This window comes from Geobacillus sp. Sah69, from assembly GCF_001414205.1.
Classification (GTDB): Bacteria; Bacillota; Bacilli; order Bacillales; family Anoxybacillaceae; genus Geobacillus; species Geobacillus stearothermophilus.
The window spans coordinates 1-57,671 of record NZ_LLKS01000069.1 but is presented as its reverse complement, the minus strand read 5'-3'; the positions used below and the strand labels follow the sequence as shown (position 1 = coordinate 57,671).

The window sequence follows — 57,671 nt, the reverse complement described above, 5'->3', positions numbered from 1 at the left end:
GTTTGCCCGCCATCCGCAAGGCGTGGTGATCGTCGGGGTGCTCCCGAATTCCAAAGCGGAACAAATGGGGTTAAGCATTGGTGAAGTGATTGTAAAAGCGAACGGCGTTCCAGTGCAGACTGAGGCCGAGTTTTACGAGGCGCTCCAGCGCAACCGCGCGTTTTGCAAGCTGGAAGTCATCAGCCATAACGGCGAGATCCGCTTCGTTCAAGGAGCGGTGTATGAAGACGGCCACCACGAACTTGGTCTGCTGTTCGTTCATCAACGAGGCTCTTCGGCGTCCGAAGCTGTGTCGTAAAGGAGACTAGACGTATGTGGTTTCTCGCGGCCCTTATCATCCCGTGCCTTTTGTTGCTGCTGTTTGCGCGGGTGACGTACAACCGTTACATTGCGTTGTTGTTGACCGTTGCCTTGCTTGTCGCCTCGTATGCCAAAGGGTATACGGACGAGCTGCACGAAATCGTCGCCGACATCGCCTCGACGATTGCCGGTTTTCTGTTGGCGGGGCGAATGTTGGACAACTTAAAGAAATGACAGAGAAGCGGACCCATCTGCAGCGGTCCGCTTTTTTATCTATGCAGCTGGAAGCGGCCTGACGGAATGGAAATCGCTGTGCAGATTGGAACGAATACCAGTTCGCATTTTTTGTGCATCTGCGCAGAGGATATGATACAATGGGGAAAGATGGATTGAAGAAGGAGGCGAAACGGTGGAGGGCCGTTTTCAATTAGTGTCGCCGTACGAACCGCAAGGCGATCAGCCGCAGGCGATCGCCAAGCTTGTGGACGGCTTGCAGCGGGGTGTGAAACATCAAACGCTCCTTGGAGCGACGGGGACGGGCAAAACGTTTACGATCTCGAACGTGATCGCCCAAGTCAACAAGCCGACGCTTGTCATCGCCCACAACAAAACGCTCGCCGGTCAATTGTACAGCGAGCTGAAAGAGTTTTTCCCACACAACGCCGTCGAATATTTTGTCAGCTATTACGATTATTATCAGCCGGAAGCGTACGTGCCGCAGACGGATACGTACATTGAAAAAGATGCGAAAATCAACGATGAAATCGACAAATTGCGGCACTCGGCAACGTCGGCGTTGTTTGAGCGCCGGGATGTCATCATCGTGGCCAGCGTCTCATGCATTTACGGCTTAGGGTCGCCGGAAGAATACCGCGAGCTCGTCGTTTCATTGCGCGTGGGGATGGAAATCGAGCGCAACGTGCTGCTGCGGCGGCTCGTTGACATCCAATACGACCGCAATGATATCGACTTTCGGCGCGGCACGTTCCGCGTCCGCGGCGATGTGGTCGAAATTTTCCCCGCGTCGCGCGATGAACATTGCATTCGCGTCGAATTTTTTGGCGATGAAATCGAGCGCATCCGCGAGGTGGACGCCTTGACGGGCGAAGTGCTCGGCGAGCGCGAGCATGTCGCCATTTTCCCGGCGTCGCACTTCGTCACGCGCGAGGAGAAAATGCGGCTCGCCATTCAAAACATCGAACAAGAGCTTGAGGAGCGGCTCGCCGAACTGCGTGCCCAAGGAAAGCTGTTGGAGGCGCAGCGGCTGGAGCAACGGACGCGCTATGATTTGGAAATGATGCGCGAGATGGGCTTTTGTTCCGGCATTGAAAACTACTCGCGCCATTTGGCGCTGCGGCCGCCGGGATCGACGCCGTATACATTGCTTGACTATTTTCCGGACGATTTTTTGATTATCGTCGATGAGTCACACGTCACCTTGCCGCAGCTGCGCGGCATGTACAACGGCGACCGGGCGCGCAAGCAAGTGCTCGTCGACCACGGCTTCCGTCTGCCGTCGGCGCTCGACAACCGACCGCTCACGTTTGAAGAGTTCGAGCAAAAAATCCATCAAATTATTTACGTCTCGGCGACGCCGGGGCCGTACGAGCTCGAGCACAGCCCGGGCGTTGTCGAACAAATCATTCGCCCGACCGGGCTTCTTGACCCAACGATCGACGTCCGTCCGACAAAAGGACAAATCGACGATTTGATCGGCGAAATTCATGAGCGCGTCGAGCGGAATGAACGGACGCTCGTGACGACGCTGACGAAAAAAATGGCGGAGGATTTGACCGATTATTTAAAAGAAGCGGGGATCAAGGTGGCGTATTTGCATTCGGAAATTAAGACGCTCGAGCGCATTGAAATCATCCGCGATTTGCGGCTCGGCAAATACGATGTACTGGTCGGCATCAACTTGCTGCGGGAAGGATTGGACATTCCGGAAGTGTCGCTTGTCGCCATTTTGGACGCCGACAAAGAAGGGTTTTTGCGTTCGGAGCGCTCGCTCATCCAGACGATCGGCCGGGCGGCGCGCAACGCGAACGGCCATGTGATCATGTACGCCGATACAGTGACGAAATCGATGGAAATCGCTATTCAAGAGACGAAGCGGCGCCGCGCGATTCAAGAAGAGTACAACCGAAAGCACGGCATCGTGCCGCGCACGGTGAAAAAGGAGATTCGCGACGTCATCCGCGCGACGTATGCGGCGGAAGAGACGGAGATGTACGAGGCGAAGCCGGCGGCAGCGATGACGAAACAAGAGCGGGAAGAGCTGATTCGAACGCTCGAGGCGGAGATGAAAGAGGCGGCCAAAGCGCTCGACTTCGAGCGGGCCGCCCAGCTGCGCGACGTCATTTTCGAATTGAAAGCGGAAGGATGATGGCCGGGTGAACGGAATGGAGAAAATCATTGTCAAAGGGGCGCGCGCCCACAACTTGAAAAACATTGACGTTGAAATCCCGCGCGGCAAGCTCGTCGTCTTGGCCGGGCTGTCCGGGTCGGGGAAGTCGTCGCTGGCGTTTGATACGATTTACGCGGAAGGTCAGCGACGCTACGTCGAATCGCTGTCGGCGTACGCCCGCCAGTTTTTAGGGCAGATGGAAAAACCGGACGTCGATGCGATTGAAGGCTTGTCGCCGGCCATTTCGATCGATCAAAAAACGACGAGCCGCAACCCGCGCTCAACCGTCGGCACGGTGACAGAAATTTACGATTACTTGCGGCTTCTATTCGCCCGCATCGGCCGCCCCATTTGCCCGACGCACGGCATTGAAATCCAATCGCAGACGATCGAGCAAATGGTCGACCGGCTGCTTGCTTACCCGGAGCGGACGAAAATGCAAATTTTGGCGCCGATCGTCTCGGGAAAAAAAGGGACGCACGCCAAGACATTGGAGGATATTCGCAAACAAGGGTATGTGCGCGTTCGCATTGATGGTGAGATGCGCGAGTTGACGGAGGACATTGAGCTGGAAAGAAACAAAAAACATTCGATTGATGTCGTCGTCGACCGTATCATCATCAAAGACGGCATCGCATCAAGGCTTGCCGATTCGTTGGAGACGGCGCTGAAGCTCGCCGACGGCAAAGTGGTCGTTGACGTGATCGGCGAGGGGGAGCTCTTGTTCAGCGAAAAGCACGCTTGTCCGTACTGCGGCTTTTCGATCGGGGAGCTTGAACCGCGCCTCTTTTCGTTCAACAGTCCGTTCGGCGCCTGCCCGGACTGCGACGGGCTCGGGGTGAAGCTCGAAGTGGATCTCGATTTGGTCATCCCGAACGATGAGCTGACGTTAAAAGAACACGCCATCGCTCCGTGGGAGCCGCAAAGCTCGCAATACTACCCGCAGCTGCTCGAAGCTGTGTGCCGCCACTACGGCATCCCGATGGACGTGCCGGTGAAGGAATTGCCGAAAGAGCAGCTCGCGAAAATTTTGTACGGCAGCGGCGGTGAGCCGATTTATTTCCGCTATACGAACGATTTTGGCCAAGTGCGTGAACAATACATCGCATTTGAAGGCGTCGTTCGCAACATCGAGCGCCGCTACCGGGAGACAAGCTCCGATTACATTCGCGAGCAGATGGAAAAGTATATGGCGGAACAACCGTGTCCGACATGCCAAGGCTACCGGCTGAAAAAAGAAAGCCTGGCCGTCCTTGTCGGCGGCAAGCATATCGGCGAGGTAACCGCCATGTCGGTGACCGAGGCGCTCGCCTTTTTTGACGGGCTCGAGTTGACCGAAAAAGAGGCGCAAATCGCCCGCCTTATTTTGCGTGAAATTCGCGACCGGCTCGGCTTTTTGCAAAACGTCGGCCTCGACTATTTGACGCTCAGCCGTTCAGCCGGCACGCTCTCCGGCGGCGAGGCTCAGCGCATCCGCTTGGCGACGCAAATCGGCTCGCGGCTGACGGGGGTGCTGTACGTCCTCGACGAGCCGTCGATCGGGCTTCATCAGCGCGACAACGATCGCTTGATCGCGACGTTGAAAAGCATGCGCGACCTCGGCAATACGCTCATTGTCGTGGAGCACGACGAGGATACGATGCTAGCCGCGGACTATTTGATTGACATCGGCCCGGGGGCAGGCATTCACGGCGGCGAGGTCGTCGCCGCCGGCACGCCGGAAGAGGTGATGGACAATCCGAACTCGCTCACCGGCCAGTATTTGTCAGGAAAAAAATTCATCCCGATTCCGGCCGAGCGTCGCCGTCCGGACGGACGTTGGCTTGAGGTGGTCGGCGCGCGCGAGCATAACTTGAAAAACGTATCGGTGAACATCCCGCTCGGCACGTTTGTCGCTGTCACCGGGGTGTCGGGCTCGGGCAAAAGCACGCTTGTCAACGAAGTGTTGTATAAGGCGCTGGCGCAAAAGCTCAACCGGGCGAAAGCCAAGCCGGGCGAGCATCGCGACATCCGCGGGCTGGAGCATCTCGACAAAGTGATTGACATCGACCAGTCGCCGATCGGCCGCACGCCACGGTCGAACCCGGCGACGTACACCGGGGTGTTTGACGACATCCGCGACGTGTTTGCCTCAACGAACGAAGCGAAAGTGCGCGGCTACAAAAAAGGGCGGTTCAGCTTCAATGTCAAAGGCGGGCGCTGCGAGGCGTGCCATGGCGATGGGATCATCAAAATTGAGATGCACTTTTTGCCGGACGTGTACGTCCCGTGCGAAGTGTGCCACGGCAAACGGTACAATCGTGAAACGCTTGAGGTGACGTATAAAGGGAAAAACATCGCCGATGTCTTGGACATGACGGTCGAAGATGCGCTCGACTTTTTCGCCTCGATCCCGAAAATCAAACGCAAGCTCGAGACGCTCTATGACGTCGGGCTTGGGTATATGAAGCTCGGTCAGCCGGCGACAACGCTCTCCGGCGGCGAGGCGCAGCGCGTCAAGCTCGCCGCTGAGCTTCACCGCCGCTCCAACGGCCGGACGCTCTACATTTTGGACGAGCCGACGACCGGGCTTCATGTCGATGACATCGCCCGGCTGCTTGACGTGCTCCATCGACTCGTCGACAACGGTGATACCGTGCTTGTCATCGAGCATAATTTGGACGTCATCAAAACCGCGGACTATATTATTGATTTAGGCCCAGAGGGCGGCGACCGCGGCGGGCAAATCGTGGCCGTCGGCACGCCGGAAGAGGTGGCCGAGGTCGAGGCATCGCACACCGGCCGCTACTTAAAACCGATTCTCGAACGCGACCGGGCGCGCATGCAGGCGCAATATGAAGCGGCGAAGGCGTAAAGGCCTTTGCGGCTTTGTCCGCCGCTTGGGACACCGGCGGCCGCCGCCTTTTTTTGCCGTCGGAAGAAAACTTTTACCAGCGGCCGTCGTATATACAGGTAAAGGAAACTTGGAAAGGGGATTGCCGATTGTCGACGAACAAAGTGTTATCCGCGCTTTGTTATTTCAGCGTCTTTTTTGCGCCGTTCATTTTGCCGATTGTCGTCTATTTTGTTGTCGAAGATCTTGAAGTCAAACGCCATGCGAAGCGGTCGCTCGTGTCGCATTTGATTCCGGCCGTTACGATCCTCTTGTTCATTGCGTTGGCCGCGTCGCCGGTGCTGTTCGGCCATTGGGGCGGGGAATCGCTTCTTTTTGGCGGCGGGCTCGTCTGGCTTGGGTTCCTCGTTGCTGGGGCGGTGAATCTTGTTGTCATTGTTTGGAATGTCATAAAAGGGATTCAAGTGTTAAAATAAGAGAAAGCGCCCGTTTGCCGGCGAATGCCGTGGCCCCGTTTCTTTGGGACTGTAACAAGGTGTGGCCGGCGGGCGCGAGACTCGAATAAAGATGGTGATGAAATGCTCAATTGGCTGATCGGTGTGTTGATCAATACGGTGTTGCTCATGGCGATTGACGGCTATTTTGACGATATTCACTTCAGCGGCATCGGCGCGGCGTTTTTGGCGAGCGTGATTTTGGCGGTGCTCAACGCCGTCGTTCGCCCGGTGCTCATCTTGTTGACGCTGCCGGTGACCGTGTTGACGCTCGGTTTGTTTTTGTTTGTCATTAACGCCATCACGCTCATGATGACTGCAGGGCTGATGGGCGATGCGTTTCAAATCGGCGGCTTTGGTACGGCGCTGCTTGCGTCGATCGTCTTGTCGTTTTTCCATTTGCTTGTGCAAAAAGCGGTGATCGAGCCGCTCCACAACCGGTCGTAACGGGGCGTGATCCATTGGAAGGCCGGTGGCGCCATGGTTTTCCGTGATCGTGTGAAAAGATGGCGAATGCGGCAAGGGGTTGCAATGGGAGAAACGATGCGGTGAAGATCGTTTCGGTTTGATGTGTTTGGCTTGATCGGGACGGGGTGAGCCGTCCCTGTTTTGTTTTCCCCGATGTTTTCCATTCAAGGGCGGAACGAAACGTGTTACAATGGAAGAAAGATGAAGAAAGGGGAGAAAGGCGACGTATGCCAAAAGTGCGGACGAAAGACATCATTGAGCAGTTCCAGCTCGAGCTCGTCAGCGGCGCGGAGGGCATTTACCGCCCGATTACGACAAGCGATTTGTCGCGGCCGGGGATTGAAATGGCCGGCTATTTCGCCTATTACCCGGCGGAGCGTCTGCAGTTGCTCGGACGGACGGAGCTGTCGTTTTATGAAACGTTGACGCCGGAAGAAAAAAAGTCGCGGATGGAACGGCTTTGCACGGACATTACGCCAGGGATCATCGTCTCGCGTGGACTTGAGGTGCCGCCGGAGCTGATCGAAGCGTCTGAGCGCCAGTCGGTGCCGGTCATGCGCTCGACGATGAAAACGACCCGCCTGTCAAGCCGATTGACAAACTATTTGGAAAGCAAGCTCGCCCCCACCACCGCGGTGCACGGGGTGTTGGTCGATGTGTACGGCATCGGGGTGTTGATCACGGGCAAAAGCGGCGTCGGCAAAAGCGAAACGGCGCTGGAGCTCGTCAAACGCGGCCATCGGTTGGTCGCCGACGACTGTGTGGAAATCCGCCAAGAAGATGAAGATACGCTCGTCGGCAGCGCGCCCGAGTTGATTGAACATTTGCTCGAAATTCGCGGACTTGGCATCATCAACATGATGACGCTGTTCGGCGCCGGGGCGGTGCGGACGCATAAGCGCATTTCGCTCGTCATCGATTTGGAGTTGTGGGACCCGGACAAACAGTACGACCGGCTTGGGTTGGAAGAAGAGAAAGTGAAAATTTTGGACACGGAATTGCCGAAATTGACGATTCCGGTCCGCCCAGGGCGCAACTTGGCGGTCATCGTCGAAGTGGCGGCGATGAATTTCCGTCTGAAGCGGCTCGGGGTCAACGCTGTTGAGGAGTTTTCAGCGCGATTGAGCGACGCCATCGAAGACGGCGAGCACGATTACGACTGATCGTCGGCGTTTCTTGCGTCAAAGGAATGGATCTCGTTTGGGCATGGGGCATAGGAGGTGGAAACGATGGAATCGACGATTCAGCCGCTCGACCGCGTGTTTTTGCACCTTGGTCCTATTACGATTTATTGGTATGGGGTCATTATCGGCACCGGTGTGTTGATTGGGCTATGGCTCGCGACGCGCGAAGCGGTGCGGCTCGGCTTGCCGAAAGAGACGTTTGTCGATTTAGTGCTGTTTGCCGTGCCGATCGCCATTGTCTGCGCGCGGGCGTATTACGTGTTGTTTGAATGGCACTATTATTCAAAGCATTTGTCAGAGATTCCAAAAGTTTGGCAAGGCGGCCTCGCCATTCACGGCGGTTTGATCGGGGCGGTGGCGACGGGCGTGGTGTTCGCCCGCGCGCGCGGGCTGTCGTTTTGGAAGCTCGCCGATATTGCCGCACCAAGCATCATTTTAGGCCAGGCGATCGGGCGCTGGGGCAATTTTATGAACCAAGAGGCGCATGGCGGCCCTGTGTCGCGCCAGTTTCTTGAAAATTTGCATTTGCCGGATTGGATCATCAACCAAATGTACATTGACGGGCGCTATTGGCATCCGACGTTTTTGTACGAATCGCTTTGGAATTTGGCCGGTTTTTGTCTTTTGCTTTGGCTTCGGCGCGTCAACTTGCGGCGCGGCGAGCTGTTTTTGTCCTATTTGATTTGGTATTCCGTCGGCCGCTTTTGGATTGAAAGGATGCGCACCGACAGCTTGATGCTGGCCGGCAGTCTGCGCGCGGCCCAAGTCGTATCCGTGACGCTGATCGTGTTGTCGATCGTACTGTGGATCGTGCGCCGGGCGAAAGGATGGGCAAAAGCAAGGTATCAAGACGAATAGCCGTCCTTATCCGTTGACGGATGACTAGGGAAAAAGAGGGACGGCGTGTGGTGAAAAGGTCACACGGCGGCATGAAGACAAGCGAAGGAGAGAGGAGATATGGTAGGAACATTGCAGCGCGGCGTCATCGCCGGACTGAAGACGTCATGGGCGCTCGGCAAAATCATTTTTCCAGTGACGCTCATTTTAGCGCTGTTGCAGCCGACCCCTTTATTTTCATGGTTGATCGACCTTGTCACTCCCCTGATGAAGTGGTTCGGCTTATCCGGCGACGCGGCCGTGCCGCTTGTGCTCGGCAATTTGCTTGGATTGTACGCGGCGATCGGGGCGATGCTGACGATCGAGTTGACGGTGAAGGAAGTGTTCATTCTCGCGGTCATGCTTTCCTTTTCTCATAACTTGATCGTCGAGTCTTCCGTCGCTTCGCGGACGGGTATGAGCGTTTGGCTCATGCTCGCCGTGCGCATTGGCTTGGCCGTTGTCTCCAGTTTGTTGATCGCTCATCTATGGGATGGGGGGCAGGAACTCGCTCAATATGGGTTTGTCTCGCCTGAAGCCGCCTCGCCGTCCGGCTGGGGAGAGATCATCTTGGCGGCGCTGAAAAAAGCGGCGACCGGCATCGTCCAGCTGGTTGCGATTGTCATTCCATTGATGACGATCATTCAAGTGTTGAAAGAACGCCATTGGATCGAAGCCGTTTCGCGCTGGATGGCGCCGGTGACGAAGATGCTGGGCATGAGCGCGAACACATCGCTCACGCTCGCCGCCGGGTTTGTGTTCGGCTTGGCGTACGGGGCGGGAGTGATGATTCAGGCGGCGAAAGAAGACGGCGTCTCGAAGCGCGATTTGACGTTGGCGTTTATTTTTCTCGTTTCTTGCCATGCGGTTGTCGAAGATACGCTCATTTTCGTCCCGCTTGGCATCTCTGTTTGGCCGCTGCTTTTCATCCGCTTGGTGACGGCCGTATTGCTGACAATGGCGGTGGCGTTCGTTTGGCGCCGCTTTGAACACCCGATGAGAAAGGAAGCTGCTTCATGACGATTCGCACCATTTTGTTTGATCTTGACGGCACATTGATTGATACGAACGAGCTCATCATCCAGTCGTTTTTGCATACGTTGGAGAAGTACTATCCAGGCCGTTACAAACGTGAGGACGTCCTGCCGTTCATCGGCCCGTCGCTCTATGAAACGTTCGGCTCGCTCGATCCGGAACGGGTCGAGGAGATGGTGAAGACGTACCGCACGTTCAACCACGCTCATCATGACGAACTGATTCGCGAGTTTGACACCGTGTATGAAACGATCGAAACGCTCCACCGCCATGGCTTCCGCCTCGGCGTCGTGACGACGAAAATGCACGACACCGCCCTAATGGGGTTAAGAAAAACGCGGCTGGCGCCGTTTTTCTCGTGCGTCATCGGCCTCGATGACGTCACGCGGCCAAAGCCGGACCCCGAGCCGATTTACAAGGCGCTTGAGGTGCTGCAGTCAACACCGAACGAAGCGCTCATGGTCGGCGACAACTACCACGACATGTTGGCCGGCAAAAACGCCGGCGTCAAAACGGCCGGCGTCGCCTGGGCGATTAAAGGACGCGAGTATTTGGAACAATATGAACCGGACTATATGCTCGAGAAAATGAGCGACTTGTTGGCCATTGTTGGCATCAACGAATGAAAGGGGGATCCGTTCTCCCGGTGAGACGAACGACCAAATACCCTGTCCGAGGGGCGAACTCGCTCTGGCAGTTGTATCGCACCGTATCGTTTTGGAAAGTGCTGAAAAACGTCATCATCATTCAAATCGGGCGCTACACGCCGTTTTTGCCGCTGAAACGCTGGCTGTACCGCACGTTTCTCGGCATGAACATCGGCGAGCAAACCGCGCTCGCCTTTATGGTCATGCCGGATATTCTCTTCCCAGAAAAAATTTACATCGGCCGCAACTGCGTCATCGGCTACAACACGACGATTCTCGCCCACGAATATTTAGTGAACGAATACCGCCTCGGCGATGTCGTGATCGGCGATGAGGTGATGATCGGCGCGAACTCGACCATTTTGCCCGGCGTGGTGATCGGCGACCGCGCCGTCGTCGCCGCCGGCACGGTCGTTCATCAAGACGTCCCGCCCGGGGCGATGGCCGCGGGTTGCCCGATGCGCATTGTCCGCTGGAATGAATCGCCTTCCAATTGAATGGGGGCGGTTTTCCATGTTGGAATAGGAAAAAAGGAAAGAAACGAAAAAGGAGAATTGCGGATTTTGACAAGATGGACTACCGCTATTTTTATTAGAAAGCAGATCACCGCCTATGCCGTGTGGAACGAAACGGACAAGCGCTTCTAGTTTTTTGAAGCGATCTTGTCCGTTTTGTTATTGGCAAAGCGTTTTCCCCTTGACGCTGTGGCCGCAAAGGAGTAAACTACTAATAACTTCACTTCTCTACCATATTAGCAAACTAAAGTATTTCGATAAAGGGCGTGGGGACATGGCAAAAAAGCTGTTCATGTTTGAAAAACCGTTGGGCATGCGCGATACGCTGCCGTTTTTATATGAGTTGAAAAAGCAAGTGCGCTCGGTGATGGCGGAAGAAATTGAGCGCTGGGGGTACGAGTTTATCGAAACGCCGACGCTTGAGTATTATGAAACGGTCGGGGCGGCGTCGGCGATTGCCGATCATCGGCTGTTTAAGCTCCTCGATCAGCAAGGGCATACGCTCGTATTGCGGCCCGATATGACGGCGCCGATCGCCCGGGTGGCGGCGTCGCGGTTGTATGACGACGGCAATCCGCTCCGGTTGGCGTACAACGCCAACGTGTTCCGCGCCCAGCAGCGCGAGGGCGGTCGGCCGGCGGAGTTTGAGCAGATCGGCGTCGAGCTGATCGGCGACGGCACGGTGGCCGCCGACGCCGAAGTCATCAGCTTAATGGTCGCGTTGTTGAAGCGCGTGGGGTTGGGCCGCTTCTCGGTGGCCATCGGCCATATCGGGTATGTCAATGCGCTGTTTTTGGAGATTTTAGGGAATGAGGAGCGGGCGAGTGTATTGCGCCGTTTTTTATATGAGAAAAATTACGTCGGTTACCGCGAACATGTGAAGTCGTGGCCGCTTTCGTCGATCGATCAAAAGCGGCTGTTGGATCTTCTTTCCTTGCGCGGCGGAACGGACGTGATCGAACAGGCGAAAACGCTCGTCACAAGCGAGGAGGGGCGGCGGGCGTCCGACGAGCTGGCGGCGCTCATGGCAGCGCTTCGGACGTATGGGGTGGCCGAGGCGGTGAAGCTCGATATGGCGCTTGTCAGCCATATGAGCTATTACACCGGCATTTTATTTGACGTGTACGCCGAGCAAGTCGGATTCCCGATCGGCAACGGCGGGCGGTATGATGATTTATTGGCGAAGTTTTCCCGCCCGGCGCCGGCGACGGGGTTTGGCTTGCGCGTCGATCGGTTGATTGAGGCGATTGGGGAAACGGATGTGCGCGGCGACATCGAGTGCATCGTCTTTAGCCAAGAGCGGCTGGCGGAAGCGGTGGAGCTCGCCGAGGCGAAACGGGCGGAAGGCAAGCGCGTCGTCTTGCAGCACATTGCCGGCATTCGTGATATTGACGCCTACAGCCAGCGCTACCGGTCGATCGTCTATTTGCTTGGCCGCAGCGGGCAATGAATGCCGCAAAAAGAGGAGAACGTCTCGAACAGGAACGACTGGAACGGCTGTCGATGAGGCGGGAGATGGAACGGCTAAAGCCACGAGGGTGTCCGGCTGCGCTAGTTCGGCGAGAGGGAGAGTTTGGCGGAAAAGCGCCGCGTTTGCACATGACGACGAGCAGGGAGGAAGAGTGATGCTGACGATTGCGATGCCAAAAGGGCGCATTTTTGATGAGGCGGTCGAGCTGCTGCGGCGGGCGGATTATGTGCTGCCGCCGGAATTTGACGAGTCTCGCAAGCTCGTCATTGACGTGCCGGAGGAGCAGATGCGCTTTATTTTGGCGAAACCGATGGATGTCGTCACCTATGTCGAACATGGGGTGGCGGATTTGGGCATAGCGGGAAAAGATGTCTTAATGGAGGAAGAACGGAACGTCTATGAGCTGCTCGATTTGCACATCAGCCGCTGCCATTTGGCGGTCGCCGGGCTGCCCGGTGCCAAGATGAATGAAATCGCGCCAAGGGTGGCGACGAAATATCCAAACATCGCGTCGACGTATTTTCGCGAACAAGGTGAGCAAGTTGAGATCATCCGCCTAAACGGCTCGATCGAGCTCGCCCCGCTGATCGGCCTTGCCGACCGGATCGTCGATATCGTTTCGACCGGACGGACGTTGAAAGAAAACGGACTTGTCGAGCTGGAACGAATCGCCGAGGTGACGTCGCGCCTGATTGTCAACCCGGCGAGCTACCGGCTAAACGGCGGGGACATTGAGCGGTTGGTCGACCGATTGGCGGCGGTGATTCCACAACCATAGAAAAAGATGGAAACGGGCGGTTGTCCGCAGAGAGCTTGATGGAGGCTCGGCGCGGCGTTGGCGGAACGGCGTCCGCGGCGCTGATGGGGGCTTGGTGGAGGAAAACGGATCGATGCCATAGAAAGATCGATGCCATAGAAAGGGGAGCGAACGATGAAAATCGAACGGATCCGAGGTGGCGTGTCGCTAAGGCGGACGATTGAAAGCGGAACGGAGGAGCAGCGGCGTGCGGTGCTCGATATCATCGCCGCTGTGCGCACCCGCGGCGACGAAGCGCTGAAAGAATACACGGAACGGTTTGACGGCGTCCGCTTGGATTCGCTCAAGGTGACGGAAGCGGAAATGAAGCGCGCGCATGCGGCGATGGACGCGGAGATGCTGGAGATCATTCGCCAAGCGGCGGCGAACATTCGCGACTACCATGAGCGGCAAAAGCGCGAATCATGGTGGATGACGAAAGAAGACGGCACCATTCTCGGACAAAAGGTGACGCCGCTCGATGCGGTCGGGTTGTACGTGCCAGGCGGGACGGCCGCTTATCCGTCGTCTGTGCTGATGAACGTTATTCCCGCACAAGTGGCGGGGGTGAAACGGATTGTCATCACCTCGCCGCCAAACAAAGACGGCACGCTCCCGGCTGGGGTGCTGGCCGCCGCCTATGAACTCGGCGTGACGGAAATTTACAAAGTCGGCGGCGCGCAGGCGATCGCCGCGCTTGCTTACGGGACGGAAACGATCCGGCCGGTTGACAAAATTTTCGGGCCGGGCAATATTTATGTGGCATTGGCGAAGCGGGAAGTGTTTGGGCATGTGGCGATCGACATGATCGCCGGGCCGAGCGAAATTGTCGTGCTCGCCGATGAGACGGCGCATGCGGATGAGATTGCGGCCGATTTGTTGTCGCAAGCCGAGCATGACGTGCGGGCGTCGGCCATTTTGGTGACGCCGTCGATGAAATTGGCGCTGGCGGTGGCGAGCGAAGTCGAACGGCAGCTTGAAACGCTGCCGCGCCGCGACATTGCCCAAGCGGCGCTCGAGAACTACGGCGCCATTTACGTCACCGAGACGCTTGAGGAAGCGGTGGATGTCGTGAACGAACTGGCCCCGGAGCATTTGGAAGTGATGACGGCAGAACCGCTCGTGCTTTTCGGCCGGCTCCGCCATGCGGGAGCGATGTTTTTCGGCCGCTTCAGCTCCGAGCCGGTCGGCGACTATTTCGCTGGGCCGAACCACGTGCTGCCAACCAACGGCACGGCCAGATTCTCAAGCGGCTTGAGCGTTGACGAGTTTGTGAAAAAATCAAGCGTGATTGTTTACAGTGAAACCGCATTGAAACAACATGGCGACAAAATCGCCGCCTTTGCCCGCCTCGAGGGGCTGGAGGCGCACGCGCGCGCCATTGAGGTGCGGCTCGAGAAAGGGGAATGAATGATGGCAAGGGAAGCGATGATCGCAAGAACGACGAACGAGACGAGCATTGAGCTGCGTTTGGCGATTGACGGCGAAGGAAAAGCCGAACTGGAAACGGGCGTGCCGTTTTTAACCCATATGCTCGATTTGTTCGCCAAGCACGGCCAGTTCGATTTGCGCATTGACGCGAAAGGCGACACGCATATTGACGACCACCATACGACGGAAGACATCGGCATTTGCCTCGGGCAGGCGATCAAGGAAGCGCTTGGCGACAAAAAAGGAATCAAGCGGTACGGCAACGCGTTTGTGCCGATGGATGACGCCTTGGCGCAAGTTGTGATCGACTTGAGCAATCGCCCGCATTTTGAGTTTCGCGGCGAGTTTCCGGCAGCGAAAGTCGGCGCGTTTGATGTCGAGCTCGTGCATGAGTTTTTATGGAAACTGGCGCTTGAAGCGCGGATGAACTTGCATGTCATCGTCCATTACGGGCGCAATACGCACCATATGGTCGAAGCGGTGTTTAAGGCGCTCGGGCGGGCGCTCGATGAAGCAACGATGATCGACCCGCGCGTCAAAGGCGTTCCGTCGACAAAAGGGATGCTGTAGCCGATGGAGTGGGGCGCCCCCCGTGGGGAAAGAGTTCCGCAGGCGCAGGAAAGGCGGTCGGATCGAGGTAGCGCTTCCTGCGGGAAAAGCTCCATGGATGCAGGAAAGGCGACCGGATGCCAAGGAGAGGTTTGCACATGGAAGGAGCGCCGTAAAAAAGCATGCCGCCATACCGTTGTTCATTGAACAAGGGGATGGGCATGGATCAGGGAAGAAAGGAATGGGATGACGATGATCGGGATCATCGATTATGGCATGGGCAACTTATACAGCGTCCGCAAAGCGCTCGAGCGGCTCGGCTGCCCGTATATCGTGAGCGGCGACAACAAGGAGTTGGCACGGGCGCGCGGGCTCCTTTTGCCTGGGGTTGGCTCGTTTCGCGATGCGATGCACATTTTGCGTGGAACCGGGTTGGCCGATTTCATCCGTGCGGCGGCTGAAAACGGCACGCCGCTGCTTGGCATTTGTTTAGGGATGCAGCTGTTGTTTGACGAAAGCGAGGAAAACGGGCCGACCAAAGGGCTTGGGCTTTTGCGCGGCCGCGTCGTCCGCTTTCCGGGTGTGACGAAAACGAGTGAACGGTATAAAGTGCCGCATATGGGCTGGAACCGGCTCCGTTTCCATCGCCCGTCGCCGCTTCTTCATGGCGTCGAGGAAGGGCATGTGTATTTTGTCCATTCGTATTACGTCGTCCCGGGCGATGAGGACGTCGTGCTCGCGAGCAGCGAGTATGACGTGAACGTTCCGGCGGTTGTCGGGTGCGGCAACGTCTGGGGCACGCAGTTTCATCCCGAAAAAAGCGGGGCGGTCGGCATGCGTATCTTGAACAATTATGTCGGCATCGTCACGGGAAGGGGGAATCGCTGATGGCGGCGTTTACGGTGTATCCGGCGATCGATATGCGCGGCGGAAAATGCGTCCGCCTGCTGCAAGGCGATTACAGCAAAGAAACGGTGTACGGCGATTCGCCGGTCGCGATGGCCGAGCAATTCGCGGCCCAAGGGGCGGAGTGGATTCATATGGTCGATTTGGACGGAGCGAAAGAAGGGCGGCGCGTCAACGACCGGTTTGTCATTGAAGCGGCCCGCCTGGGCGTCAACGTGCAAGTCGGCGGCGGCATCCGGACGGAAGAGGATATCGTGCATTATTTAGAAAATGGGGTCGCCCGCGTCATTTTAGGAAGCGCGGCCATTGCCGATCCGCCGTTTGTGAAAAGGATGCTCCAAACATACGGCCGCCGCATCGTGATTGGCATTGACGCCCGCGACGGCTTCGTGGCGACGGAAGGGTGGCTGGCGACGTCCAACGTGAAAGCGGAAGAACTCGGGCGGATGCTCGCCGAGGCGGGGGCGGAGACGTTTATCTTTACGGACATTGCAACGGACGGCACGCTGTCGGGCCCGAACATCGCCGCCGCGGTCCGGTTGGCCGAGGCGACGGGAAAAGAAGTGATTGCTTCTGGCGGCGTCAGCTCGCTTGACGATTTGCGCGCGCTCTGCCAATATGCTGGACAAGGCATCGGTGGGGCGATCGTCGGCAAGGCGCTTTATACGAATCAGTTTACGCTAGCAGAAGCGTTAAAGGCGGTGAGCGAGCGATGATCACGAAACGCATCATCCCGTGCCTTGATGTGAAAGACGGCCGCGTCGTCAAAGGAGTGCAGTTTGTCCAGCTGCGCGATGCCGGCGACCCGGTGGAGCTGGCGAAGGCGTACGATGAGCAAGGGGCGGACGAGCTCGTCTTTTTGGACATCTCCGCTTCCCATGAAGGCCGGAAAACGATGGTCGATGTCGTCGAGCGCGTCGCTGCCGAGCTCGTCATTCCGTTTACGGTCGGCGGGGGGATTCATTCGCTTGACGATATGAAGCGGATGCTGCGCGCCGGGGCCGACAAAGTATCGCTCAACACCGCCGCGGTGCTCCATCCGGCCTTGATCGCGGAAGGGGCGGACTTTTTCGGCTCGCAATGCATCGTCGTTGCCATTGACGCGAAATACGATGAAACGCTTGGTTCATGGCGCGTCTATACGCACGGCGGCCGCAACGCGACCGAATGGGAAGTGGTCGCGTGGGCGCAGGAAGCGGTCCGTCTTGGCGCCGGGGAGATTTTGCTGACGAGCATGGATGCCGATGGCGGCAAAAACGGTTTTGATATTGCCTTGACGCGGCGGGTGAGCGAAGCGGTCAGCGTTCCGGTCATTGCGTCCGGCGGCGCCGGCAAGGCCGAGCATTTCCTCGAAGCGTTCGAAAAAGGGAAAGCGGACGCGGCGCTGGCGGCATCGATTTTCCATTACAAAGAAACGTCGGTCGGACAAGTGAAAGCGTACTTGAAAGAAAGAGGGGTGAACGTGCGATGACGGCAGACATTCGCTTTGATGAAAAAGGGCTGGTGCCCGCGATCGTCCAAGATGCGCAAAGCAAGGAAGTGCTCACGCTCGCCTATATGAACAAAGAGTCGCTCGAAAAAACGATCGAGACCGGAGAAACATGGTTTTACAGCCGCTCGCGCCAAGAGTTGTGGCATAAAGGGGCGACATCTGGAAACGTGCAGCGCGTTGTCGACATCCGCTACGACTGCGACGCCGATGCGCTGCTCGTGCTCATCGAGCCGGCGGGTCCGGCGTGCCATACGGGCGCGTATTCGTGCTTTTCCCGCTCGCTGGACGGCGCGGCGCGCGCGCCGCAGGCCGACCGGTTCGCCATTTTGAACGAACTCGAACAGATCATCGCCAAGCGCGACGCCGAACGGCCAGAAGAGTCGTACACGACGTATTTGTTTGAAAAAGGTGTCGATAAGATTTTGAAAAAAGTCGGCGAAGAAGCGGCCGAAGTGATTATTGCGGCGAAAAACCGGAGTCATGACGAGCTGAAATGGGAAGCGGCTGATTTGTTGTACCATTTGCTTGTGCTGTTGCGGGAACAAAAGCTGCCGCTTGACGCCGTGCTGGCAACGCTTGCCGAGCGGCACGCACAAAAAACGGAAGCAACGGAACAAACCTAATCGTAAGCCGATGGTTAGCGAAGGCTTGTTCACGGGGACGATTGGAAACGGAGGAATAGGAAAACGGGATGCCCGCCACTCAGACTGCCGGGCTCATGGCTCGCGTGAGCGAACCGCGGAGGCAGCCGGAGAGCGGGGCATCCTTTTTTGACGTCTCCGCCGTTTGGCGGACGGCAATGGCGCTGCTACCATGTTTTTGAGCTGAGTTTTGTTGTTTGTTTCAGCGTCCAATATGATATACTGTTGTTCGACGAATTTTACGGACAACGGAGGACAGAATGGGAAAACAACTGAAGCAGTCATCACGAAAAGCGACGATTGTGCCTTTTCTCCAGAACGGAGAGTATTTTTTCAAAAAAGGAATGAAAGCATACGATCGGGGCGATTTGCATAAGGCGAGGAAGTATTTCGAGCGCGCCGTCCGTTTGGATGAGCGCGATGCGTCGTTTGCCCTGCAGCTGGCGCTAGTATTGTCCGAACTTGGTGAATACCAGTTTTCAAACCAATGGCTGTTCAAAATTATTCATGATCTCGATGAAACGATGGACGACTGTTTGTATTTTTTGGCGAACAATTTCGCCTGCCTCGGCTTGTTCCGCGAGGCTCGGCAATATGCTGAACAGTACTTGGCGAATGAGCCGGACGGGGAGTTTGCCGACGATGCCGCCGACTTGCTTGAGCTGCTTCGGCTCGATGGCTCAGAATGGACGGAAGAAGAGGAGCAACTGATGGTGATGGAGGATCGGGCCCGCCGTTTGCTTGAGGAGGAGCGGTTTGCGGAAGCGATTGAGGCGCTCGAGGCGATTGTCGCCCGCTATCCGGACATGTGGGCGGCGCACAACAACCTGGCGCTTGCTTATTTTTACCGCGGCGATGTCGACAAAGCGAAACAGAAAGTGCGTGAAGTGCTCAAACGCGATCCCGGCAATTTGCATGCGCTTTGCAATGCGCTCGTTTTCGCGTATTACTTGCATGATCAGGAGCAAGTCTCTTCCCTTTGCCGGACGCTCGCCGGGCTTTATCCGTTTTTCCATGAGCATCAATACAAGCTCGGGGCGACGTTCGCGCTTGTCGGGCGGTTCGATTTGGCGTTCCGCTGGCTGCACCGCCTGTACAAAAGCGGCTTTCGCGGCGACGGGCCGTTTTACTACTGGCTCGCCTGCACCGCCTACCATACGGGGCATGAATCGCTCGCTCGGAACATGTGGGAAGAGTTTCTCGTGTTTCATCCGGAAAAGCGCGGCGAGGAGCCGTGGGCTGTTCCGTCGTTCGACGAAGCGTTTGCCCGCATCATCCGCTGGATTGAGCAGGAAGGATTGGCTGACCAGTTGTACGGCTTATATTTGTTCAGCCGCTCGAAGCAAGCGGAGGAAACGGCCATGTCGCTGGCGGTCTGCCGCTTGTTGCCGGCCGACCCGCGCTTGCGTCCATTCATCGACTCGTTTTTATTTGGCTTGACCGACGGCTCGTCCGCCCGGGCGGGGAACGTCGGCCGTATGGTCGATGCGCTTTCGGCAAATAATGAAGAAAAGGAAGCACTCTGCCGCTTTGCGTTTGCGATTGCCGTCCATCCGCTGGCCGATGGCGAACGGTTTGCGAACGGAGCGGCGTGGGCGGCGGCGATTGAATACATGTGGCGCCGTCAGCAAGGAGAGCGTGTGACGCAAAGAGAGATGGCGGCCAAATACGGCGTTTCGGCGTCGACGGTGCAAAAATACGTGCAAAAAGCGCGCCGGCTCTATACATGAGCAAATCAATAGACAGGGCGAATCGACTTTTATACGATGAAAATGGAATGATTCTCAAGCGAGGGAGTGGACGGTGTGGCAGACGAAAAAATTTACGATGTCATTATTGCCGGAGCCGGGCCGGCTGGGCTGACGGCGGCTGTCTATACATCGCGCGCCAATTTGTCGACGCTGATGATCGAGCGCGGCGTCCCGGGCGGGCAGATGGTCAACACTGAGGAAGTCGAGAACTATCCTGGCTTTGAAACGATTTTAGGCCCGGAATTGGCGACGAAAATGTTTGAGCATGCGAAAAAATTCGGCGCGGAGTACGCATACGGCGATGTGAAAGAAATCATCGATGGCGAGGCGTACAAAACGGTCATCGTCGGCGACAAAGAGTACAAGGCCCGCGCGGTCATCATCGCCACCGGAGCGGAATATAAAAAACTCGGCGTACCGGGTGAAGCGGAGCTCGGCGGCCGCGGCGTTTCGTACTGTGCGGTGTGCGACGGGGCGTTTTTCAAAGGGAAAGATTTGGTCGTCGTGGGCGGGGGCGACTCAGCGGTCGAAGAGGGCGTCTATTTGACGCGGTTTGCCAATAAAGTGACGATCGTTCACCGCCGCGACAAGCTGCGGGCGCAAAAAATTTTGCAAGACCGGGCGTTCGCCAATGAAAAAATTGATTTCATCTGGAACCATACGGTGAAACAAATCAACGAAAAGGACGGAAAAGTCGGCAGCGTGACGCTTGTGCATACGCAAACGGGCGAGGAGCGCGAATTTCCGTGCGACGGCGTTTTCATTTACATCGGGATGGTGCCGCTCTCGAAGCCGTTTGCCAATCTTGGCATCACGAATGAAAACGGCTATATCGTCACGAACGAAAAGATGGAGACGAAAGTGCCGGGCATTTTCGCCGCCGGTGATGTGCGGGAAAAAACGCTCCGGCAAATCGTGACGGCTACCGGCGACGGCAGCATCGCCGCGCAAAGCGCCCAGCATTACGTTGAGGAACTGAAAGAAAAGCTCCATAAGCAAGGGGTCAGCTGATCCGGTAACCAAATCGCAATCAAATCGTAATGGTTATTTAACCCAGATGTAACACGGGCGCAACACATTTGTCGTATGCTATAAGTAAGTAATTGACCCCCTTTTATATAGCTCCTTTTTGGCGCGGGCGTTTGTCCGCGTCTCTTTTTTTGCCGGGCGCTTGCATCCTGCCGTTTCGCTTGAAAGGGTGGGGATGGCGTCTTTCGGCTGGAAGCGGAATGTTGGGCCCCGAGGTTTTTGCAGACGGGAAGCGGACGGTTTCCAGCGGTTTGAAGGTGGAGCGGCCTAACTATTTATGGTAAAATAAAGATGATTATGTGCATGTTTGCGGATGGTTGGGGTGAACGAATTGCAACGGGTGACAAACTGCGTATTATATAAAGACGGCCAAGTGCTGCTGTTGCAAAAGCCGAGGCGCGGCTGGTGGGTCGCTCCGGGCGGGAAAATGGAGCCCGGCGAGACGGTGCGCGAAGCATGCATTCGTGAATACCGGGAAGAGACGGGCATTTATTTGAAAAATCCAGAGCTGAAAGGCGTCTTTACGATCGTGATGAAAAACGGGAATGAAACGGTGTCGGAGTGGATGATGTTTACGTTTTTCGCCGACGACTTCATCGGCGAAAACGTGCCGTCTTCCGAAGAAGGGACGCTCGCTTGGCATAAGGTTGAAGCGCTGTCCACGTTGCCGATGGCCCCAGGAGACTACCATATTTTAGAATACGCTGTCAAAGGCGAAGGGGTCATGTACGGAACGTTTGTATATACGGAGGAGTTTGAGCTGCTTTCATATCGTCTTGATCCAAGTTAGCGGAAGGGGAGCAGAAAAATGGGGAAACACGGGGCGCAGCAACCGATTCAACTCGTCATCATCACCGGCATGTCCGGGGCAGGCAAAACGGTGGCGATCCAAAGCTTTGAAGACCTCGGCTTTTTTTGTGTCGACAACTTGCCGCCGACGCTGTTGCCGAAGTTTTTGGAGCTTGTGAAAGAGTCCGGGAATAAAATGAATAAAGTCGCGCTCGTCATGGATTTGCGCAGCCGCGACTTTTTCGACCACTTGTTTGCCGCGCTCGATGAGTTGGCCGGGCAGGCGTGGATTATGCCGCAAATTTTGTTTTTGGATGCGCAAGACTCGACGCTTGTGGCCCGCTATAAAGAAACGCGGCGGACGCATCCGCTCGCGCCGAATGAGCCGCCGCTTGAAGGCATCCGCCTGGAGCGGAAACTGCTTGAGGAACTCAAAGGGCGGGCGCAAATCGTTTATGACACGACTGGGCTCAAGCCGCGCGAACTGCGGGAGAAAATCGTCCGCCAGTTTTCATCGCACGCCCAGTCCGGCTTTATGGTCAACGTTATGTCGTTTGGATTTAAATACGGCATCCCGATTGACGCTGACTTGGTGTTTGATGTCCGCTTTTTGCCGAACCCGCACTACATTGAGCATATGCGGCCGAAAACCGGGCTCGATGAGGAAGTGGCGTCATATGTGCTCAAATGGGGAGAAACGCAAAAGTTTTTGGAAAAGCTGATTGATTTGCTGGCGTTTATGCTGCCGTATTACCAGCGCGAAGGAAAAAGCCAGCTGGTGATCGCCATCGGCTGCACGGGCGGTCAGCATCGTTCCGTGGCGCTCGCTGAGCATATCGCCCGCCATTTTTCCGCCAATTATAAAACGGTTGTCTCGCACCGGGACATGGAGAGGAGAAAGGAAGCGCATCGATGAGAGACAAACGAGCAGCGAAGATCGTCGTCATCGGCGGCGGCACTGGGCTTCCCGTCCTGCTTCGGGGTCTGAAACAGCACGATCTTGACTTGACGGCTATCGTCACCGTCGCCGATGACGGGGGGAGTTCCGGGCGGCTCCGGGACGAACTGCACATCCCGCCGCCTGGGGATGTGCGCAACGTGCTCGCCGCGCTGTCTGATGTCGAACCGCTTATTGTTGAGCTGTTTCAACACCGTTTTCAAAACGGCAACGGCTTATCGGGACACTCGCTCGGCAATTTGATTTTGGCGGCGCTTACATCGATCACCGGCGATTTTGTGAAGGCGATCCGCGAAATGAGCAAAGTGTTGAACGTACGCGGCCAAGTGTTGCCGGCGGCGAACAAAAGCGTCGTGTTGCACGCGGAAATGGAAGATGGTACCGTTATTTCGGGCGAGTCGAAAATTCCTGGCGCGGGGAAAAAAATTAAGAGGGTGTTTTTAACCCCGGAAGATATTGAACCGTTGCCGGAGACGACCGCCGCCATCCGCGGCGCCGACTTGATTGTCATCGGCCCGGGGAGTCTGTACACAAGCATTTTGCCGAACTTGCTCGTGCCGAAAATCGGACAGGAAGTGTGCAAGGCGAAGGCGAAAAAAGTCTATATATGCAACATTATGACCCAGGCCGGCGAGACGCCGCACTATACGGTGAGCGACCATGTGAAGGCGCTTCATGACCATCTTGGCGTCCCGTTTTTGGATGCCGTCATCGTCAACAGCGGGGCGATTCCGGAATCCATCCGCCGCCGGTATGAAGAGGAGCGGGCCGAGCCGGTGCATGATGACAGCGGCACGCTCGGCGTGCAGGTGATCCGTGACGATATTGTTACGTACGATGATGGGGTCATTCGCCATAATACAGGGAAAGTCGCCGCCCTCCTTCTCGGGCTGCTTCCCCGCTGCTAGACGGCGGGCGCTGTGTGCCTGATCCGCATACGCATAGGCCAAGGAGACGGGGCGCGAGGGGCGGCGGCCGCATGGCCGCGCCGAGAGTTGGGCACCTCCAACCGGCCGGTACGGGAGCGAATGGAGGTGGAACGATCATGTCTTTTGCGTCCGAAACGAAGAAGGAGCTGACGAATTTAGAGGTCAAGCGCTGCTGCTTGCGGGCCGAGCTGTCGGCGCTGTTGCGCATGAACGGCTCACTGTCGTTTTCCGGCGGGCGGATGGCGGTCGATGTCCAAACGGAAAATGCGGCGATCGCCCGGCGCATTTATACGCTGTTGAAAAAAGGGTATGACGTCGCGGTTGAGCTGTTTGTCCGCAAAAAAATGCGTTTAAAGAAAAATAACGTGTATATCGTCCGCATTACCGACGGCGCCGCCCCGCTGCTCCGTGATCTTTGCATTTGGAACGGCGATTTTTCGTTCATTCATGACATCGATCCGGAACTTGTCAAGAAAAAGTGCTGCAAGCGCTCGTATTTGCGCGGTGCGTTTTTGGCCGGCGGCTCGGTCAACAATCCGGAGACGTCCTCGTATCACTTGGAGATTTTTTCTTTGTACGAGGATCATAACCGCTCTTTATGTGAACTGATGAACAGCCACTTTTTTTTAAATGCGAAAATGTTGGAACGGAAAAAGGGGTTTATTACGTATTTAAAAGAGGCAGAGAAAATTGCCGAGTTTTTGAACATCATCGGCGCTCACCAGGCGCTGCTCCGCTTTGAAGACATCCGCATCGTCCGCGATATGCGCAACTCGGTCAACCGGCTTGTCAATTGCGAGACAGCCAATTTGAACAAAACGATCGGCGCTGCGCTTCGCCAGGTGGAAAACATCCGCTACATCGACGAGACGATCGGCCTCGACGCCTTGCCAGCGAAGCTGCGGGAAATCGCGAAGCTTCGCATCGAGCATCAAGACGTGACGCTGAAAGAGCTTGGCGAGATGGTCGCCGGCGGCAAAATCAGCAAATCCGGCATCAACCACCGGCTGCGCAAAATTGATGAGATCGCGGAGCGGCTGCGGGCTGGAAAGCCGGTCGATTTCCATAAATCGCTGTAAAGGGGAGATGGAGAATGGTGGAAAAACAAGTGAAAGTAAAATTAGAAACCGGGCTGCAGGCGCGCCCGGCGGCGTTGTTTGTCCAAGAAGCGAACCGTTTTTCCGCTGATGTGTTTTTGGAAAAAGATGGAAAACGGGTGAACGCGAAAAGCATTATGGGCTTGATGAGCCTCGCCATCGGCCATGGAGCGGTGATCACGCTCATTGCCGACGGTCCGGATGAGCAAGAAGCGATCGAAAAGCTCGCCGCCTATGTGCAAAAAGAAAAGTGAGTGGTGCGCCGGAACGACCGTCGGTGCGTTCGCGGGCGAATATGAGACAAGGCTGCTCCGTTTCCGAAGCAGCCTTTATTGTTTCGGCTTATTTTTCGTCCGAACGCGTCAGCACCCGGTCGATAATGCCGTATTCCATCGCTTTTTGCGCTGTCATGAAGTTGTCGCGGTCCGTATCGCGTTCGATCACTTCGATCGGCTGGCCGGTGTTTTCCGCCAAAATGCGGTTCAGTTTGTCGCGCAAGAACAAAATGCGCTTCGCGGCGATTTCGATTTCCGTCGCCTGCCCTTGGGCGCCGCCGAGCGGTTGGTGGATCATGATTTCACTGTTTGGAAGCGCGAACCGTTTCCCTTTCGCACCGGCGGCAAGCAAAAACGCCCCCATGGAAGCGGCCATGCCGATGCAAATTGTCGATACGTCCGGTTTGATGAACTGCATCGTGTCGTAAATCGCCAGGCCAGCTGTGATCGAGCCGCCCGGGCTGTTGATGTACAAGGAAATATCTTTGTCCGGGTCTTCCGCCGCCAAAAACAACAGCTGCGACACGATCGAGTTGGCCACTTGGTCGTCGATCGGGCTGCCAAGGAACACGATTCGGTCTTTCAATAAGCGCGAATAAATGTCGTACGCCCGCTCCCCGCGGTTCGTCTGTTCGATGACAGTCGGAATCAAATACATCCCAAAACGCCTCCTTTTCCATCCTAATGGATCAATATGTACGCCTTCATCATACACGAATGGTCAATGAAGGTCAAACAAAACGACCTTCCCCATTCTTTATAACATATTCGCGGCTAGCGGGAATATCCCTCTTTTCATCATAACCGCTTTTTTATTTTTTTAACCAGTTGCCTGTGGCGGTGGCATTGATGTGGAAGGAACAAAGGCCTAATTTTTCCTGTTTTTTTATTGCATTTTCCCCTTGCATTTTTGCACGATCCTGCTATAATAGAACATGCGACGGAACGAAATAGAGAAATCATGAACTTCCATGCCCTCGTAGTGTAGTGGATAGCACGAGAGATTCCGGTTCTCTTAGCGTGGGTTCGAATCCTGCCGAGGGCGTTCCAACGATCTGACAAGTTCGGATTGAGATTCCCAACCCCCTTGATACGACCGCGTTTGCGGTCGTTTTTCATTGCTTGCCGAGCTGGCGGCGCGGTTTTCCGCATCGGAACAAGAGATGGAACGGGGGCTGCGCCTTGTGCAGTCGCTCGACCCGCCGGGAGTCGGCGCCCGCGATTTGGCGGGATGCCTCTTGCTGCAACTGGAACGTCTTCCTGAGCGCGACGAGCTGGCGGAAACGATCGAGGTGGCTTCCTCCGCTCAAGTGAAATCGATCATCCAAGAGCTGATCGCGGCGGAAGACCGACAGGCGCCGCTTTCTGACCAACAGCTGGCCGATTTGCTTCATGGCCGATACGGCATCGCCATTTCGCGCCGCACGGTCGCCAAATACCGCGGAGCAGCTGCGCATTCCTTCTTCGGCGAAACGAAAGCAATACACCGGAGCTTGATGCGACCGGTGAAAGAAAGGAAGAACGCAATGCACATCCGGTTGTACACGAAGACGAACTGTCCGCTTTGCGACAAAGCGAAAGCGGTTTTGACGGAGCTGCAGGCAGACTATCGGTTTACGATGGAAGAGATCGATATTTATGAAGACGACGCGCTTCTCGAGAAATATCAGTTGATGATTCCGGTCGTCGAGCTTGACGGGGAAGAAATTGGGTATGGGATGATTGAAAAAGAAATGGTGAGAAAACGGTTGCAGCGGGCACAAAACAGTTGAACGGCTATCGTCCTCCTGCTATAATGAAAATAGAGCGGGAGGAATTTCTTATCGATTGGCGGGACATAATATGTCATACCGGGACAAAAAACATCCCTATGTTCTGCTAAGGGGAAGGATCGATGCAACCGTTAGTAGAGGCATTAAAAAAATTATCGCCCGACTTGCTTGACGTTATGCAAAAACGATATCAAATTTTGTACTCTATTTCGCTTATGGCGCCGATCGGGCGGCGGGCGCTGGCGGCGAGCCTCGGCATGAGCGAGCGGGTTCTCCGGTCGGAAACAGAATTTTTGAAAGGACAAAACTTGCTTTCCGCTGATGTGTCGGGCATGCGGTTGACGGAGGAAGGCCAGGCGCTCCTTCATACGCTCAATGATTTGATGCGGGAAGCGCTCGGACTCAAAGAGCTGGAAGCCGCGCTGCAGGAACAGCTCGGCATTCCGCGGGTGATTGTCGTTGCTGGGGATAGCGACTGTTCCCCTTGGGTAAAAAAAGAAATGGGTAGAGCGTGTGTCGCCTGCATGAAGGAGCTGCTTGAGCCCGGGGACATCGTCGCCGTGGCCGGCGGAACGACGATGGCGGCGGTCGCGGAGATGATGACGCCGGATTCGAAGCTTCGCGATGTGTTGTTCGTGCCGGCGCGCGGCGGCCTTGGCGAAGATGTCGAGAATCAGGCGAACACGATTTGTGCGAAAATGGCGGAAAAAGCGATGGGCCGCTATCGGTTGCTGCACGTGCCTGACCAGCTGAGCGATGAAGCGTACGCGTCGCTTGTCGAAGAGCCGGCGGTGAAAGAAGTGCTTGAGCTCATCCAATCATGCCGCATGGTCGTCCATGGCATCGGTGAAGCGGTGACGATGGCCAAGCGGCGGAAGACGCCGCCTGTAGAGATGGAGAACATCATCGCCCGCCATGCGGTCGCCGAGGCGTTCGGCTACTATTTCAACGAGTACGGCGACGTCGTCCATAAAGTGAAAACAGTCGGCATTCAACTTGAACACCTCCCGCATGTCGAGCATGTCATCGCCGTCGCCGGAGGGGCGTCGAAGGCGAAAGCCATTCGCGCGTACATGAAACGGGCGCCGCACTCGCTATTGGTGACGGACGAAGGAGCCGCAAAAGCGTTCGTAGGGGAGTAATCTCCCTTGCTGATACAATCCAATCGCAAGGAGGAAAATAAGATGGCAGTCAAAGTGGGAATCAACGGATTTGGCCGCATCGGACGCAACGTCTTCCGCGCGGCATTGAAAAACCCGGACATTGAAGTAGTGGCGGTGAACGATTTAACCGATGCGAATACGCTTGCTCATTTGTTGAAGTACGACTCTGTCCATGGCCGTCTGGATGCCGAAGTGTCGGTGAACGGCAACAACTTGGTCGTCAACGGCAAAGAAATCATCGTCAAGGCGGAACGCGATCCGGCGAACTTGGCGTGGGGCGAGATCGGCGTTGACATCGTCGTTGAGTCGACCGGCCGCTTCACGAAACGCGAAGACGCCGCCAAACATTTGGAAGCGGGTGCGAAAAAAGTGATCATTTCCGCCCCGGCGAAAAACGAAGACATTACGATCGTCATGGGCGTCAACCAAGACAAATACGATCCGAAAGCCCATCATGTCATCTCGAACGCGTCGTGCACGACGAACTGCTTGGCGCCGTTTGCCAAAGTGCTGCATGAACAATTCGGCATCGTCCGCGGCATGATGACGACCGTTCACTCGTACACAAACGACCAACAAATTTTGGACTTACCGCATAAAGATTTGCGCCGGGCTCGCGCCGCGGCCGAATCGATCATTCCGACGACGACCGGGGCGGCGAAAGCGGTCGCGCTCGTTTTGCCGGAATTGAAAGGAAAGTTGAACGGCATGGCGATGCGCGTGCCGACGCCGAACGTATCCGTTGTCGACTTGGTGGCGGAATTGGAAAAAGAAGTGACGGTCGAAGAAGTGAATGCCGCGTTGAAAGCAGCAGCGGAAGGCGAGCTGAAAGGCATTTTGGCCTACAGCGAAGAACCGCTCGTGTCGCGCGACTACAACGGCAGCACCGCTTCGTCGACGATCGACGCGTTGTCGACAATGGTCATTGAAGGCAAAATGGTGAAAGTCGTTTCGTGGTATGACAACGAAACGGGCTATTCGCACCGCGTCGTCGACTTGGCCGCCTACATCGCCTCGAAAGGGCTGTAAAACCAGCTTGGCGTTGAGTTTTCCGCCTGTTCAATTCTATAATAGGAAAATGGAGGGGAGCGGGGAAATGATCCCCACTCCTTTTCCTTTATCCAAACTGTAGCCAAAAGGGGGCACGAACGATGAACAAGAAGACGATCCGCGACGTTGAGGTGAGGGGAAAGCGCGTCTTTTGCCGCGTCGATTTCAACGTTCCGATGGAGCAAGGCGCCATCACCGATGACACGCGCATTCGCGCCGCACTCCCGACGATCCGCTATTTGATCGAGCACGGGGCGAAAGTCATTTTGGCGAGCCACCTCGGCCGCCCGAAAGGAAAAGTGGTCGAAGAATTGCGTTTGGATGCCGTTGCGAAGCGGCTCGGCGAGCTGCTTGAACGGCCGGTCGCCAAAACGAATGAAGCGGTCGGCGATGAGGTGAAAGCGGCGGTCGACCGTTTGAACGAAGGCGATGTGCTCTTGCTTGAGAACGTCCGTTTTTACCCTGGTGAAGAGAAAAATGATCCCGAGCTCGCCAAAGCGTTTGCGGAGCTTGCGGATCTATATGTCAACGATGCGTTCGGCGCCGCCCATCGCGCCCATGCGTCGACGGAAGGCATCGCCCATTACTTGCCGGCGGTGGCCGGATTTTTGATGGAAAAAGAACTTGAAGTGCTTGGCAAGGCGCTTTCGAATCCGGACCGCCCGTTTACAGCGATCATCGGCGGGGCGAAAGTGAAAGACAAAATCGGCGTCATCGACAATTTGCTTGAAAAAGTCGACAACTTGATCATCGGCGGCGGACTGGCGTATACGTTCGTCAAAGCGCTCGGCCATGACGTTGGCAAGTCGCTGCTTGAGGAGGACAAAATCGAACTCGCCAAATCGTTTATGGAAAAGGCGAAAGAAAAAGGCGTCCGTTTTTATATGCCGGTGGACGTGGTCGTCGCCGACCGGTTTGCGAACGACGCCAACACGAAAGTTGTGCCGATTGACGCGATTCCAGCTGATTGGCAGGCGCTTGACATCGGCCCGAAAACGCGCGAATTGTACCGCGATGTCATTCGCGAGTCGAAGCTCGTTGTCTGGAACGGCCCGATGGGCGTCTTTGAAATGGACGCGTTCGCCCACGGGACAAAAGCGATCGCCGAAGCACTGGCGGAAGCGCTCGACACCTATTCGGTCATCGGCGGCGGGGATTCGGCGGCGGCGGTTGAGAAATTCGGCTTGGCCGACAAAATGGATCATATCTCCACCGGCGGCGGCGCTTCGCTCGAGTTTATGGAAGGAAAACAGCTGCCGGGTGTCGTCGCGCTCGAAGACAAATGACCCACGGCGCCGGATTTGGCGCATGGCGGCTGACGCCGCCCATTGAAAGGAAGGGTGAACGATGAGAAAACCGATCATTGCAGGCAACTGGAAAATGCATAAAACATTAGCAGAAGCGGTTCAATTTGTCGAGGACGTAAAAGGGCACGTGCCGCCGGCCGACGAAGTCGATTCCGTCGTTTGCGCGCCGTTTCTCTTTTTGGATCGGTTGGTGCAAGCGGCAGACGGCACGGATTTAAAAATCGGGGCGCAAACGATGCACTTTGCCGATCAAGGGGCGTACACAGGCGAAGTGAGCCCGGTCATGCTGAAAGACCTCGGTGTCACGTACGTCATCCTCGGCCATTCGGAGCGCCGGCAAATGTTCGCCGAAACAGATGAGACCGTGAACAAAAAAGTGTTGGCCGCCTTCACCCGCGGGCTTATACCGATTATTTGCTGCGGCGAATCGCTTGAGGAGCGGGAAGCCGGGCAGACGAACGCGGTTGTCGCCTCGCAAGTGGAAAAAGCGCTCGCCGGCTTGACGCCGGAACAAGTGAAGCAAGCGGTCATCGCTTACGAGCCGATTTGGGCGATCGGGACGGGCAAATCATCAACACCGGAAGACGCCAACAGCGTCTGCGGCCATATCCGTTCGGTTGTTTCGCGCCTGTTTGGCCCGGAGGCGGCGGAAGCGATCCGCATTCAATACGGCGGCAGCGTCAAACCAGATAACATCCGCGACTTCTTGGCGCAAGAACAGATCGACGGCGCCTTAGTCGGCGGGGCGAGCCTCGAGCCGGCTTCATTCTTACAATTGGTGGAGGCGGGGCGTCATGAGTAAAAAACCGGTTGCGCTCATCATTTTAGACGGATTTGCGCTGCGCGACGAAACGTACGGCAATGCGATCGCTCAGGCGAACAAACCGAACTTTGACCGCTATTGGAACGAATACCCGCACACAACGCTCAAGGCGTGCGGCGAGGCGGTCGGGCTTCCGGAAGGGCAGATGGGCAACTCGGAAGTCGGCCATCTCAACATCGGCGCCGGGCGCATTGTGTACCAAAGCTTAACGCGAGTCAACATTGCCATTCGCGAAGGCGAGTTTGAGCGAAATGAAACGTTTTTGGCGGCGATGAACCATGTGAAACAACACGGGACAAGTTTGCATTTGTTCGGCTTGCTTTCCGACGGCGGGGTGCACAGCCATATTCACCATTTGTACGCCCTCTTGCGCTTGGCGGCGAAAGAAGGCGTGAAGCGCGTGTACATCCACGGCTTTTTGGACGGCCGCGACGTCGGCCCACAAACAGCGCCGCAATACATCAAAGAACTGCAGGAAAAAATCAAGGAATATGGCGTCGGCGAAATCGCGACGTTATCGGGCCGCTACTACTCGATGGACCGCGACAAGCGGTGGGACCGCGTCGAAAAGGCGTATCGGGCGATGGTGTACGGGGAAGGGCCGACGTACCGCGACCCGCTCGAGTGCATCGAGGACTCGTACAAACACGGCATTTACGACGAATTCGTCCTGCCGTCGGTCATCGTCCGCGAAGACGGCCGGCCGGTGGCGACGATTCAAGACAATGACGCGATTATCTTCTATAATTTCCGCCCTGACCGGGCGATCCAAATTTCAAACACGTTTACGAACGAAGATTTCCGCGAGTTTGACCGCGGCCCGAAACATCCGAAGCATTTGTTCTTTGTCTGCTTGACCCATTTCAGCGAAACGGTGAAAGGGTACGTGGCGTTCAAGCCGACGAACTTGGACAACACGATCGGGGAAGTGCTGTCGCAGCACGGACTGCGCCAGCTGCGCATCGCCGAGACCGAAAAATATCCGCACGTGACGTTTTTTATGAGCGGCGGCCGCGAAGAGAAATTTCCAGGCGAAGACCGGATTTTGATCAACTCGCCGAAAGTGCCGACGTATGACTTGAAGCCGGAAATGAGCGCCTATGAAGTGACCGATGCGCTGCTCAAGGAAATTGAAGCCGATAAGTACGATGCGATCATTTTGAACTACGCCAACCCGGATATGGTCGGCCATTCGGGCAAGCTCGAACCGACGATCAAGGCGGTGGAGGCAGTGGACGAATGCCTCGGCAAAGTCGTCGATGCCATTTTGGCCAAAGGCGGCATCGCCATCATCACCGCCGACCACGGCAACGCCGATGAAGTATTGACGCCGGACGGCAAGCCGCAAACGGCTCATACGACGAATCCGGTGCCGGTCATCGTGACGAAAAAAGGCATCAAGCTTAGAGACGGCGGCATCTTAGGCGATTTGGCGCCGACGATGCTCGATTTGCTCGGTTTGCCGCAGCCGAACGAAATGACAGGGAAATCGTTGATTGTCAAATAACGATACGAAGGAAAAGGAGTGTGTGTTCATGTCTGCGATTATTGATGTTTACGCCCGCGAAGTGCTCGATTCGCGCGGCAACCCAACCGTAGAAGTGGAAGTGTATACAGAAGAAGGCGGTTTCGGCCGCGCCCTGGTGCCGAGCGGCGCCTCGACTGGGGAATATGAAGCAGTCGAACTGCGAGACGGCGACAAAAACCGCTACCTCGGCAAAGGGGTGTTAAAAGCGGTCGAAAACGTCAACGAAATCATCGCGCCGGAAATCATCGGCCTTGAAGTGACCGACCAAGTGGCGATCGACCGCGCGTTGATTGAGCTTGACGGCACGGAAAACAAAAGCAAACTTGGCGCCAACGCCATTTTGGGCGTTTCGCTTGCCGTGGCCCGCGCGGCGGCGGACGAGCTTGGTTTGCCGCTGTACCACTACTTAGGCGGCTTTAACGCCAAAACGCTGCCGGTGCCGATGATGAACATTTTAAACGGCGGCGCGCATGCGGACAACAACGTCGACATTCAAGAATTTATGATCATGCCAGTCGGGGCGGAAAGCTTCCGCGAAGCGCTGCGCATGGGGGCGGAAATTTTCCACAGCTTAAAAGCGGTGCTGAAATCGAAAGGCTACAACACCGCGGTCGGCGATGAAGGCGGCTTCGCCCCGAACTTGAAATCGAACGAAGAAGCGCTGCAAACGATCATCGAAGCGATCGAAAAAGCCGGCTACAAACCGGGCGAACAAGTGATGCTCGCCATGGACGTTGCTTCATCCGAGCTGTACAACAAAGAAGACGGCAAATATCATCTTGAAGGCGAAGGCGTTGTGAAAACGTCGGAAGAAATGGTCGCTTGGTATGAAGAGCTTGTATCGAAATATCCGATCATCTCGATCGAAGACGGGCTCGATGAAAACGACTGGGAAGGCCATAAACTGCTGACCGAGCGACTCGGCAAAAAAGTGCAGCTTGTCGGTGACGACTTGTTCGTCACGAACACGAAAAAACTGGCCGAAGGCATTGAAAAAGGCGTCGGCAACTCGATTTTGATCAAAGTGAACCAAATCGGCACGCTCACCGAAACGTTTGACGCCATCGAAATGGCGAAACGCGCCGGCTACACGGCTGTCGTCTCGCACCGCTCCGGCGAAACGGAAGACAGCACGATCGCCGACATCGCCGTCGCCACCAACGCCGGCCAAATCAAAACAGGCGCGCCGTCGCGCACCGACCGCGTCGCGAAATACAACCAGCTGCTCCGCATTGAGGATGAACTCGGCCATACGGCTATTTACCAAGGCATTCGTTCGTTTTACAATTTGAAAAAATAACCGATAACAGAATCATTACAGGCACCTTTCGGCTGTTTGCCAAGAAAGGTGCCTTTTTTTGCGGCGGGCGAGGATAGCAAAGGGTCGCGTCAAAAGCGCGTTATGAAGACTCCACATAGACCATCCCCTTGAGTATCGGAGGGATGTTCAAGGATGGAGTCGCCCTTGACCAACACCCGACAAAGGTGGGAAAGAATCGTCAAGGGCGGTGGAGACAAAAAGAAGGCAATCGTTTTCCCATATTACACCCATTACATACACAGTGATTGAATATTGGGTCTTAGGGATTTCAAACAAATCGGCGAATCATTTGGGCAACAAGCTTGTCACTTCTTTGTTCTGGTAAAGTTCTTTTTCATCTTCCGTACAACAATCAATACACTTAACTATTTTGAGAAGATCAATTTTGATTTGATTATATTTTTTAATTTTCTTGCAAATATTTCCCATGATTTCACTCTCATACTTAAACAATCACATCTTTGTCTCTAGAAGGCCGGTGAAAAACGAGGATACTTGAGAAATCGACGAAGCTGAATGAGAAACAAAAGCACGTTTTATCAAGGTTTCTGAATTTGAGAAAATATAGGTTTTACCTCGTTGCTAAGTAAATCACCGGGCTCCTAGAGATAAGTTGAAATTCCTTTTGAAGCTTCTTACTTCTTGTTTGTAGAAGAGCTTAAAAAACCAATGGGGACTGATAAAATAATGGAAGGTGAAATCGCACCCGAAGCCTGGTATGAGGGATGCTTAGTTTCCTATGGTTCTGGTAATGAAAAATATTGTTACCAAAATTACTTTGGAGCTAAGTGTAGAAGTGGAACACCAATTAACGCATTAGACCGATGCTGCCAAGCTCACGATCGTTGTTGGGCTAATTTTGGGAAAGGAGACGATGGTTGCGATTACGAATGATATCTCTGTGCATACGCTACTTATGATCCGGACTGGTGGATGGTTGCCGAGTTTGGATTATTGTGCTCGCAAGGAAAATTAGGTAGCATTTTCTAAATGTTTTTATGAAAAGAGAAGGTCTATTCCAACCTTCTCTTTTCGTGCTCTTATCCTCCCATAACACGGGCTAAATAATAATAAAAACTCCAAAGACCTAAAGAACTAAGGCTACTTAACAAGACAGCAAGCGATAAAAATAGGTTGGCATTGGATTCCTTTCTATAACGAACTAGAAACATAATGGACAGGATGATACCAGCAACGAAAAAGGGTAGCCATACCAGCCATAAAGAACCGAAGGGGAACCCGGTATCTATGAGGTAACCCACTATAAAAACAAGATTGATAACACGAGTGTTGATTATCCAAAATTATACATACGCCTTCCATAAATTTGGGCATACTCAAACAAAGCAGCGGCCATCCCGGATTTCCAATCGAGAGGAAGCTGCCCAGAGAAAAAACGGCGAACGAACGAAATGAAGGAAAGAGAGACGTTCGTCTGTTTTTTGGTTTGATCATACAGCCATCGCAGCAACACATACGCGATGAACGCCGCAAACAGTTGGTTGTATACCGCATTTTCCGTCGTGCCAAACAAGGTCGGGACATTCAGATATTGCTTCACCCAACGGAAAAAGACCTCAACAGTCCAACGTTGTTGGTACATGTCGGCAATGGTTTCCGCAGACGCATGGAAGAGGTTCGTCACGACCCGAATGTCGCGGCCATTCGCATCTCGAAAGATCACTACCCGGTGACGCTTGGTGGAGCGGCATTGTTTCGTCCCCAACTGGCACGTGAAGTCGGCTTGAACCGATGAGGATGTGCTGGAAAGGCGTTTCAAGCTTTTTTTCTGATGAAGTTCGATGTTGTCCTTCATTCGAATGACAAAGAGCTGATGCTGCTCCACAAATCGATCGAGGCGTTCGATTTTGAAATACGCCCGGTCTTCCACGAGCACTTGTTGAGCGTTCGTCAACTGTTCTCCCACCGGGCCATCATGACGCAGTCCGATGGTTTCCACCACGTCTGCCGGCAGCGAGGATTCCGGCGAATACGCGACGTGCAGCTTCACTCCGGCGCGTTCGCCGTGATATGGCGCCCATGGCAGGCGGTTTTTCCCGACCGTGACGGTCGTCGAATCCACCACCCGAAGCGGTTTGGGAAACCGAAGCGARCGGCGGGTTTGGCGGTTGCACTTGGAAATGATCAACGCCAACAAGCGTTTCATGATGTCATAGGGAACTTCTTTCGCTTTCTTGGATACWGTKGAATAATGGAATCGCGGCAATCCATACAGAGGCCCCACATCGGCTCCGTGGCGAAAGCTTTTCCATTGATGCATGGCGGCCAGCAGGAAGAAGTGAATCAACTCGCGCAACGTAAAGGTTCGAGACGAATCACGATACCCAACCGCTTCGGCAATCAGTTGAATCTCTTCATCCGAAACAAGTTTTTGCATCAAATTCGGGAGTGTGGTATGCTTGTTCATAGAGAGCACCTCCTGGGTTTGTTTGTGTCGTTACTCACATTCTACAGGAAAGGTGCTCTTTTTTCTATACCCTTTGGATTTTATTGGATAATCAACACGCCTGATATTATACTATATTTTACTGAATCTATCCTATTTTCAGCAAAATATAGTTAAGGCGATTCATCTCCCACTTACTCCGCTTCGCTTCGTTGAAGTGGGAGTCTTCTCGCCTAATTAAGATAAAGTGTTCAAAGAAGGCAAATATACCGTGAAAGAAGCGGCGATCATCGCTACCGGCTTTTCCACCGTATCGGTGACATTTATGGTCGTTGTCGCGAAAACATTGGGGCTCATGCCAATCTGGAATACGTATTTTTGGGTGACATTTCTTGTCACGTTTGCCGTTACAGCGCTTACCGCCCGGCTTTGGCCGCTGAGCCGCATGAGCGACGAGTATTACGACGGCAAAGGAGATCCCGAACAAAAAGTGACGGGAAGCTATATGAAGCAAGCTTGGTCCGAGGCGATGAAAGCGGTAGGACAGTCAAAAGGGATTGGGACAAACATATGGGAGAACTTGCGCGATGGCTTCATCATGACGATGGGCATTTTGCCTTCCATTATGTCAGTCGGACTGATCGGGCTGCTGCTCGCTGAATATACGCCGGTGTTTGACTGGTTGGGCTACCTGTTCTATCCATTCACCCTTCTGTTGCAAATCCCTGAACCGTTGTTGGCCGCGAAAGCTTCGGCCATTGAAATCGCGGAAATGTTTTTGCCCGCTTTGCTTGTCACCGAAGCTCCGCTTGTCACGAAATTCATTATTGCGGTTGTATCCGTATCAGCGATCCTATTCTTTTCCGCTGTCATTCCATGCATTTTGTCTACGGAAATCCCGCTCAGCTTGCCGCGGCTTCTTGTCATTTGGTTCGAGCGGACTGTATTGACGCTCATCCTCACCGCGCCGCTCGCATATTGGCTGCTTTGACGGGAGTGCGGCGCTTCGATGAAAACGGACATCGATGGGGTGGCTGCGATTTTCAGGTTCGCCGCCATTCCATCAACCCGATTGAGAAGTTTCAGCGCCATGAAAGCCTGTCCATCTTCCAGACAGGCTTTCACAGCGTTTCCCGCTGCTGCTTTAACAAATCGCGAATTTCTGTCAATAGCTCCTCCTCTTTCGTCAGCGTCGGTGCGGTTTCCTTCACCTCTTCCTGCTTTTTCACCCGTTCATACAGCGTGTTGATCAATTTCACAAACAGGAAAATCGAAAACGCGATGATCAAAAAATCGACGACTGTTTGGATAAACGCCCCATATTTCACTTCCGCTTTGCCGACTTTCCAAGACAAATCGCTGAAATTGATGCCGCCTAGAATCAGCCCGACAAGCGGCATGATGATGTCATTGACGAGCGAGGAAACGATTTTGCCAAACGCCCCGCCGATGATCACCCCAACGGCTAAATCGATGACATTGCCGCGGACGGCGAATTTTTTAAACTCGTTCCACATGGTCATCTCCTTCCGAAGAAAATGTTCGTCTGCTATTATACCCGACCGGCCGCAACATTGAAACTTTTTAGCTTAAATCGTAGCAAATCAATTGGTTTTTATATATTATAGAATACGTTCATCAACCAAAACAAAAGGGGGAACGCATCGTGGAAGTGACCGCACAACAACGAGACGTTCGCGCGAAACAAGCAGCGAACGCCCCGAAACATCCGACTGCGTGGATTATTGCGGTCTCCATCCTCATATTGATCGGTGGCACGTTGTTCTTATATAGCCGTGTTTCCTGGCAACAGGCGCTTTTGTATGTGCTGGGAGCGTTTGGTGGATTTGTATTGTACCAGGCGCATTTTGGCTTTACATCCGCCTGGCGAAAGTTTATTCTATACCGCCAAGGGAAGGCATTCGGGCACAGATGATCATGATGGCGGCAGCCAGCGCGTTGTTTTTGCCGCTGCTCGTGAAAGGCTCAGTGCTCGGGCACCCGGTGTCAGGGTATGTATTTGGCGTGGGAGTATCGGTCATCGTCGGCGCTTTTCTGTTTGGCATCGGCATGCAGCTTGGCGACGGCTGCGCGTCGGGGACGTTGTACCATATCGGCGGGGGCGATGCGAACGGCATCGTGACGCTCATCGGGTTCATCGCTGGCTCCGTCATTGCGACGACCCACTTTGACGTGTGGGCGAAGATGCCGCAATGGAAGCCGTTCTCGTTCATTGGCGAGTTCGGCCCCTTGGGAGGGTTTTTGCTTCAGTTGGTTTTGCTTGCGGTCGTCTACTATGCGGTGACGGTGATGGAAAAACGACGCCACGGCCAACGCGTTGCTGCATCGCTTGAGAACCATCATGGCTGGAAAGCGATTTACAAAGGGCCGTGGCCGCTTCTGGTCGGGGCGTTGCTCTTGGCTGTAACGAACGCGCTTGTGCTGATGATTAGCGGCAAGCCTTGGGGCATTACGTCCGCCTTCGCCCTTTGGGGAGCGAAGTTCGTGCAGCTGTTTGGCGTCGATCCGACTGCTTGGGCGTACTGGCAAGATGAAGCGAAACGGCAGGCGCTCGCGAATCCACTCTACTACGATACAACGACCGTGATGGACATCAGCTTGATGGTCGGCGCCTTATTGGCCGCAGCGCTCGCTGGCCGCTATACGAAGCCTGTGCAATGGAAGCGTCCGACGCGCATGACGATCGGTGCGCTGATCGGTGGGCTGATGATGGGATACGGAGCCCGGTTGGCGTTCGGCTGCAATATCGGCGCGTATTTCGGCGGCATTGCTTCATTCAGCGCCCACGGCTGGGCGTGGTTTGTCTTTGCTTTCCTCGGCAGCCTGATCGGCGTCAAACTGCGTCCGTATTGCGCGTACAAAAACTAAACGTTCCGTCGTTTTGGCGGGGTGCTTTCTTTATGCAGGACGGCATATGGTACAATGGGCAGTGAGGCTTCGACAAGAGCAGCTGCCTGCTTGTTTGAAATCGTTTTCCTTGTTTTGGGAGAGCGGAAGGAGGACAGCGGTGTTCATTGGGAGAGGAGGGAAAAGGCATGCGGCAAGCGGCCTCGATCGTCTGCATTGGCGGGGCGAACGTCGACCGAAAGGCGCGGTTGCTCACTCCGTTTCGGCTCGGCACGTCCCATCCCGTCACCACGACGCAAACCGCGGGTGGGGTGGCGAGAAACATCGCCGAAAACTTAGGACGGCTTGCTCAACCTGTTTTGCTCGTCAGCACCGTTGGCGATGATCGCGATGGACAGTGGCTCGTTGACGTGACGAGCCGATATGTCAATACGAGCTTCATCGTGCGAACGCCAAAAGCGAACACCGGGACGTATACAGCGGTGCTCGATGAACGCGGCGAGATGGTTCTCGCCTTGGCGGATATGGCCATTTATGATACAGTGGGGGGAGAATGGCGAAAGCAACAATGGACTCGGCTCGGTCCGATTTCTGCGGTCGTGCTTGACACGAATTTCCCGAAGGCTGTCATTCGTTCGGTGATTGCACAATGTCGCCAAGAGGACATCCCGCTTTGTGTTGTGACGGTGTCGGTTCCAAAAGTGAAGCGATTGCCCAGCGATTTGTCTGGTGTGACGTGGTTTGTCACGAATGAAGCGGAGGCTAAGGAATTTGTGGGACGCGACGGACATACGGACGACATCATGAAAGCGATCCTTCAAGCCGGCGCCCAGAATGTTGTCGTCACGCGCGGCGCAAACGGCGTCGCGTACGCCACCAAGCAAGGGGAAACAGAAGCGATTGCGGCGCCGAAGGTTGAGGTCACCGACGCCACCGGAGCGGGCGACGCCTTTGCGGCTGGATTTTTGTACGGCGTCTTAGGCGGACATACGGTGGAAGACGCCTGCCGCTTTGGGATGAGCAGCGCGGCGCTTACGCTGCAAACGGCCGAAACGGTGCATCCCGCTTTGAATGAACACCTGTTGCAAGCCGCCTATGCGCGGTATTTTCGCGAAGGGGGAACGAAGTGATATGAATGATTTTCTCGTCTTTTCCGAAGAAGTCGCTCAAGCGAAGGCCGAAAAAAAGCCGATTGTCGCCTTAGAATCAACGATCATCTCGCATGGCATGCCGTATCCGGAAAACGTGCAAACGGCGAAAGCGGTTGAACAGATCATCCGCGACCGCGGCGCCGTGCCGGCGACGATCGCCATTTTAAACGGAAACATCAAAATCGGGTTGACCGAAGACGAACTTGAACAGCTCGGGACAAGCCGCGATGTAGAAAAAGTGAGCCGCCGCGACTTGCCGTATGTCGTCGCCATGAAGAAGCACGGGGCGACGACCGTGGCGGGGACGATGATTTGCGCCCAGATGGCGGGCATCCGCGTATTTGCGACCGGCGGCATCGGCGGCGTGCACCGCGGCGCCGAACAGACGATGGACATCTCGGCTGACTTGCAGGAACTCTCGCGCACAAACGTCGCGGTCGTCTGCGCCGGGGCAAAATCAATTTTGGATTTAGGGTTGACGCTTGAATACCTCGAGACGCACGGCGTTCCGGTCATCGGCTATCAGACGGACGTCCTGCCGGCGTTCTATTCGCGGACGAGCCCGTTTCGCGTCGACTATCGCCTCGACAGCGTGGAAGAAATCGCTCAGTTCATCGAAACGAAATGGAAGCTTGGGTTAAACGGCGGTGTTGTGATCGCCAATCCCGTCCCAAAAGAAGAGGAGCTCGAGGAGTCGTATATCACCGCCATCATCGAACAAGCGCTCAAGGAAGCAGAAAAGCAGCACATCACCGGCAAAGCGGTCACCCCGTTTTTGCTTGACCGTGTGAAAACGTTAACCGAAGGGAAAAGCTTAAAAGCAAACATCGCCTTAGTGAAAAACAACGCCGCCTTGGCGGCCGACCTTGCCCGAGAGCTTTCTTGATGCGAACGCCCCCGCCTTGATGGAAAGGCGGGGGCATGATGGAGTTCACGGGAAAGGAAAACGGTTTTCAAATCGGGCGCGATTTCGTCTAAAGTGTTGTGGAAATTAAGCTCCCGTACTTTGACCTAAAAAACAACCCGCCCCATGCGTTGAAGCAGGGAGCGGGCTTTCCGCTTAAAACGCCACCGCCATCAAGCTTAAGCTCCCATACTGGTACTCACGGAACAACACGCGCGGCGCCCCGCCGCGATCGCCGGCCCCGTAGGCGATCCAGTACGGCGCGAGATGCTCGGGCGTCGGCACGGCCTGCTTGGCGTACGGCGCCTTGTTCTCATACTCGAACACCTCTTCACTATGGGCGGCGGATCGGCTGAGAAGCCAATCATCAAATGCGACGGCCCATTCGTCCGCCTCCGCATGCCCTTCCCAACGGAGCGCCATCAAATTGTGCACCGTCCCGCCGCTGCCGATGATCATCACGCCCTCATCCCGCAGCGGGCGCAGCGCTTCCCCGAGCTGCAACAATTGCTTCGGCGTCCACCACGGCACGACCGACGCTTGCACAACCGGAATATCCGCTTTCGGAAATAAGCGGTAGAGCAGCACCCACGAACCGTGATCCAACCCCCGGGTCCGATCAACGGCCACTTCCGCCACACCAGCGAGACGCTCGCGCACGCGCTCCGCCCACTCGACCGACCCGCGCGCCGGATACACCACTTCATACAGCTCGCGCGGAAATCCGGAAAAATCATAAATCATGTCATACGTCCCCTCAACCGCCGAAACCGTCGGTTGGCGCGTCATCCAATGCGCTGTAAAGATGACGACCGCCTGCGGGCGAATTCCTTCCCCGAGTTTGCCCAAAAACGCCGTGTACGCATTGTCTTCGATTGCCAACATCGGCGAACCGTGAGCGAGAAACAGGGCGGGGGGTCTCATCGTTCCATTCCTCCCTTGAACCATATTGACAAATTTGCTTGCGGCCTAATGCCGCCTCCAAACGATTCGCCGAAAAACGGCGCCGGAATTTCTCATCCCTAGTGTAGCATAAACATCTTTTGCTCTTCTATGCACACGCTTTCTTTAACCGTGCGATGGAGGTTTGAATCTTCTCGTAGGCGTTTCTGTCTCCCTTACGATGAGGAGCTTTTCTTTGTCTCCCGCCATATTCATCGCCGCCCAACCCGATCGGGCGTTTGGGGAGAATGAAAGAGAGATATCACCAAGACGAATGTGCTCCTTCAACGCGCTTCTCCTCCGTGAATGCTCGAAAAAGTGGCTCTCCTACTAGTTAAGAGAGCTAATTTTTTAGTAGAATAGAAGAAAAATAGAAACGAAGAAAACATTTCGGCACGAAGGAGCTATTCTTATGTCATTGCACGATCTGTTCCGTGAAGTGATGGCCATCTACGAGCAAGACAAGCAGGAAAAACTGTCGAAAGAGCGGCGGACGTTTCAGTTAGTGACGCGGGCGATTCCAGAGGCGTTGAAAGCGCTGCCGTTTCTGCCGCCTGATCGGTATATGGTGAAAGGGTCGGTCGGTCAAGGGAATTGGACCGACGTGCCGTGGGTGGCGGTGATGGATCAAGAGGTGACGGATTCGACGCAGCGCGGCTATTATATCGTCTACTTGTTCAGCGAAGATAGGCGCCGCCTCTATTTGACGCTCGCCCAAGGAGTGACGGAGACGCCGAAAGACGAAATGGAGCGGGTGAAGCGCGGCATCCGCCAACTCATTCCTGCCGGAGAGCGCGTGCGGACCGATGATGACATTCGTCTTGGCGAAAGCAAACGGGCGAAAGACTACGAACGGTCGGTGGCGGCGTATATCGCCTATTCGTTTGACGATCTGCCGTCCGATGAACAACTCGCGCGCGACCTCGAAACGATGATCGATTATTACCGACAGTATGTAGAGCGAACAGAATCAATGGCACCGCCCGAGCAGGTCTTTTCCTATCGGGAGGCGGTTGAGCATATTCATTCATACATATCCGCTAAAGGGTTTTACTATACGAAAGAGGAAGTGGCCAACCTCTTTCTATCGTTAAAAACAAAACCGTTCGTCATCTTATCCGGCATTTCTGGAACGGGGAAAACGAAAATCGTTCAATGGCTTGCCGAGAGCGTCGGCGCGACGGAAGACAACGGCCGCTTCGCCTTGATCCCCGTCCGTCCGGACTGGAACGACGGCTCCGACTTGCTTGGCTATGTCGACATTAAAGGCGAGTTCAAGCCTGGGCCGCTTGCGAACGTCATCATCGAAGCCGAGAACCATCCCGACAAACCGTATTTCGTCGTGTTGGACGAGATGAACCTCGCCCGCGTCGAGCATTACTTCAGCGATGTGCTGAGCGTGATGGAAAGCCGCCGCTGGGAAAATGGGCGCATTGTATCGTCGCGGCTGCTGCCGCGAGAAACGGCGGGGCGCGACCTTTTTCTCCCGCCGAACGTCTACATCATCGGCACGGTCAACATGGACGAGACGACCCACCCCTTCAGCAAAAAAGTGCTCGACCGCGCGAACACGATCGAGTTCAACCGCGTCCGTCTCGACCATCTCGACTTTTTGCGCGATGTGCCGACCGTTGCGCCCCTGCCCGTCGGGCAGGAGCTGTTCGCGGCGCGGTATTTGCATTTGAAAGATGTATATGCCGATTATCCAAAGCTGGTAGAAGACGCGACGAAACAGCTCGTGGACATCAACCGCATCCTTGAGCCGCTCGGGGCGCATATCGGTTACCGCGTCCGCGATGAAATTTGTTTCTACCTTGCGTATAACGAAGAAGGAAAGCTGATGGAATTTGACAAGGCGTTCGACTATTGCCTCATGCAAAAAATGTTGCCGCGCCTTTCGGGAAGCGACGTGCGGCTCGAAACAGCGCTCAAGCAGCTGTTTGTCCTGTGCGCCGGCTTCGAACCGGACGGGGACTACAGCGGCGCGCTGGATGTGTCGTACGCCCGCTATCCAAAAAGCGCGGAGAAAATTTGGCGCATGCTGCGGAGGTTAGAGGACGATGGCTTCACTTCGTTCTGGCTCGGGGCGTGACGACTATGAGCTCGTCCATATCGAAACGGAACAGCTCACGCTCGTAATCAAAGGAAAGCCGTACCATGAACAATACGAAGGGCTCAAGCAGTACCGCCGCCTCGATTTCCACGAGACGATGGAGTTTTTCGCAAGCGGCGAAGGGGTGCGAAACGTCAAGCTGTTTGACGTGGACGCTGGCGAGCTTGTCGACTGGTCGGGCGGCCACCGCCCGATTTTCTTTGAAAACGGCGTCTATCAGCTGCTTGTCGTTCCGAAAACCGACCGGGTGCTCTCCTTTTACCATGAGTCGCCAGCGCTGAGAAACGCCATCAGCCGTGTTGATATCGGCGGCCAAGCGGTGTTGATGGGAAATCTCCATTTCCCGAATGAAGTCGGGCTGTCGACATTCGAAATCCGCGACGGCAGCCGTTCCATTTTGGACGTGACGATCGAAATTTTTCCGACGAAATTGACCTACAAACAAGACTACCAGCGGCTGCTTGATGAAGTGAGCGAAGAAATTTACAACTTGGCGTTTCACTTTATCAAGCGCACGTACCAGCGGGCGAAGGCGAAGCGCAGCGGCGCGCCGTCCCGAAGTGAATTTTTCCGGCTTATGGAGGCGCATATCGGCGATTTTTTGCATGCCATTCGCCATATCGAGCGGCAGCCGCACCATCAACTGTCGACCGTCCATGTGAGGGTGCGCGGCGACCAGCTCGGCCGTTTGGATGCGGCAGGAAGAAACGATTTGCGCAAGCGGCCGCACGTGTTCCGTGACGTCAAGCGCGGCATCGACATCGGAAGTCGAACCGTCATGCCGCAATCGGGGCTCAAAGCGAAACAAGAACTGACGTACGACACGCTCGAAAACCGGTTCGTCAAATGGATGATGACGCGCCTTGCCGAGAAGCTGCGCGATTTGTTCGAACACGTGCAAGGGAAACAAAAGCGGTACGAAACAGAACCGGATCCGGATTTGCTGGAGCGCATCCAATCGATGATCCGCGCCCTCGAAACCCGTCTCCGCCACTCCTTTTGGCGGCCGATCGGGCGGCTTGACCGCTCTGTTGCGAGCCTCGTCCTGCAAATGGCGCCTGGATACCGCGACGCCTATCAGCTGTTTCTCCTCATCACCCGCGGCCTCGCCTTGCAGGGAACGCTGTACCGAATGTCCGTCAAAGACGTGGCGACGCTGTACGAGTACTGGACGTTTCTAAAACTCGGGCAGCTTCTCGGGAAAAAATACAGACTCATCAGTCAAAACGTCATCCAAGTGAACCGCTTGGGGCTGTTCGTCCATCTCGACAAAACCCGCTCCGCCAAGCAAGTGTACGAACATCCGCACACGGGCGAGCGAATCACGCTCACGTACCAGCCGTACGAAGGAAGGCTGCCGACCGTCCCGCAAATGCCCGACACGGTTTTGGCGATTGAAAAGAAGGGAAAAGACTATACGTTCAACTACATTTTCGACGCCAAATACCGCCTCGATTTCGCCGTTTCCGGCAGCGCGTATGAAAAACGGTACGGAATGCCAGGCCCGATGGAAGACGACATCAACACGATGCACCGCTACCGCGATTCGCTTGTCGCCCGCCGCGGCGGCCCGTACGAGCGCACCGCCTTTGGCGCCTACGTGCTGTTCCCGTGGCATGACGAAGACAGCTACCAAGCGCACCCGCTGTACAAAAGCATCAACGACGTCAACATCGGCGGCCTGCCGTTTTTGCCGAATGCCACCCGCCTGGTCGAGCAGTTCATCGAGCGGCTGATTGAAAAGAATCCCGAAGAACTGCAAAACGAAGGCATCCTGCCGCAAGGGATCATCGAAGAATGGCGGTCGGCGTTCGATGAGCATGTGCTCGTCGGCATGGTGCCAAGCGCGCGGCATTACGAAGCCTACCGGAAACACCGCTTCTACCACATCCCGGTCAAGCAGCTGAAAAAAGGCTGGCAAAATGCGCGCTACATCGCCCTTTACCCGAAGCGGGGAGCCGCCCCGCAAAACGGGGTCACGTGCTTTGGCAAAATCACTGCCGTGAACATCGTCAAACGCTCGGCCATCACCGAGCTGCCGAAACGAAGCGATGAGGAATACGTTCGCTTCGAAGTCGAAAGCTGGCACTTTCTCCAACACGTCATCCGCCCCGTCGGCTACGGCATCGCCGTTTATGCGATGACGACGCTCAACACGCTCAAGCAGGCGAAAGAACTGCCGGAACTGTTCATGAAATCAAGCGAGGAAATCGCCCTTTGGCGCATCCTGCGGCGGCTGTCCGACCGCATCCGCTTCGACCTTGACGCCCGCTACTTGGATCAGGCGTCCAAGATCACCGCGTACCGCATCAAAAACGTGTCCATCCGCCTGGAAAGCGGCCGTCTCATCATCACAAACGGCGCAAAGCACAAAACAATCCCCGCCGACCTGCTCCGCAGGCAGCCGTCGGCCGTGTTTCGCGAAGTGGTGGGGATGATGGGGGAGGTGTAGAAAACGAAGAACTTATTATTGTAAGGTAAGGACGTAGGAAAGACAAAACTGATGTTTTTTGTGAATGAAGGTCTATTTCCAACAAGAATTTTGCCTGTAAGACGATTTATTCGACGAATTTCGACAATGCTCGATTGTTTTTTTTAGTAAAATAGAATTATGTTAACGAAAGAGATAAAAGGGAGCATCGGTTTTTGATGAAAGCAAAAGGAATAATTGACAATAGACAAAACGGTTTAGTAGGCGACGTTCTAAAAGCGCATATGACAAAAGGCAGCAAATTATCCATTGCTGCTGCGCACTTTACTTTATATGCGTTTGTGGAGCTGAAAAAAGAGCTGTCACAACTCGATGAATTTCGTTTCATTTTCACAGAGCCTGCCTTTGTGCGCGGAAACCGTGCGTTAAAAGGACTAATCGAGAAAAATGAAGCGGCACTGTATGGAGTGGAAGAAGAGCGAAAATATAAAGTAGAGTTAAATCAAGCATACATAGCCAAAGAATTAGCGAAATGGCTGAAACGAAAAGCACAAATTAAATCAGTCACCAATCAGCGCATTCAAGGCGGTTTGTATCATGTCAAAAACAACGATGGAACGCAAATCGGCTTAATCGGCGGTGCGCCGTTTTCCAGCCCAGGTCTAGGCTACAGCAACTCTTCCAATATTTATATTAACCATATTGTCGACGATGAGCATTCAAATACCCAACTGCTTCGTCAGTTTGACGCCATTTGGCAAGATGAACAAGCACTGCAAGATGTGAAAGACGAAATATTGCGGCGCTTAGAAGGGATGTATAAAGAAAATTCGCCAGAGTTCATTTACTTTGTGACGCTCTACAATCTATTTAAAGGCTTCTTGCAAGATGCGAAAAACTACGAATCGCTACAAACAAGAACGGGATTTGAAAATACGGTCATTTGGAACAAACTTTACGATTTTCAGCGCGATGGGGTAATTGGCGCCATCAATAAAATCGAAACGTATGGAGGATGCATTATCGCCGACAGCGTCGGGCTCGGAAAAACGTTTGAGGCGTTAGCGGTCATTAAATATTACGAACTGCGCAATCATCGCGTTCTCGTGTTGGCGCCAAAAAAATTGAGGGAAAACTGGGCTATTTACCGTTTAAACGATAAGCGCAACATTTTGGCGGAAGACCGCTTTTCCTATGACTTGCTCAACCATACCGATTTATCGCGTGAGCGCGGATATAGCGGCGATATTAATTTGGAGCATGTGAACTGGGGAAATTATGACCTAGTCGTCATCGATGAATCACACAACTTTCGCAATAATGATCCGCGCAACGATCGGGTGACGAGATATTCCCGCTTGATGAACGACATTATTAAAGCGGGAGTGAAAACGAAAGTGTTAATGCTTTCTGCCACCCCTGTCAATAACAAGCTCGATGACTTAAAGAACCAGATTGCTTTCATTACGGAAGGAAATGACAAAGCGCTAGCGGAAACGGCGAACATCAAGAGCATCAGCCAAACGATCCGCCGCGCGCAGTCGCAGTTCAACAAATGGAGCAATCTTCCTGAAGAAGAGCGGACCACTGAGCGGTTGTTAGATATGCTAAACTGGGATTATTTCACCTTGCTTGACTCATTAACAATCGCCCGTTCGCGCCGCCATATCGAAAAATATTACAATGTGAACGCGATCGGCTCGTTTCCGACGCGTCTAAAGCCGATCAATCTGAAAGAAAAAATCGACAGCAAAGATGAGTTTCCGCCTCTTGAGAAAATCAACAACGACATTTTGCGGCTTCGCATGGCGGTCTATTCGCCGATGCAATACGTGCTGCCGCACAAAAGAGCGGACTATAGCGAAAAATACGACACAAAGGTCGCAAACGGCCGAGTGTTTAAGCAAACCGACCGCGAGCACAACCTTGTTTATTTAATGAAGTCGAATTTGCTGAAGCGGTTGGAGAGCAGCGTTCATTCGTTTTCTTTGACATTGCAAAACATCATCCAACAAATCGACGAACATCTCGAGAAAATCGACCGTTGCGATGGAAGTTCTGGGACAATTGGCGAGATGGACGAGATCGATGCGGAAGATCCGGAATTGGAAGAGGCGTTGATTGGCTCGAAAGTCAAAATCTTTTTGAAAGACATGGATTTGATCCGTTGGAAACAAGATTTGCTATACGACCGGGAGATTTTGCTGAGGCTGCTTCACCAAGCGCGGAACGTAACGCCGGATCGCGATCAGAAGCTGTTGGCGTTGAAACGATTGATTGAACAGAAAATCAAGCACCCCATTAACGAACAGAACAAAAAGCTGCTCATTTTCACCGCTTTTGCCGATACGGCAAACTACTTATACGAGAATTTGCATCAATGGGTGCGAAACCAATTTGGCTTGCACTGCGCGGTCGTGACGGGCGCCGATCGGCCGAAAACGACATTGAAGATGAAGAAAGTCGATTTCAACCATGTGTTGATGAACTTTTCGCCCGTCTCGAAAGAGCGCGATAAAGTGATGCCAGAAATGAAGGACGAAATCGACATTCTCATTGCCACCGACTGTATTTCCGAAGGGCAGAACTTGCAAGACTGCGATTATCTCGTCAACTATGACATCCATTGGAATCCGGTCCGCATCATCCAGCGGTTCGGCCGCATCGACCGGATCGGCAGCAAAAACAAACAGATCCAGCTCGTAAACTTCTGGCCATCGATCGAGCTTGATGAGTACATTCAACTTGTCAACCGGGTCAAGGGCCGAATGACCATTTTAGATATTTCAGCGACTGGTGAAGAAAACGTCATTGCCGACAACAGCAACGAAATGAACGACTTGGAATACCGCCGCAAGCAACTGGAAAAATTGCAAAATGAGGTCATTGATTTAGAGGATATTTCCGGAAATATCTCGCTGACGGATTTTACTCTCGACGACTTCCGGATGGATTTGTTGAATTTCATGAAGGAACATAAAGAAGAGCTCGAGCGGGAGCCGTTTGGACTGTTCAGCATTACCGCCAATCAAAATGAAAAACTGAAAGACGAAATTCAGCCAGGCGTCATTTTCTGCCTAAAACAAACGGCGTCGATGGCATCTGCGCATGAACAAAACGCGCTTCATCCGTATTACTTAGTGTATGTTCGGGAAGACGGCACGGTGTTGTATAACCATGTCCACGTAAAGAAAGTGTTGGATTTATACCGGTCGCTTTGCAACGGCAAAAAAGACGTCGAATGGGGCTTGTACAAGGCGTTTTATCAAGAGACGAAAAACGGAAAAGACATGGGGCGATACAAGGCGCTGCTGGAAAAAGCGGTGGAAGAGATCGTCGGCAAGATGGATCAGCAATTGATGCTCAACATCTTCAGCCTAGGGAACTTGGACGCCTTCGTGACGAACGCCAACACGAGTTTGCAAGATTTTGAGATCGTTTCGTATTTGATCATTAAAGGGTGAGGATCATGGCTGCATCCGCGTTTTATGCTACAATAGGGCTGGACGAGCGCGTCCGCCCGTTGCATAAAAAGCTCGACAAAAAAATGTTTTACGACTATGCGGATTTGACGAAAAAAGAAAAGGACTATATGACGAAAGACATCGAGCGGATCGAGTTAACATACTTGTTGACCTCAAGGGTCATCAACATTCAGCCGTTCGTCAACGACGACTACCATTACGAAGGGGTCATGTTTATCACCGTTCGGCTGCGCACGGAAACAAAGGATGCGCACGTTTCCGTGATCGGGGAAATCATCCAAAAAACAGTGCCCAATCCGACCGTTATCGTGTTTGAAAAAGAAAGAAACGTTCAAATCGGAACATGCTGCAAGCGGCTGAACAAAAACGACCGGACTAAAGTCGTAGCGGAAGAATGGGCGTATACGCCGTGGTTTTCTCTCGATCATGATGACGAGACGGTCAAGCAGTTTCTTCGCGCCGTCCATATGACGAAGCTGTCGTTCGCCAACTTTTTTCGGTTTTATCAAGACATCCATCTGGCGGTGCAGGCGTTCCAGCACGCCAAAGCGATCGGCGCCTTTTACATCGCCGCTGATGAACAATCCAAACAGCTCGTCGCGCAAATTGAACAGGTGGAGATCGAAATCGCCAAATGGAAAAATGAAATGAAAAAAGAAACGCAGTTTAATCGAAAAGTCGAATACCATCTAAAAATTCAGCAGCTGACCAAACAAATCGAACAATGGAAGCAACAATTGCGCGGAAAGGAGCAGCACGATGGAGAAACTGGACGGAAAATCGCTCGACCTTGTCAAAACAAACATTGAAACGTTAAAGCAGCTATTCCCGGAAGTTGTCACGGAGGGGAAAATCGATTTTGACAAATTGAAGCTTGTTCTCGGCGAAGAGATTGAAACGCGCAACGAAAAGTACGAATTCACCTGGCACGGCAAAACACAAGCGATGAAACTCGCCCAAACGCCGTCCACTGGCACCTTGCGGCCGGACAAAGCATCAAGCAAAAACTGGGAGACAACGGAAAACTTGTATATCGAAGGCGACAACTTGGAAGTACTGAAACTATTGCAAAAATCGTATTTCGGCAAAATCAAAATGATTTACATCGACCCGCCGTACAATACGGGGAAAGACTTTGTGTACAAAGACGACTTTCGCGACAATATCCGAAATTACAAAGAAATCACGCAGCAAACGACTAAGGCAAATACGGAGACGAACGGACGCTACCACACCGATTGGTTGAATATGATGTACCCGCGGTTGAAGTTGGCGAGGAATTTGTTGCGGGAGGATGGGGTTATATTTATAAGTATTGATGATACGGAGGTATCAAACCTGAAAAAAATATGCGACGAGATATTTGGTGAAGTCAATTTTATAACAATATTTATTTGGCAAAGAGCTTTTGCCCCTGTTAATATGAATAAGTTTGCTTCTCGTAATCACGATTTTGTTTTGTGTTATGCAAAACAAATTGATTTTCTATCTTGGTATGGATTACCGCGTAGCCAGGAAGCTGACACCCGTTATTCCAATCCCGACAATGACCCACGTGGTCCTTGGACATCAGGAGATTTATCAGTTGGGCCGCCTGTGCCAGAAAAAATTTATGAAATCGCTACACCAAGTGGACGAGTCGTTTATCCGCCTAAAGGATATTGCTGGAGAGTAACCAAGGAGAGGTTTGCCGAACTTTTAGCTGATAATCGTATCTGGTTTGGTAAGGATGGTGATAGCGTTCCACGTTTAAAGCGTTTTTTAAGTGAAGTAAAATCTACTATTACTCCATTGACTGTATGGACGCATCAAGAGGTATCGCACTCACAAGATGCAAAAAAAGAATTAAAAGAATTATTTGAAGACCAGTCAGTGATGGATTATCCTAAACCAGTAAAGTTGATGAAGAGAATTTTAGAGTTATCAACAAGGGAGAATGATATAATATTAGACTTCTTCTCCGGCTCCGCTACAACTGCCCATGCAGTCATGCAGTTAAATGCGGAGGATGGCGGCAATCGGAAGTTTATTATGGTTCAGCTGCCGGAAAAAACGGATGAAACGTCCGATGCGTATAAAGCGGGATATAAAAACATTTGCGAAATCGGCAAGGAACGCATCCGTCGGGCGGGGGAGAAGATTATTCGAGAAACCGGGAAGACGGATTTGGATATCGGCTTTAAAGTGTTTAAGCTCGATTCCTCCAATATCAAAGAATGGGATCCGGACTTTGACAACCTCGAACAAACGCTTTTCGATTTGCAAAACAATATTAAGGAAGATCGGACGAAAGAAGATTTATTGTATGAGATTTTGTTGAAAATCGGGTTGCCGTTGACGGTGCCGATTGACGAAATCGACTGCCGGGGCAAAACGATTTACAACGTCGCCTATGGTTCTGTGCTGGTCTGCCTAGAAGACGAGATTGACCTTGATCTCGTTCGCGAGATGTTAAACCATCGATCCGAGCATATGCCGCCGAAAGTCATTTTCAAAGAGTCTGGCTTTATTAGCGACGCCGTGAAAACGAACGCGATTCAAACGTTGAAGAAGCACGGAATCACGGATGTTAGGAGTGTGTAACCGATGAAGCTGAAGTTTATCGCGGACTTGGATTATCAAAAGCAGGCGATTGATTCCGTTGTGCAAATTTTTAAAGGGCAAGAAATGAGCCAGTCCAACTTCACCGTTTCGTATGGACCAAACGCGGGAATGATTCAAACGGATTTAGGCGTAGGGAATCGGCTCGACCTTACGCCGGAAGAAATTTTAAAAAACGTGCAGGACATTCAAATGAAAAACGGCCTGCCGCGCAGCGAGCGGCTCGATGGCATGCATTTTACCGTCGAAATGGAGACAGGTACGGGGAAGACATATGTCTATTTACGAACGATTTACGAATTGCATAAACATTACGGATTTACGAAATTTGTCATTGTCGTTCCGTCCGTGGCGATTCGCGAAGGGGTGTACAAGTCGCTGCAAATTACGAGAGACCATTTCAATGAACTGTATGACCATACGCCAGTAGAATACTTTATTTACGATTCGCAAAAACTCGATCAAGTCCGTAACTTTGCGACAGCGACAACAATCCAAATCATGATCATTAATATCGACGCGTTCCGAAAAAGCTTTGAAGACCCTGATAAAGAAGATAAAGCGAACGTTATCCACCGTCCGAACGACCGTTTGAATGGCTATCGCCCGATCGAATTTATTCAACAGACGAACCCGATTGTTATTATTGACGAGCCGCAAAGCGTCGATACGACGCCGAAGTCGAGGGAAGCGATTGCGTCGCTGAACCCGCTTTGTACGCTGCGCTACTCGGCGACGCATGTGGATAAATACAATATGATATATCGCCTCGATGCGGTCGATGCGTACAATCAAAAGCTTGTGAAAAAAATTGAGGTCATGTCTGTCCGCTCTGAGCCTTCGTTCAATGTGCCGTACATCAAACTTGTCGAGGTGAAAGAGCGAAAAGCGAAACTTGAGCTCGATGTCGAATCGCGCGGAAAGGTGAAGCGAACGACGAAAACGGTCAAATACGGCGATGACTTGTATGACGTTTCGGGGGAGCGCGAACTGTACCGCGGCTATATCGTCGAGCAAATCGATTGGACGGAAGGAAATGAAGCGGTTGAAATCAACGGCGATCGACTCAGGGTGGGCGAGGCGATTGGGGATGTCGATGACGATGCCATCAAGCGGTATCAAATCCGCAAAACGATTGAAGAGCATTTAAATAAAGAATTGTGGCTTCGCCCGCGCGGGATTAAAGTGCTCAGCTTGTTCTTTATCGACAAAGTTGCCCATTACCGCGACTATGATCAAGAAGGCCAGCCGATAAAAGGAAAATATGCGATCATGTTTGAGGAAGAGTATCGGAACTTAATGCAAAAGCCGAAATACCGTCCCCTCTGGGAAGATCCGGGCATTGACCAAGATATCGAGAAGGTGCATAATGGCTATTTTGCTCAAGATAAAAAAGGACGGTTGAAAGATACGAAAGGGAATACAGAGGCGGATACGGATGTATACAATCTCATTATGAGGGACAAAGAACGGCTGCTCAGCCTCGATGAGCCGCTCCGCTTCATTTTCTCCCATTCCGCGCTCCGTGAAGGATGGGACAATCCGAATGTCTTCCAAATTTGCACGTTGAAAGACTCCTCCGGCACGTACGTATCGAGGCGCCAAGAAATCGGACGCGGATTGCGTCTGGCTGTCAACCAAAACGGGGAGCGTGTGCAGGACTATAATATTAACACGCTAACGGTCATGGCGAACGAATCGTACGAAGAGTTTGTTGCGACGCTGCAAAAAGAAATCGAAGAAGAAACAGGAGTCAAATTCGGCAAAATTGAAAAACATATATTTGCTAAACTCGTCTATGTCGATGAGAAGACGGAAGAGCCGGTGCAAATGGGCTATGACTTATCGGTAAAATTATATGAAGAATTAAAACAAAACGGTTATATTGACAAGCATAGCATGGTCACCTCTGAATTAAAGAAAGCAATAGAAAACTATGACTTGCGCTTAAGTTCGGAGTTTCAGCCATGGCTTCCAGCGATCGTAAAAGAAATAAAACGCCACTTGCAAGCATTGCCGATCAAAGATGGGACGAAAAAGAAAAAAGTCCATGTCAATATGGCGGTTCTCAATCAAGAAGAGTTTCGGCAATTGTGGGACAAAATCAAATACAAAACCGTCTATTCGGTCGATTTTGACAGCGAACAGCTCATTGACTTGTGCATCGCCGCCATTCAGGAAATGAAGCCCATTGAAAAAATCCGCATTGTCAGCCGGAAAGGACGGGTGGAAATTGATCATGTGACAGGCGTACAGGCTCAGGTGGTCAGCGAAAAAGTGGAGGATTACGTGAGCTTGCACCATACGCTTCCGGATGTCATCACCGAGCTGCAAAACCGCACGAATTTAACACGCAAGACGATTGTCCGCATCTTAACCGGCTGCAAACGGCTCGATGATTTCAAAAACAATCCGCAGAAGTTCATCGAAGAAGTGGCAAACATCATCCAGCGCCAAATGAGGCTGTTGCTGAAAGATGGCGTGAAATATTACAAAATTGGTGATGATGCGTATTACGCGGTTGAGCTGTTCCAAAACGAAGAGCTGCTCGCCTATTTGAACGACAACGCCATCCCGAGCGAAAAATCGCCGTTTGACCATATCCTTTACGATTCCGATGTGGAAGAGCGGTTCGCCAAACGTTTTGAACACGATGAGAACGTAAAAGTGTACGTCAAACTGCCAAGCTGGTTTAAAATAGACACCCCGATCGGTTCCTACAATCCCGACTGGGCGCTTGTCATTGAGAAAGACGGGGAAGAAAAGCTATACTTCGTCTTAGAGACGAAAGGACAGGAATGGGAAGGAGAATTGCGCCCGGGCGAATCGGCAAAAATCGCCTTTGCCCGCAAGCACTTTGAAGCAATTGGCACGGATATTGAATTTGTCGGTCCGGAGAATGATGTGGAGGCGTTTATGCTGCGGGTGGTTAGCCGTTAGTGATGCATTTACAGGAGGCTGTCCCAAAAGGTGGTACAATGACCTTTTGAGGCCAGCTTTTTTTATTGAATGCTCTCTCCTCTCTTTTTTCTTTCCAGCATTTGTGGCATACTATAGTCAAAGAGGAGGGGCAATACAATGGTTAAGGTTGAGGTTAAACCCAATGTTCTACAATGGGTGATCAAACGCATGGATAATTTTGATCGGCTGAAGGATCAGTTTCCTAATATTGATAAATGGATCAATCAAGAGAGCCAGCCGACGCTTAAGCAGTTAGAAAAGCTTGCAAAAATGACAGCTGTACCTCTTGGTTATTTTTTTCTCCCTAATCCACCAGAGGAGAAGTTGAGAATTCCTCATTATCGCACGGTGAGAGATGAAGGGGCTGTCCGTCCGAGTCCCAATCTTTTGGAAACGGTTCAAACGATGGAAAGACGGCAACAGTGGATGCGCGATTATTTAATTCAGCTAGGCAATCCGCCTTTAAATTATGTGGGGCGTGCGAACTTGTCAATGGATCCAAAACTCGTTGCACAAGATATGCGAAGGACGTTAAATTTGGAAGATGGATGGGCATCAAAACAATCAACTTGGCAGGAAGCTTTACGCAATCTTATTAGAAAAACTGAAGATATCGGCATTATTGTCGTCATTAATGGAGTAGTTGGCAATAATACACATCGAAAACTGGATGTTGCGGAATTTCGTGGTTTTGTCCTTATTGATGACTATGCCCCTTTAATATTCATAAATGGAAGAGACGGAAAAGCTGCGCAAATGTTTACATTGGCCCACGAACTTGCTCATATTTGGTACGGGGAGAGTGCCGCATTCGATTTAAAAAATCTTCAGCCTGCTGATGCTGAAATTGAAAACGCATGCAACAAAGCAGCTGCTGAGTTTCTTGTTCCTGAAGATGAGTTAATTATTATATGGAAACGGGTTGGTCAATCGGAAGATCGTTTTGAACAGGCGGCTCGCTATTTTAAGGTTAGTGAAATTGTGGCGGCACGTAGAGCTCTAGACTTAAACCTTGTGACAAAAGAGGAGTTTTTTTTATTTTATGAAGATTATATGAAGCGGCTTCGACAACAAACGGAACAAATGAAAACAAGCGGAGGCAATTTTTACGCAACTCAAACGATGCGTATCGGCCGTCATTTTGCGGAAGCAGTCATAAGCGCGGCAAAGGAAGGAACGATCCTTTATCGTGAAGCCTATCAATTGACGGGGCTTTCTGGTGACACTTTTGCTAAGTTTGCCGAATATGTCGATACGGGGAGATATATGTATGAGTTCTAGCCATAAATTTGTGATTGATACGAACATTTTTATTGAAGCCTATAAAAGGTATTATTCTTTTGATATCGCTCCTTCCTTTTGGGATGCCCTGCTTCAACATGCCGAAAACGGCAATATCATAAGCATTGACCGTGTTAAACAGGAAATTAATAGCTTTCATAAAAATGATGAATTAAGCGAGTGGGCCAATCATTATTTTGCCCAATGGTTCGAGCCAACCGATAAGGTAACTATTCAGCCACATCATAAAGTGAGCTGAATATTTTTTGCTTTTCCTGTCTATGATGTGAATATTGATAGACAAGGAGGTGAATCACATGTTGACGGTACAACAAGCTGTATTTACAGTTGAGGGCTTAATCGGCAAAGTCCAACAACAAAAACAGCTCATTCATCAACTCGTTCAAGAAAATGAACATTTGCGTCACGAAAACAAACAACTACGCAAAGAAAATGAACAACTGAAGTACCGTGTTCAAGAGCTGGAAGCACGCACGAAAAAAAACAGCTCCAATAGCCATTTGCCCCCATCTTCTGACCGTTTTGCCAACACACGTTCTTCTCGTCAACCATCTGGCAACAAGCCAGGCGGACAAGAAGGACATCAAGGAACGACGCTCCGTCAAGTGGAACATCCACATCATCGTGTCGTCCACCGTGTGCATACGTGTCAAGGATGTGGGGCTTCTT

The 57,671-nt window shown here is 53.3% G+C and carries 48 protein-coding genes, 1 tRNA gene and 3 pseudogenes (1 of these 52 running past the window's edge); 48 read left to right on the top strand and 4 right to left on the bottom strand.

Annotation, left to right across the window (positions count from 1 at the left end; translation table 11 throughout):
• The 26 genes from AP057_RS14880 to AP057_RS14750 form a co-directional block, all read left to right on the top strand.
• Nucleotides 1–298, top strand: the 3' end of a protein-coding gene (locus tag AP057_RS14880; RefSeq protein ID WP_033015020.1) for a PDZ domain-containing protein. It extends 875 nt beyond the left edge of the window; 298 of the gene's 1,173 nt are visible here — the last part of the coding sequence; the start codon falls outside the window, past its left edge; its stop codon occupies nucleotides 296–298.
• Between the two features lie 14 nt (nucleotides 299–312).
• Nucleotides 313–534: a CsbA family protein gene (locus AP057_RS14875; protein WP_033012047.1), complete on the top strand. Its 222-nt coding sequence runs from the start codon at nucleotides 313–315 to the stop codon at nucleotides 532–534.
• A 175-nt stretch (nucleotides 535–709) separates the two neighbouring features.
• Nucleotides 710–2,686 carry an excinuclease ABC subunit UvrB gene (uvrB, locus tag AP057_RS14870; RefSeq protein ID WP_049626232.1) on the top strand — a complete coding sequence of 659 codons (1,977 nt, stop codon included), beginning with the start codon at nucleotides 710–712 and terminating at the stop codon, nucleotides 2,684–2,686.
• Between the two features lie 16 nt (nucleotides 2,687–2,702).
• On the top strand, nucleotides 2,703–5,561 hold the full coding sequence (uvrA, locus tag AP057_RS14865) for an excinuclease ABC subunit UvrA (RefSeq protein WP_055359131.1): 2,859 nt from the start codon (nucleotides 2,703–2,705) through the stop codon (nucleotides 5,559–5,561).
• 128 nt (nucleotides 5,562–5,689) lie between these two features.
• Nucleotides 5,690–6,016 carry a DUF4870 domain-containing protein gene (locus AP057_RS14860; RefSeq protein ID WP_049626245.1) on the top strand — a complete coding sequence of 109 codons (327 nt, stop codon included), beginning with the start codon at nucleotides 5,690–5,692 and terminating at the stop codon, nucleotides 6,014–6,016.
• 102 nt (nucleotides 6,017–6,118) lie between these two features.
• Nucleotides 6,119–6,481 (top strand): phage holin family protein, encoded by a 363-nt coding sequence (locus AP057_RS14855; protein WP_033015030.1) that lies wholly within the window; start codon nucleotides 6,119–6,121, stop codon nucleotides 6,479–6,481.
• Nucleotides 6,482–6,729: 248 nt separating this feature from the next.
• Entirely contained in the window at nucleotides 6,730–7,665 is a 936-nt protein-coding gene (hprK, locus tag AP057_RS14850) for an HPr(Ser) kinase/phosphatase (protein ID WP_055359102.1), read from the top strand.
• 66 nt (nucleotides 7,666–7,731) lie between these two features.
• Nucleotides 7,732–8,544: a prolipoprotein diacylglyceryl transferase gene (gene lgt / locus AP057_RS14845; RefSeq protein ID WP_055359101.1), complete on the top strand. Its 813-nt coding sequence runs from the start codon at nucleotides 7,732–7,734 to the stop codon at nucleotides 8,542–8,544.
• Nucleotides 8,545–8,643: 99 nt separating this feature from the next.
• Complete coding sequence (locus AP057_RS14840; protein WP_055359100.1) at nucleotides 8,644–9,582, top strand: nucleoside recognition domain-containing protein; 939 nt, start codon at nucleotides 8,644–8,646, stop codon at nucleotides 9,580–9,582.
• The gene (ppaX, locus tag AP057_RS14835) at nucleotides 9,579–10,223 is read left to right on the top strand and encodes a pyrophosphatase PpaX (RefSeq protein ID WP_055359099.1); all 645 of its coding nucleotides are present in this window, start codon (nucleotides 9,579–9,581) and stop codon (nucleotides 10,221–10,223) included. The genes AP057_RS14840 and ppaX overlap by 4 nt, the downstream gene beginning before the upstream one ends.
• Nucleotides 10,224–10,243: 20 nt before the next feature.
• Nucleotides 10,244–10,741 carry a DapH/DapD/GlmU-related protein gene (locus AP057_RS14830; RefSeq protein WP_055359130.1) on the top strand — a complete coding sequence of 166 codons (498 nt, stop codon included), beginning with the start codon at nucleotides 10,244–10,246 and terminating at the stop codon, nucleotides 10,739–10,741.
• 292 nt (nucleotides 10,742–11,033) lie between these two features.
• Complete coding sequence (locus AP057_RS14825) at nucleotides 11,034–12,209, top strand: ATP phosphoribosyltransferase regulatory subunit (protein WP_055359098.1); 1,176 nt, start codon at nucleotides 11,034–11,036, stop codon at nucleotides 12,207–12,209.
• 175 nt (nucleotides 12,210–12,384) lie between these two features.
• Nucleotides 12,385–13,008, top strand: coding sequence for an ATP phosphoribosyltransferase (hisG, locus tag AP057_RS14820; protein WP_033012052.1), 624 nt, complete (start codon nucleotides 12,385–12,387; stop codon nucleotides 13,006–13,008).
• Between the two features lie 153 nt (nucleotides 13,009–13,161).
• Nucleotides 13,162–14,436, top strand: a complete 1,275-nt coding sequence (hisD, locus tag AP057_RS14815) for a histidinol dehydrogenase (protein WP_049626234.1) — start codon at nucleotides 13,162–13,164, stop codon at nucleotides 14,434–14,436.
• A 3-nt stretch (nucleotides 14,437–14,439) separates the two neighbouring features.
• Nucleotides 14,440–15,027, top strand: a complete 588-nt coding sequence (hisB, locus tag AP057_RS14810) for an imidazoleglycerol-phosphate dehydratase HisB (RefSeq protein WP_033015142.1) — start codon at nucleotides 14,440–14,442, stop codon at nucleotides 15,025–15,027.
• A gap of 225 nt (nucleotides 15,028–15,252) precedes the next feature.
• Entirely contained in the window at nucleotides 15,253–15,894 is a 642-nt protein-coding gene (gene hisH / locus AP057_RS14800; protein ID WP_055359097.1) for an imidazole glycerol phosphate synthase subunit HisH, read from the top strand.
• A complete protein-coding gene (gene hisA, locus AP057_RS14795) occupies nucleotides 15,894–16,628 on the top strand; it encodes a 1-(5-phosphoribosyl)-5-[(5-phosphoribosylamino)methylideneamino]imidazole-4-carboxamide isomerase (protein ID WP_055359096.1) in 735 nt (244 codons plus the stop codon). The genes hisH and hisA overlap by 1 nt, the downstream gene beginning before the upstream one ends.
• Complete coding sequence (gene hisF / locus AP057_RS14790; RefSeq protein WP_055359095.1) at nucleotides 16,625–17,383, top strand: imidazole glycerol phosphate synthase subunit HisF; 759 nt, start codon at nucleotides 16,625–16,627, stop codon at nucleotides 17,381–17,383. The genes hisA and hisF overlap by 4 nt, the downstream gene beginning before the upstream one ends.
• Nucleotides 17,380–18,027, top strand: coding sequence for a bifunctional phosphoribosyl-AMP cyclohydrolase/phosphoribosyl-ATP diphosphatase HisIE (gene hisIE, locus AP057_RS14785; protein ID WP_055359094.1), 648 nt, complete (start codon nucleotides 17,380–17,382; stop codon nucleotides 18,025–18,027). The genes hisF and hisIE overlap by 4 nt, the downstream gene beginning before the upstream one ends.
• Before the next feature lie 278 nt (nucleotides 18,028–18,305).
• Nucleotides 18,306–19,775 carry a tetratricopeptide repeat protein gene (locus AP057_RS14780; protein WP_055359093.1) on the top strand — a complete coding sequence of 490 codons (1,470 nt, stop codon included), beginning with the start codon at nucleotides 18,306–18,308 and terminating at the stop codon, nucleotides 19,773–19,775.
• A 75-nt stretch (nucleotides 19,776–19,850) separates the two neighbouring features.
• Complete coding sequence (gene trxB, locus AP057_RS14775) at nucleotides 19,851–20,807, top strand: thioredoxin-disulfide reductase (protein WP_013146376.1); 957 nt, start codon at nucleotides 19,851–19,853, stop codon at nucleotides 20,805–20,807.
• Between the two features lie 331 nt (nucleotides 20,808–21,138).
• Nucleotides 21,139–21,615 carry an 8-oxo-dGTP diphosphatase gene (locus AP057_RS14770; protein WP_055359092.1) on the top strand — a complete coding sequence of 159 codons (477 nt, stop codon included), beginning with the start codon at nucleotides 21,139–21,141 and terminating at the stop codon, nucleotides 21,613–21,615.
• Nucleotides 21,616–21,633: 18 nt separating this feature from the next.
• Nucleotides 21,634–22,530 carry an RNase adapter RapZ gene (gene rapZ / locus AP057_RS14765; protein ID WP_033015060.1) on the top strand — a complete coding sequence of 299 codons (897 nt, stop codon included), beginning with the start codon at nucleotides 21,634–21,636 and terminating at the stop codon, nucleotides 22,528–22,530.
• Nucleotides 22,527–23,480 carry a YvcK family protein gene (yvcK, locus tag AP057_RS14760; RefSeq protein ID WP_055359091.1) on the top strand — a complete coding sequence of 318 codons (954 nt, stop codon included), beginning with the start codon at nucleotides 22,527–22,529 and terminating at the stop codon, nucleotides 23,478–23,480. The genes rapZ and yvcK overlap by 4 nt, the downstream gene beginning before the upstream one ends.
• Before the next feature lie 137 nt (nucleotides 23,481–23,617).
• Nucleotides 23,618–24,580 (top strand): DNA-binding protein WhiA, encoded by a 963-nt coding sequence (whiA, locus tag AP057_RS14755; protein WP_055359090.1) that lies wholly within the window; start codon nucleotides 23,618–23,620, stop codon nucleotides 24,578–24,580.
• A 14-nt stretch (nucleotides 24,581–24,594) separates the two neighbouring features.
• Entirely contained in the window at nucleotides 24,595–24,852 is a 258-nt protein-coding gene (locus AP057_RS14750) for an HPr family phosphocarrier protein (protein WP_055359089.1), read from the top strand.
• An 88-nt stretch (nucleotides 24,853–24,940) separates the two neighbouring features.
• Here the strand turns inward: AP057_RS14750 and clpP are convergent, their stop codons facing one another.
• Nucleotides 24,941–25,531 (bottom strand): ATP-dependent Clp endopeptidase proteolytic subunit ClpP, encoded by a 591-nt coding sequence (clpP, locus tag AP057_RS14745; protein ID WP_055359088.1) that lies wholly within the window; start codon nucleotides 25,529–25,531, stop codon nucleotides 24,941–24,943.
• 315 nt (nucleotides 25,532–25,846) lie between these two features.
• Here clpP and AP057_RS14740 point away from each other — a divergent pair.
• The 9 genes and pseudogenes from AP057_RS14740 (at nucleotide 25,847) to eno (ending at nucleotide 33,816) form a co-directional block, all read left to right on the top strand.
• Nucleotides 25,847–25,918, top strand: a tRNA-Arg gene (locus AP057_RS14740).
• A gap of 76 nt (nucleotides 25,919–25,994) precedes the next feature.
• Nucleotides 25,995–26,370, top strand: a pseudogene (locus AP057_RS18195) (RNA polymerase factor sigma-54); the annotation flags it as partial.
• 29 nt (nucleotides 26,371–26,399) lie between these two features.
• Complete coding sequence (locus AP057_RS14735) at nucleotides 26,400–26,645, top strand: glutaredoxin family protein (protein ID WP_055359129.1); 246 nt, start codon at nucleotides 26,400–26,402, stop codon at nucleotides 26,643–26,645.
• 122 nt (nucleotides 26,646–26,767) lie between these two features.
• Entirely contained in the window at nucleotides 26,768–27,787 is a 1,020-nt protein-coding gene (locus AP057_RS14730; protein WP_055359087.1) for a sugar-binding transcriptional regulator, read from the top strand.
• Between the two features lie 42 nt (nucleotides 27,788–27,829).
• Nucleotides 27,830–28,837, top strand: a complete 1,008-nt coding sequence (gap, locus tag AP057_RS14725) for a type I glyceraldehyde-3-phosphate dehydrogenase (RefSeq protein WP_049626241.1) — start codon at nucleotides 27,830–27,832, stop codon at nucleotides 28,835–28,837.
• A gap of 122 nt (nucleotides 28,838–28,959) precedes the next feature.
• Nucleotides 28,960–30,144, top strand: a complete 1,185-nt coding sequence (pgk, locus tag AP057_RS14720) for a phosphoglycerate kinase (protein ID WP_049626242.1) — start codon at nucleotides 28,960–28,962, stop codon at nucleotides 30,142–30,144.
• Between the two features lie 61 nt (nucleotides 30,145–30,205).
• Nucleotides 30,206–30,967, top strand: coding sequence for a triose-phosphate isomerase (gene tpiA, locus AP057_RS14715; protein ID WP_049625147.1), 762 nt, complete (start codon nucleotides 30,206–30,208; stop codon nucleotides 30,965–30,967).
• Nucleotides 30,960–32,495, top strand: coding sequence for a 2,3-bisphosphoglycerate-independent phosphoglycerate mutase (gene gpmI, locus AP057_RS14710; RefSeq protein WP_049625148.1), 1,536 nt, complete (start codon nucleotides 30,960–30,962; stop codon nucleotides 32,493–32,495). Before tpiA ends, gpmI begins: the two co-directional genes overlap by 8 nt.
• Nucleotides 32,496–32,523: 28 nt before the next feature.
• Nucleotides 32,524–33,816 (top strand): phosphopyruvate hydratase, encoded by a 1,293-nt coding sequence (eno, locus tag AP057_RS14705; RefSeq protein ID WP_033015097.1) that lies wholly within the window; start codon nucleotides 32,524–32,526, stop codon nucleotides 33,814–33,816.
• Nucleotides 33,817–35,131: 1,315 nt separating this feature from the next.
• Here eno and AP057_RS14700 read toward each other — a convergent pair.
• On the bottom strand, nucleotides 35,132–36,265 hold the full coding sequence (locus tag AP057_RS14700; protein WP_015375695.1) for an IS4-like element IS5377 family transposase: 1,134 nt from the start codon (nucleotides 36,263–36,265) through the stop codon (nucleotides 35,132–35,134).
• 220 nt (nucleotides 36,266–36,485) lie between these two features.
• Between AP057_RS14700 and AP057_RS14695 the strand changes: the two are divergent.
• Nucleotides 36,486–37,235 (top strand): annotated as a pseudogene (locus tag AP057_RS14695) (YjiH family protein); the annotation flags it as partial.
• A 130-nt stretch (nucleotides 37,236–37,365) separates the two neighbouring features.
• On the opposite strand, the gene mscL reads toward AP057_RS14695, so the two are convergent.
• Nucleotides 37,366–37,761 carry a large conductance mechanosensitive channel protein MscL gene (mscL, locus tag AP057_RS14690; RefSeq protein WP_049625304.1) on the bottom strand — a complete coding sequence of 132 codons (396 nt, stop codon included), beginning with the start codon at nucleotides 37,759–37,761 and terminating at the stop codon, nucleotides 37,366–37,368.
• A gap of 149 nt (nucleotides 37,762–37,910) precedes the next feature.
• On the opposite strand from mscL, the pseudogene AP057_RS14685 reads away from it, so the two are divergent.
• The 3 genes and pseudogenes from AP057_RS14685 (at nucleotide 37,911) to AP057_RS14675 (ending at nucleotide 41,149) form a co-directional block, all read left to right on the top strand.
• Nucleotides 37,911–39,133: pseudogene (locus AP057_RS14685) on the top strand (YeeE/YedE family protein).
• A gap of 167 nt (nucleotides 39,134–39,300) precedes the next feature.
• The gene (locus tag AP057_RS14680) at nucleotides 39,301–40,242 is read left to right on the top strand and encodes a carbohydrate kinase family protein (RefSeq protein ID WP_055359086.1); all 942 of its coding nucleotides are present in this window, start codon (nucleotides 39,301–39,303) and stop codon (nucleotides 40,240–40,242) included.
• A 1-nt stretch (nucleotide 40,243) separates the two neighbouring features.
• Nucleotides 40,244–41,149, top strand: coding sequence for a pseudouridine-5'-phosphate glycosidase (locus AP057_RS14675; RefSeq protein WP_055359085.1), 906 nt, complete (start codon nucleotides 40,244–40,246; stop codon nucleotides 41,147–41,149).
• Between the two features lie 174 nt (nucleotides 41,150–41,323).
• On the opposite strand, the gene AP057_RS14670 is transcribed toward AP057_RS14675, so the two are convergent.
• On the bottom strand, nucleotides 41,324–42,091 hold the full coding sequence (locus AP057_RS14670) for a class III extradiol ring-cleavage dioxygenase (RefSeq protein ID WP_055359084.1): 768 nt from the start codon (nucleotides 42,089–42,091) through the stop codon (nucleotides 41,324–41,326).
• A 430-nt stretch (nucleotides 42,092–42,521) separates the two neighbouring features.
• On the opposite strand from AP057_RS14670, the gene AP057_RS14665 reads away from it, so the two are divergent.
• The 9 genes from AP057_RS14665 to AP057_RS14625 all read left to right on the top strand — a co-directional run.
• On the top strand, nucleotides 42,522–44,201 hold the full coding sequence (locus AP057_RS14665) for an MrcB family domain-containing protein (protein WP_055359083.1): 1,680 nt from the start codon (nucleotides 42,522–42,524) through the stop codon (nucleotides 44,199–44,201).
• On the top strand, nucleotides 44,170–46,674 hold the full coding sequence (locus AP057_RS14660; RefSeq protein WP_055359082.1) for a restriction endonuclease-like protein: 2,505 nt from the start codon (nucleotides 44,170–44,172) through the stop codon (nucleotides 46,672–46,674). The genes AP057_RS14665 and AP057_RS14660 overlap by 32 nt, the downstream gene beginning before the upstream one ends.
• Nucleotides 46,675–46,871: 197 nt before the next feature.
• The gene (locus AP057_RS14655) at nucleotides 46,872–50,117 is read left to right on the top strand and encodes a helicase-related protein (protein WP_055359128.1); all 3,246 of its coding nucleotides are present in this window, start codon (nucleotides 46,872–46,874) and stop codon (nucleotides 50,115–50,117) included.
• Between the two features lie 5 nt (nucleotides 50,118–50,122).
• On the top strand, nucleotides 50,123–50,947 hold the full coding sequence (locus AP057_RS14650; RefSeq protein WP_055359081.1) for a DUF4391 domain-containing protein: 825 nt from the start codon (nucleotides 50,123–50,125) through the stop codon (nucleotides 50,945–50,947).
• On the top strand, nucleotides 50,898–52,721 hold the full coding sequence (locus AP057_RS14645; protein ID WP_055359080.1) for a site-specific DNA-methyltransferase: 1,824 nt from the start codon (nucleotides 50,898–50,900) through the stop codon (nucleotides 52,719–52,721). The genes AP057_RS14650 and AP057_RS14645 overlap by 50 nt, the downstream gene beginning before the upstream one ends.
• 3 nt (nucleotides 52,722–52,724) lie before the next feature.
• Nucleotides 52,725–55,679 carry a type III restriction-modification system endonuclease gene (locus AP057_RS14640; protein ID WP_055359079.1) on the top strand — a complete coding sequence of 985 codons (2,955 nt, stop codon included), beginning with the start codon at nucleotides 52,725–52,727 and terminating at the stop codon, nucleotides 55,677–55,679.
• A 138-nt stretch (nucleotides 55,680–55,817) separates the two neighbouring features.
• Nucleotides 55,818–56,981, top strand: a complete 1,164-nt coding sequence (locus tag AP057_RS14635) for an ImmA/IrrE family metallo-endopeptidase (RefSeq protein WP_033025173.1) — start codon at nucleotides 55,818–55,820, stop codon at nucleotides 56,979–56,981.
• Entirely contained in the window at nucleotides 56,971–57,240 is a 270-nt protein-coding gene (locus AP057_RS14630; RefSeq protein ID WP_235468610.1) for a DUF4411 family protein, read from the top strand. The genes AP057_RS14635 and AP057_RS14630 overlap by 11 nt, the downstream gene beginning before the upstream one ends.
• Before the next feature lie 58 nt (nucleotides 57,241–57,298).
• Nucleotides 57,299–57,671: DUF6444 domain-containing protein (locus AP057_RS14625; RefSeq protein WP_235468608.1), on the top strand; the 373-nt coding region annotated here is incomplete at its 3' end.

Bases quoted from the DNA above. Each gene is read 5' to 3' on its own strand.
- gpmI (WP_049625148.1), top strand. From the start codon at position 30,960: ATGAGTAAAAAACCGGTTGCGCTCATCATTTTAGACGGATTTGCGCTG.
- hprK (WP_055359102.1), top strand. From the start codon at position 6,730: ATGCCAAAAGTGCGGACGAAAGACATCATTGAGCAGTTCCAGCTCGAG.
- AP057_RS14675 (WP_055359085.1), top strand. From the start codon at position 40,244: ATGAATGATTTTCTCGTCTTTTCCGAAGAAGTCGCTCAAGCGAAGGCC.
- AP057_RS14780 (WP_055359093.1), top strand. From the start codon at position 18,306: ATGGGAAAACAACTGAAGCAGTCATCACGAAAAGCGACGATTGTGCCT.
- gap (WP_049626241.1), top strand. From the start codon at position 27,830: ATGGCAGTCAAAGTGGGAATCAACGGATTTGGCCGCATCGGACGCAAC.
- hisB (WP_033015142.1), top strand. From the start codon at position 14,440: ATGGCAAGGGAAGCGATGATCGCAAGAACGACGAACGAGACGAGCATT.
- hisD (WP_049626234.1), top strand. From the start codon at position 13,162: ATGAAAATCGAACGGATCCGAGGTGGCGTGTCGCTAAGGCGGACGATT.
- tpiA (WP_049625147.1), top strand. From the start codon at position 30,206: ATGAGAAAACCGATCATTGCAGGCAACTGGAAAATGCATAAAACATTA.
- AP057_RS14665 (WP_055359083.1), top strand. From the start codon at position 42,522: ATGTCATTGCACGATCTGTTCCGTGAAGTGATGGCCATCTACGAGCAA.
- AP057_RS14635 (WP_033025173.1), top strand. From the start codon at position 55,818: ATGGTTAAGGTTGAGGTTAAACCCAATGTTCTACAATGGGTGATCAAA.
- AP057_RS14670 (WP_055359084.1), bottom strand. From the start codon at position 42,091: ATGAGACCCCCCGCCCTGTTTCTCGCTCACGGTTCGCCGATGTTGGCA.
- hisIE (WP_055359094.1), top strand. From the start codon at position 17,380: ATGACGGCAGACATTCGCTTTGATGAAAAAGGGCTGGTGCCCGCGATC.
- mscL (WP_049625304.1), bottom strand. From the start codon at position 37,761: ATGTGGAACGAGTTTAAAAAATTCGCCGTCCGCGGCAATGTCATCGAT.
- clpP (WP_055359088.1), bottom strand. From the start codon at position 25,531: ATGTATTTGATTCCGACTGTCATCGAACAGACGAACCGCGGGGAGCGG.
- AP057_RS14840 (WP_055359100.1), top strand. From the start codon at position 8,644: ATGGTAGGAACATTGCAGCGCGGCGTCATCGCCGGACTGAAGACGTCA.
- AP057_RS14655 (WP_055359128.1), top strand. From the start codon at position 46,872: ATGAAAGCAAAAGGAATAATTGACAATAGACAAAACGGTTTAGTAGGC.
- ppaX (WP_055359099.1), top strand. From the start codon at position 9,579: ATGACGATTCGCACCATTTTGTTTGATCTTGACGGCACATTGATTGAT.
- AP057_RS14855 (WP_033015030.1), top strand. From the start codon at position 6,119: ATGCTCAATTGGCTGATCGGTGTGTTGATCAATACGGTGTTGCTCATG.
- AP057_RS14770 (WP_055359092.1), top strand. From the start codon at position 21,139: ATGGTTGGGGTGAACGAATTGCAACGGGTGACAAACTGCGTATTATAT.
- hisG (WP_033012052.1), top strand. From the start codon at position 12,385: ATGCTGACGATTGCGATGCCAAAAGGGCGCATTTTTGATGAGGCGGTC.
- AP057_RS14680 (WP_055359086.1), top strand. From the start codon at position 39,301: ATGCGGCAAGCGGCCTCGATCGTCTGCATTGGCGGGGCGAACGTCGAC.
- AP057_RS14730 (WP_055359087.1), top strand. From the start codon at position 26,768: ATGCAACCGTTAGTAGAGGCATTAAAAAAATTATCGCCCGACTTGCTT.
- uvrA (WP_055359131.1), top strand. From the start codon at position 2,703: ATGGAGAAAATCATTGTCAAAGGGGCGCGCGCCCACAACTTGAAAAAC.
- hisH (WP_055359097.1), top strand. From the start codon at position 15,253: ATGACGATGATCGGGATCATCGATTATGGCATGGGCAACTTATACAGC.
- AP057_RS14750 (WP_055359089.1), top strand. From the start codon at position 24,595: ATGGTGGAAAAACAAGTGAAAGTAAAATTAGAAACCGGGCTGCAGGCG.
- AP057_RS14735 (WP_055359129.1), top strand. From the start codon at position 26,400: ATGCACATCCGGTTGTACACGAAGACGAACTGTCCGCTTTGCGACAAA.
- rapZ (WP_033015060.1), top strand. From the start codon at position 21,634: ATGGGGAAACACGGGGCGCAGCAACCGATTCAACTCGTCATCATCACC.
- AP057_RS14630 (WP_235468610.1), top strand. From the start codon at position 56,971: ATGAGTTCTAGCCATAAATTTGTGATTGATACGAACATTTTTATTGAA.
- AP057_RS14640 (WP_055359079.1), top strand. From the start codon at position 52,725: ATGAAGCTGAAGTTTATCGCGGACTTGGATTATCAAAAGCAGGCGATT.
- AP057_RS14825 (WP_055359098.1), top strand. From the start codon at position 11,034: ATGGCAAAAAAGCTGTTCATGTTTGAAAAACCGTTGGGCATGCGCGAT.
- lgt (WP_055359101.1), top strand. From the start codon at position 7,732: ATGGAATCGACGATTCAGCCGCTCGACCGCGTGTTTTTGCACCTTGGT.
- hisA (WP_055359096.1), top strand. From the start codon at position 15,894: ATGGCGGCGTTTACGGTGTATCCGGCGATCGATATGCGCGGCGGAAAA.
- AP057_RS14645 (WP_055359080.1), top strand. From the start codon at position 50,898: ATGGAGAAACTGGACGGAAAATCGCTCGACCTTGTCAAAACAAACATT.
- eno (WP_033015097.1), top strand. From the start codon at position 32,524: ATGTCTGCGATTATTGATGTTTACGCCCGCGAAGTGCTCGATTCGCGC.
- whiA (WP_055359090.1), top strand. From the start codon at position 23,618: ATGTCTTTTGCGTCCGAAACGAAGAAGGAGCTGACGAATTTAGAGGTC.
- AP057_RS14875 (WP_033012047.1), top strand. From the start codon at position 313: ATGTGGTTTCTCGCGGCCCTTATCATCCCGTGCCTTTTGTTGCTGCTG.
- AP057_RS14650 (WP_055359081.1), top strand. From the start codon at position 50,123: ATGGCTGCATCCGCGTTTTATGCTACAATAGGGCTGGACGAGCGCGTC.
- yvcK (WP_055359091.1), top strand. From the start codon at position 22,527: ATGAGAGACAAACGAGCAGCGAAGATCGTCGTCATCGGCGGCGGCACT.
- hisF (WP_055359095.1), top strand. From the start codon at position 16,625: ATGATCACGAAACGCATCATCCCGTGCCTTGATGTGAAAGACGGCCGC.
- AP057_RS14660 (WP_055359082.1), top strand. From the start codon at position 44,170: ATGGCTTCACTTCGTTCTGGCTCGGGGCGTGACGACTATGAGCTCGTC.
- pgk (WP_049626242.1), top strand. From the start codon at position 28,960: ATGAACAAGAAGACGATCCGCGACGTTGAGGTGAGGGGAAAGCGCGTC.